Here is a 57,671-nt window from a genome sequence, read left to right on the forward strand (position 1 = left end):
CCGACCGCAGGACATCATCACCCGGACAATGCTCGAACCAGGGCGCTGACCTGCCTCTATATGGTTGAGATGGCGAAAAGCGTCCGTGGGTGCACGAGGAGGGCCGATGACGACATCCACCTACCGGAGGTCTCCCGCGCGGCGCCCCTGGGTGCGCATCCTGCTCACCGGGCTGGCGCTGTGGCTGCTGACCGTGGCGGTCACCTTCCTGACCGGCAACCCGAACCTGATCCCCACCCTGGTGCTGCTCGGCAGCTTCCTGGTGCCGGTGACGTTCGTCGTCTGGGCCTTCGAGCGTCGCGACACCGGGGAACTGACGCCCACGCTGGTGTTCAGCACCTTCCTCACCGGCGGGGTGCTGGGAGTCCTCGGCGCCTCGGTCCTCGAGTCTTATCTGCTGCGCCCCTCGCCGTGGCTGTTCGCCGGGGTCGGCCTGATCGAGGAAGCGGTCAAGCTGCTGGCCCTCGCCGTCCTCACCCGCCACCTGGCCGTCAAGTCCGTACGCGACGGCATGATCCTGGGCGCGGCCGTCGGCTTCGGGTTCGCCGCCTTCGAGTCCGCCGGCTACGCCTTCACCGCGCTGTTCACGGTCAAAGGGCTGTCTCTGATGCAGCTGGTCCAGACCGAGGTACTCCGAGGCCTGCTCGCCCCGGTCGGACACGGGCTGTGGACCGCCATCCTGGGTGGCGTGCTGTTCAGCGCGAGCACGCGCGACCACTTCCTGGTCACCGGACGCCTGGTGCTGGCCTATCTGGGGGTCTCGGCGCTGCACGCCCTGTGGGACTCGATGCACTCCATCGCCCTGGTCGTCACCCTGCTGCTCACCAGCACGCCGGGGCAGCTGGACCTGCTGTCGCAGGGGTGGATGCCCGAGCCCAGCCCCGCTCAGCTCCAATCGTTCACCATCCTGTACTGGGCGGGGCTCGCCCTGGTGGCGGTGGTCGGCCTGGCCTGGCTGTTCGGCCTGTGGCGCCTGAGCCACCGTCCTTCCCGTACCCCGCCGGCCTGGCGCATCCCGACCGGATCACCGCCCCTGCGCTGAGCCGGGCGTCACCGCGCCGCCTCTACTCAAGCGCGGCATGGCCGACCGACAGCGCCGTGTACAAATGGAAGTCGATCTACTCCATCGACCGCTGACACCGGACGAACGGCTCTGGACGTGGCCGGTGACGTCACATGGTCATCTCTTCGTTCCCGGAACCATGCCACTCGGCGAGCAAGACCGTGGCGTCGTCCTGGAGCCGGTCGCCGTGGTAGTCCAGCATGCTGCGGACCAGGCGGCGCAGGGTTTCCGGGACCGGCAGGCCCTCGGCGTTGTGGTGGATGATGAATTCGACGAAGCGGTTCAGGCCGAACTCGCGGCCGTTGGGGTCGCGGGCCTCGGTGACGCCGTCGGTGTAGAACAGCACCCGGTCGCCCGGCTGCAGTTGCTCCCGGCACAGGGCGATGGGCAGGCCGAGATCCAGGCCCATCGGATGAGCCGGCGGGCACTGCAGGCTGGCCGTCCAGCGGCCATCCCGGATGACCACCGGTTGGTGGTGGCCCCGGTTGACCCAGGTCAGCACCCCGGTGGCGATGTTCAGCTCGGCGAGGATCGCGGTGACGAAACGGGTGCCCCGGCCGAACTCGGTGATCAGCGTGCGTTCGATCGCCTCGCTGGTCTTGACCAGATCCACGCCCTGCCTGCGGTAGTTGCGGCAGGCGGCCACGGCCAGGGAGGCGGTCAGCCCCGCGGCGGTGTCGTGGCCCATGGCATCGAAGATCCCCAGATGCACGGTGTCGTCGGCGATGGCGTAGTCGAAGGCGTCCCCGCCGATCTCATAGGCCGGCTCCAGGGCGGCGCTGATCACCAGTTGCTCGCAGGCGAAGGCCAGCGGCGGCATCAGTTTCCACTGCATCTCCGCGGCGACGTGCATCGGCCGGGTGCGCACCAGCCGGGCGTAGGAGTCGCTGTGGGAGCGCTTGCTCACCACCAGCAGCGCGGCCAGCGAGGCCAGGGCCTGCATGTCCTCCTCGGCCACCTGGCCGGCGTCCGAGCCGCTGACCCGGATCACTCCGATTCGCTCGGTGCCGTCCAGCATCGGCACCCACCAGTGGCCGGGCTCGCCGTCGACGCCGGGCCGGGCCAGTATCCGCATCTCCTGGAAGGCTCGGCCGGCGGGCGTCGTATTGATCTTCAGCTCGGCCGCCTCCGGGTCCGCGCCCTCACCGGCGTTCTGCCCGCGCCCCGTCAGTAGGCGGAGCACGTCCTGCTGCAGGTCGGTGAGGTAGATCAGCACGTCGTGCAGGCCGGCCTCGGCCGCATGCTTGTGGATCAGGGAAGGCACTTGTTCCAACGCGGCCAGGTGGCTGGCCTCCAGCAGGCCGGCGAGCATCCGCGCCGTTCCGGCGTTCACCACGTTCCCGGCCAAGTTCCCGGCCACATGCGACCACCTGTATCTATTTGCGCGTCTCGGCCGTGTCGCGGCCGTTCATCGGCTCTTCAGGTCGAACGCCAGCATAGTTCCGAGGACGGGATGAGCGTGTTGTCACCGGAACCTTCTTCGCCCGTCCTTCATCGGCCCAGCAGGCCGACGGTCAGGAAGTAGACAAGACCGGCGACGACGATGATGACGGTGAGTAGGAACATTACTCGCATGGTTCGATTCGCCACCTTGCATTCGTAGCCGGTCGCCGCGGGGCGTGCGGTGGGCGCGTCTTCTACCCGGTGATAGCCGATCACACCTAAGGATCGCCTACGCAGCCGCCGGCACGCAGGGCACGGATCGGCGGAAGATCGCTCAGCGCGCCAGGATGTGGTCCGCCTGCGAGCTCACCGGAGGTAGCGCCTGGGGCGAGAGCGTGGTGGGGGTGGTGAACAGGTCGCGAGCGCGCACGACGGCCTTTCGGGGTCGACGAAATGACCGCCGACCAGACTTCCCGGCACACCTGCCGGCAACGTACCAATGGTCGCGGATGTGGAGGAAGCCGCCCATATCCGCCCCGCGCCGACAGGGATCCGGTGCGCCGTAAGGATCGCGTCAATAATCCGGCTGAACGCGTATGGAACCCGTCAAGGCAGCCGAAATGCCGTGAAACACGCGGTTGGCTTACCTGGAGGCCACCCGTCCGGGAGGCCGGGAACCTGATCCGTCTGATAGGGGAGTGGGGATGGCCGACGTCATCTTCGTCGCCCTGACGATCGCGGTGTTCGCGATCCTGGGGCTCGTCGTCAAGGCGGTGGAGCGCCTGTGAGCGCTGTCAACGCCATCGGGCTGGTGGTGACCGCCGGACTGGTCATCTTCATGGTCGCCGCCCTGCTGTTCCCGGAGCGTTTCTGATGTCGTCGGCCGTCGCGGGGTTGCTGTTCATCGGATCCCTGATCGCCGCCCTCGTGCTGACGCACCGGCCGCTGGGCGACTACATGTACCGCGTCTACACCGACTCCAAGCATCTGAAGGTGGAGCGGGTGATCTATCGGCTCATCGGCGTGCAGGCGGACGCCGAGCAGCGGTGGAGCGTCTACGCCCGAGGCGTGCTGGCGTTCTCCGCCGTGTCCATCCTGTTCCTGTACGCCTTCCAGCGGCTTCAGGACCGGCTCTTCCTGAGCCTGGGATTCCCCCCGGTGCCCGGCCACATCGCGTGGAACACCGCGGTCAGCTTCGTGACCAACACCAACTGGCAGGCGTACGCGGGTGAGGCCACGATGGGGCATCTGGTGCAGATGGCCGGGCTGGCGGTGCAGAACTTCGTGTCCGCCGCGGTCGGCATGGCCGTCGCGATCGCGCTGGTCCGCGGCTTCGCCCGCAGACGCACCGAGAACCTGGGCAACTTCTGGGTGGACCTGGTGCGAGGCACGGTCCGCATCCTGCTGCCGATCGCGTTCATCGGCGCGATCGTCCTGGTGGCCGGCGGGCTGATCCAGAACTTCTCGGGTGCTCACGAGGTCGCCACGCTGGCCGGCGGCCGGCAGGCGATCACCGGTGGCCCGGTCGCCAGTCAGGAGATCATCAAGGAGCTGGGCAGCAACGGGGGCGGCTTCTACAACACCAACTCCGCCCACCCCTTCGAGAACGCCGGCAGCTGGACGAACTGGGTGGAGATCTTCGCCATCCTGATGCTGCCGTTCGCGCTGCCCCGCACGTTCGGCCGGATCGTGGGCGACAAGCGGCAGGGCTACGCCATCGCGGCCGTCATGGGCCTGCTGGCCTTCACCAGCATCGTGGTGCTGACCGGGCTTGAGATGGCGCACGGCGGCACGGTCCCGCAGGCGGCCGGCGCCGCGATGGAGGGCAAGGACGTCAGGTTCGGCGTCGCCGACTCCGGCACCTTCGCCGCGGCCACGACGCTGACCTCCACCGGAGCGGTCAACTCCTCCCACGACTCCTTCACCGCGCTGGGTGGCATGGTGACGATGTTCAACATGATGCTCGGCGAGGTCGCGCCGGGTGGTGTGGGAGCGGGCCTGTACGGCATGCTCGTGCTCGCGGTGATCACCGTGTTCGTCGCCGGTCTCATGGTCGGCCGCACGCCGGAATACCTGGGCAAGAAGATCGGCTCCCGCGAGATCAAGCTCGCGTCGATGTACTTCCTGACCACACCGGTGCTCGTGCTGGTCGGCACGGCTCTGGCGATGGGGTCGGCGGAGCGGCGGGCGAGCATGCTCAACGGCGGGCCCCATGGTCTGTCGGAGGTGCTGTACGCCTTCACCTCGGCCTCCAACAACAACGGGTCCGCTTTCGCCGGGCTCACCGTGAACACCCCGTGGTACGACACGGCGCTCGGGCTGTGCATGGCCTTCGGCCGGTTCCTGCCGATCGTCTTCGTGCTGGCCCTCGCGGGCTCGCTGGCCCGGCAGTCGCCCGCGCCGGCGTCGGCCGGCACGCTGCCCACCCACCGGCCGCAGTTCGTCGGCATGGTCGCCGGCGTGACGATCATCCTGGTGGCGCTGACGTTTCTCCCCGCCCTGGCGCTGGGGCCGCTCGCGGAAGGCATCCATTGATGGCAACGCTCCAGGCGCCGGGTCGCGCACCAGGGCGGCAGAAGAACGGCAAGGTGGGCGGTGGCCTGCTGGACCCCCACCAGCTTCTCGCGTCACTGCCGGACGCGCTGCGCAAGCTGAACCCCGCCACGCTGTGGCGCAACCCGGTCATGTTCATCGTGGAGATCGGCGCCGCCTTCACCACCGTCCTGGCCATCGTCACCCCGTCGGCCTTCGCATGGGCGATCGTCGTGTGGCTCTGGCTGACCGTCGTCTTCGCCAACCTGGCCGAGGCGGTCGCCGAGGGCCGGGGCAAGGCGCAGGCGGCCACACTTCGCGCCGCCAAGCGCGACACCGTGGCGCGCAGGCTCACCGCTTGGCAGGCCGGGCGCGACGCCGCCTCGTGGGACACCGTGGGCGCCGCCGAGCTCGAACAGGGCGACTTCGTCGTGGTCGAGGCCGGGGAGATCATCCCCGGTGACGGCGACGTGGTGGAGGGCATCGCCAGCGTGGACGAGTCGGCCATCACCGGCGAGTCGGCGCCGGTGATCCGGGAGTCCGGTGGCGACCGGTCGGCGGTCACCGGCGGCACCAAGGTGCTGTCGGACCGGATCGTCGTCCAGATCACCCAGAAGCCGGGTGAGAGCTTCATCGACCGGATGATCGCCCTGGTGGAGGGCGCCAACCGGCAGAAGACCCCCAACGAGATCGCGCTGAACATCCTGCTCGCCGCGCTGACGATCATCTTCCTGGTCGCCACGGCCACCATGCAGCCGCTGGCGATCTACTCCAAGGCGCAGAACCCGGGCATCCCCGACTCCCTGGCCCTGACCGCGGGCGGCGTCTCCGGGATCGTGCTGGTCTCGCTCCTCGTCTGCCTGATCCCGACGACGATCGGCGCGCTGCTGTCGGCGATCGGCATCGCCGGGATGGATCGCCTGGTCCAGCGCAACGTGCTGGCCATGAGCGGCCGCGCGGTCGAGGCAGCGGGGGACGTCGGCACGCTGCTGCTGGACAAGACCGGCACGATCACGCTGGGCAACCGGCAGGCCTCGGGGTTCGCGCCGGCGCCCGGCGTCCCGCAGGAGGAACTGGCCGCGGCCGCTCAGCTGGCGAGCCTGGCCGACGAGACGCCCGAAGGCCGTTCCATCGTGGTGTACGCCAAGCAGGCGTACGGGCTGCGCGAGCGGGAGTCGGGGGAACTCGCCCACGCCGAGTGGATCGCCTTCACCGCGCAGACCCGCATGTCGGGCGTGAACATTGACGGCCGCCAGGTGCGCAAGGGCGCGGCCACCGCGGTCATGAAGTGGGTGCGGGAGAACGGCGGCCACCCGACAGAGGAGGTCGGCCACCTGGTGGACGGCATCTCCGCCTCGGGCGGCACCCCCCTGGTGGTGGGTGAGACGCTGGACGGCAAGGCCAGGGTGCTGGGCGTCATCCAGCTGAAGGACGTGGTCAAGCAGGGGATGCGTGAGCGGTTCGACGAGATGCGCACGATGGGCATCCGCACCGTGATGATCACCGGGGACAACCCGCTGACGGCCAGGGCGATCGCCGATGAGGCCGGAGTGGACGACTTCCTGGCCGAGGCGACGCCGGAGGACAAGCTGGCGCTGATCCGCAAGGAACAGGAGGGCGGGCGGCTGGTCGCGATGACCGGCGACGGGACCAACGACGCCCCCGCGCTGGCCCAGGCGGATGTGGGGGTGGCGATGAACACCGGCACCTCGGCCGCCAAGGAGGCCGGGAACATGGTCGACCTGGACTCCAACCCCACCAAGCTGATCGAGATCGTGGAGATCGGCAAGCAGTTGCTGATCACCCGGGGCGCGCTGACGACGTTCTCCATCGCCAACGACATCGCCAAGTACTTCGCGATCATCCCGGCGATGTTCGCCGCCGTCTACCCAGGCCTGGACACGCTCAATGTCATGCGCCTGGCCAGCCCGCAGTCGGCGATCCTGTCGGCGGTCATCTTCAACGCCCTGGTCATCGTCGCGCTCATCCCGCTGGCGCTGCGCGGCGTCAGGTACCGCCCCTCCAGCGCCTCCACCCTGCTGTCCCGCAACCTCTACCTCTACGGGCTCGGCGGCATCATCGTCCCGTTCATCGGGATCAAGATCATCGATCTGATCGTCCAGTTCCTTCCGGGGATGTCATAAATGGAACGTCTGCCAAGCTGGATCCGTCAGCACGTGGCCGCGCTGCGCGCGCTGCTGGTGCTCACCCTTATGACCGGGGCGATCTATCCGCTCCTGGTCACGGGCATCGCCCAGGCCGTGTTCGGCGGCAACGCCGGGGGCTCACTGGTGCGCAAGGACGGCAGGGACGTGGGCAGCGCCCTCATCGGCCAGAGCTTCACCGACGGCACCGGCAAGCCTTTGAAGTCGTACTTCCAGAGCCGCCCGTCCGCGGCCGGCGACGGGTACGACCCCACCGCCACCTCCGCGAGCAACCTGGGCCCCGAGGACATCGTGGACACCCTGCCGGTTCCCGGCGCCAAGGACGGGAAGGGCGATCCCGACACCGGCCGGCAGAGCCTGCTGACCAAGGTCTGCACGCGGAGCAGATCGATCGGAGAGCTCGAAGGGGTGAGCGGCGCCCGGCCGTACTGCACGCCGGACGGCGCCGGCGCGGTGCTGAAGGTCTTCCCGGCCGTCGGCACCCCGGTCCGCGCGGTCAGCGTCAACCAGGCCTGCCCCGCCGCGCCGTTCATCGCCGCCTACCAGGGCGTGAAGGTGGAGTGCGGCAGGCCCGGCGAGGACTACACCGCCGGTCGCACCGTCGCGATCCGCGGTACGGGAACGGCCGTGGTGCCCCCCGACGCGGTCACCGCCAGCGGCTCCGGCCTCGACCCCGACATCTCCGTCGCCTACGCCGAGTTGCAGGCCGGCCGGATCGCCAGGGAACGTGGCCTGACAATGGAAAGGGTCAGGGCGCTGATCGGCGAGTACACCACCGGCCGGAGTCTCGGTTTCATGGGCGAACCCGCCGTGAACGTCCTGGAGCTCAACCTGGCACTCGATCGGCTCAAGGGATGAGGCGATGAACACTGCGCGCGGGAGGCTGCGCGTCTATCTGGGCGCGGCCCCCGGTGTCGGCAAGACCTACACGATGCTCGGCGAGGGACACCGGCGCCAGGATCGCGGGACGGACGTGGTCGTCGGATTCGTCGAGGACCACGGCCGGGCCCGCACCGCCGCGCAGGTGGAGAACCTGGAGGTCGTCCCGCGGAAGACCATGGTCTACCGCGGGACGAGCTTCACCGAGCTCGACACCGACGCCGTCATCGCGCGCAGGCCGAAGCTGGCGCTGATCGACGAGCTGGCGCACACCAACGTGCCCGGCTCGAAGAATCCCAAGCGGTGGCAGGACATCGAGGAGATCCTGAACGCCGGCATCGACGTCATCTCCACCGTCAACATCCAGCACCTGGAGTCCCTCAACGACGTCGTCCAGCAGATCACCGGGGTGCCCCAGCGGGAGACCGTGCCCGACGAGGTCGTACGAAAGGCCGACCAGGTGGAGCTCGTCGACATGGCCCCCGAGGCGCTGCGGCGCCGGATGGCCCACGGGAACGTCTACGCCCCGGAGAAGATCGACGCCGCTCTGTCGAACTACTTCCGCGAGGGGAACCTGACCGCCCTGCGCGAGCTGGCCCTGCTGTGGGTGGCCGGAAAGGTCGACGAGCAGCTCGACCGCTACCGGAGCGACCACGGCATCGCGGGCACGTGGGAGACCCGCGAGAGGGTGGTGGTGGCGCTGACCGGCGGCCCCGAGGGTGACACGCTGGTGCGGCGGGCGGCCCGCATCGCCGCCAGGGCCAAGGGCGCCGACCTGCTCGCCGTGCACGTCACCCGATCCGACGGCCTGAGCGGGGTGGATCCGGCGAAGCTGTCGCGCCAGCGCACGCTGGTGGAGAGCCTCGGCGGCAGCTACCACCACGTCGTGGGAGAGGACGTGCCGCGTGCCCTGCTCGACTTCGCACGTGGCGTGAACGCCACCCAGCTGGTGCTCGGAGCCTCGCGCCGCGGCAGGTTCGCCCAGGTGTTCTCCCGGGGCGTGGGAGTCACCACCACCGCCCTGTCCGGATCCATCGACGTGCACATGATCACCCATGCCGAGGCGGGCAAGGGGGCCAGGTCCGCCCGCCCGACGGCGGCGCTCACCCGCAGGCGCAGGTTCGCGGGCTGGGCCATGGTGCTGCTGGCCGTCCCCGCGCTCACCGCCGTGCTGGTGCCCATCAAGGACCGGCTGGCACTGCCGAGCGAGATCCTGCTCTTCCTGCTGATGGTGGTCGGTGTCGCTCTGGTCGGTGGCATGTGGCCCGCCGTCACCGCCGCCGTGACCGGCTTCCTGCTGCTCAACTACTTCTTCACGCCCCCGCTCGGCCGGCTGGCCGTCTCCGAGCCGGAGAACCTGCTCGCGCTCACCGTCTACGTGCTGGTGGCGGTCATGGTGAGCGCCGTGGTCGACCTGGCGGCCCGCAGGACGAGGGAAGCGGCCCGCGCGAGCGCGGACGCCGAGGTGCTGTCCACCCTGGCGGGGCACGTGCTGCGCGGCGAGGCCGCGCTTGCGTCCCTGCTGGCGCGGCTGCGCGAGACCTTCGGCCTGTCCTCGGTCACCCTGCTCGAACGCACCGGCCAGTCGGTCCCGGACGACCAGTCCGAACCCCGCGCGTGGCGCATCGTCGCCACCTCCGGCGCGGCGCCCTGTCAGTCTCCCGGCGTCGCGGACTCCGACGTGTCCATCGACGACGATCTGGTGCTGGCGGTGCGCGGGCGGCTGCTGGACGCCTCCGATCGCCGGGTGCTGGAGGCGTTCGCCGCCGAGGCGGCCATCGCGTTGCGCCAGGAGCGGCTGCGTGAGGAGGCCGAGCAGGCCAGGCCGCTGGCCGAGGCCGACAAGATGCGCACAGCCCTGCTCGCCGCGGTCAGCCACGATCTGCGGACCCCGCTGGCCTCCGCCAAGGCCGCCGTGGACAGCCTGCGCAGCACCGACGTGGAGTGGAGCCGGGAGGACCGGGACGAACTGCTGGCCACCGCCGAGGAGTCGCTGGTCAAGCTGGACCGGCTGGTGGCCAACCTGCTCGACATGAGCCGCCTCCAGGCGGGCGCGCTCGGCCTCGCCCTGCAGCCGATCGCCGTCGAGGAGATCGTCCCGCGCTCTGTCGACGACCTCGGCCCGCTGAAGGACCGCATCCAGGGGGACATCTCCGCCGACCTTCCAGAGGTCCTCGCCGACCCCGCGCTGCTGGAACGGATCCTGGTCAACGTGATGACCAACGCGGTGCGCTACAGCCCGCCCGGCGCCAAGGTCCTGGTCACCGCCAGCTGGTACGGCGACCATGTCCAGATCCGCGTCATCGACCGCGGCCCCGGAATCCCGCGCGAGGCGCACGATCGCGTCTTCATGCCCTTCCAGCGCCTGGGCGACCGCGACAACCACACCGGTGTCGGACTCGGGCTCGCGCTCTCCCGAGGGCTGGCCGAGGCGATGGGCGGAACGCTCGTACCCGAAGAGACGCCAGGAGGAGGACTCACCATGATCATCACACTGCCGATCTCCTCGCGGGCACACGCCGTCCGCGGGGAGGAGAGCGCGTGACCCGCGTCCTCGTCGTCGACGACGAACCACAGATCCTCAGGGCGCTGCGCATCAACCTCGTCGCCCGGCATTTCGAGGTGGCCCTGGCCGCCGACGGGGGCTCGGCCCTGCGAGAGGCGGCCCACTGGCACCCCGACCTGGTCCTGCTCGACCTCGGGCTGCCGGACATCGACGGGGTGGACGTGATCCACGGGTTGCGCGGCTGGAGCGCCGCGCCGATCATCGTGCTTTCGGGGCGGACCGGGAACCAGGACAAGATCGACGCCTTGGACGCCGGCGCGGACGACTACGTCACCAAGCCGTTCAACATCGACGAGCTGCTGGCCCGGATCCGGGCGGTGACCCGCCGCACCTTCCACGAGCCCGAGCTCGCCCGCGTCCAGATCGGCGACCACACGGTGGACCTGACGGACAAGACGGTCTCCGGCGGCGTACGGCTGACGCCCACCGAATGGAACATCCTCCAGCTTCTCCTGCGCAACCCGGGCAAGCTGATCAGCCAGCGGCAGGTGCTCACCGAAGTGTGGGGCAGCCACCACGTCAAGGAGACCCACTACCTGCGCCAGTACATGGCCCAGCTTCGCCGCAAGCTCGAGCCCGACCCCGGCCACCCCGTTCACCTGCTCACCGAGCCCGGGATGGGATACCGCTTCCAGCCCTGAGGTACGGCGGACCGGCCCCGGCCCCGGCCCCGGGATCCGGCCGCGGGCTGCGGGACTCGGCGGATGGCGAGGCCGTCGACGTTCGCCCTGGGGCCGGACCGGGTGTGGCTACTTTCCCTTGTCGGGATGCTCGGGGGTCTGGCCGAGGGCGCTGGCCGCGGCCGACTTCTCCGCCTTGGTGGCGTCGGGGTCCCGCAGCGTCTTGGACGAGGCCGACGCCGCCTTGGGGCTGGTCTCACCCTTGCTCGCCGGTGCCTGGGACAGCGCGCTGGCCGCCGCGGACTTCTCCGCCGGGACCGACTTCGAGTCCGAAGACGAGGAGTCTCCCAGCGTCTTGGCCGCGTCCGATGCCGCCTTGGAGCCGGTCTGTCCTGAGTTGCTGGCCACCATCTCACCTTTCTTCGAGCGGGCCTCGCGTCGCAGCCGCACGGAGATGTCGCAAGCTGCGGCGAAGGTCCTCGCGTTCTGGTCAGTGATCACTTGGCCACACCGCCTACCCGGCCGCGCCGGGCTCAAACAGGGGCCCGGCCCGCCTGAGCCAGAAGGGCGCGCCGGGCCAGCGGGCCTCCATTCCGTAGTAGTCGCGGCGTCGCAGCAGGTAGGAGGTGTAGCGGGCCTGGGTGCGGCGCTGGTGGACGGCCAGCGCGTCGTACCGTCCGTCGAGGGCCTCGCGGACCCCGGCCGCGACGTCCGCCCCGGACCGCAGGGCCGTGTAGACGCCGGCCGAGGTCAGCGGGTCGAAAGCGCTCGCCGCGTCCCCGGCCGCCGCCCACCCCTCGCCGTACAGCCGGGTCAGGCAGTGGGAGGCGGCGGGGACCGTCCGTACGTCGGAGGGCGGATCGAGACGGCCGAACAGGCCGGAAACGTGCAGGGTACGCCGGAGGAGGTCGTGCCAGCCTCGCGGGCCCGTGGCCGACGTGCGGCGGATCACGTCGGGGTCGCTGAAGAGGCCGGCGACCGTCCGCTCCTCGCCGATGTCCGCGCCGTACCACCAGCCGTGCTCGGCCGATTCGATCACCGCCCGCCGGGCCACGAGCGGGCGGGGGAGTCGTGGGAGCACGGCGAACGCGCACATCAGCCGGTCGGCGTGCCGCGGTGCGCCGTGACGCCGGGCCAGCACGCCGCCCCGCCCGGTGGCGTCCACCACGAACCGGGCGCCCAGTTCGTCGCGGCCCTGCGGCGGCGGCGTGGCGCCCCGTCGCCGCAGGGATCCGATCGACAGCCGCCAGCCCCCCGCCTCCCGCCGTACGGCGGTGACACGCGGCCCTTCGATCACGGTGGCCCCCGCCGACCTGGCCGCTTGGACCAGACCGGCGTCGAAGCGATCCCGGTCGATGAGCCAGCCCCCGCCCAGCGGGGCGGTGAAGGCGTCCCGGAAGGCCAGGTTCGCCGTCGCCCACGCGGATGCGATGCCGGGTGAGGGCACATGCCCGGCGAACGCGAACTCCTCCCCTATGCCGAGCCGCCCGAGCATCGGGCGTGCTTCGGCGGGGAGGGACTCGCCCATCCGGATACGTCCCTGGCGGCCCTGACCGACGAGGGTGACGGCGACGCCGGCGGACCGGAGCGCGATGGCCACCGCGCAACCGGCCGGTCCCGCCCCGATCACGGCGACGTCGCTTCTCACGGACGGCTGTCCGGCGAGGGGGCGTCGCGGAGCAGGGTCCGCTCCACCTCAAGGAAGAGCGGGTCCTCACCGGTGCCCTTGTTGACCACGAATCCGAGGCCGGACCAGTGGGCGACCATGTCGAGGTCGTCGGCGAACCGCACGTAGTCGTCGGCGTTCTGGTCTCCGTCCGTCCCCACCCACGGCACCTGCCGCACGCCGTCGGCCTCCTGGACGAAGACGAAGTCGGGACGCTGCACCGGCCACCACCACACGAACCGGTCGCCGATCTGCTGCTGGGAGCACTCGTTGAAGTCGGCCTGCCACGGCACCGCCATGTACTTGGACAGGTCGCCGGGCTCCAGCCCGAGGTCGAGGTCCTGGCCCAGCGAGAGCGGCGGCCGCACGCCGGCCTTGCGACGGATCCGGTACGGCTCCGCGTACAGCTTCGGGTTGCGGCAGATCCAGGTCATCTCGATGCCGGGGGAGAAGGCGCCCCCGACGCAGTTGTCCAGCGCGGCGCGGTCCCGCCGCACGCCGGGCGGCGGCTCGGGCGGTCCCTTAGTGGTGAAGTTCCCATCGGCCCACTGCCGCAGGAAGAAGAACTGGGTCCTGGTCAGGGTCAGGTACCGCGAGGCGAGCGGACCCGGCTGGAAGCAGTTGTCCCCGGCGAGGAAGGGCATCAGCGGCAGCCCGTTGTCTGGGGAGGCGAATAGGTCGGGCGTGTCGGGTGGCCGGATGAGGTCGAGGTAGAACCGCCGCATCCCGTTGTAGGCGGGGGCGGGGTCGCCGAGCTTCTCGAAGTCCAGGTCGTGCGGGTGGGTGGGGATGGCCACCACCCAGCCGTAGTGGTGCGCCCGTTCCAGGATCGGCTTGATGTCCCCCTCCCAGTCGGGGGTGAAGTCGCGCTGCCACAGGCCGTCGTGGAAGACGTCGGGCCGGGTTCGGAGGTTCCGCACCGCCATGTCGGTGATCGTGTCGTACAGCGTGACGAGGTTGCTCAATTCCGGGGCGTAGCGAGGCGGGACGGCCATCACCCAGGCGGAGGCGCCGACGTCCACCGCCCGCCCGTCGCTCATGATCAGCCGGGCGGTCACCGGCCCGTCGGAGGTGTCGTCCCACCAGGTGTCGTTGTTGGCGTAGTCGTCCACGACCGGGACGGCGTCGCCGCTGCCCGAGGCGCCGAAGCCGCCCAGCACGATGAGCCGGCCCTCCCGGTCGGTGCGCATCTCACCGAGGCTGTCGATCGAGGACGGCCGCAGATCCGGCGGGGGAAAGGTCATGGGGTAGCGGCCAGGGTTGTCGGTGCGGGAGAACGCCACCGACTCACCCGCGTCCTTCAGCGTGCGGGGACCGGGGTCGATGATCATCTTTTGGCGCAGGGCCGGGTCGGTCACGTCCGCGTTGCGCAGAGGATGGTCGGGGGCGTACCCCGACTCGCCGGCGTTGACCACGAACTCGTACCAGATCGCCTTCTTGTTGGCGAGGTGGACGGTCCACTCGATGCGCTCCACCCCGTTCTCCCCGGGCCGGACGGGACGGCCGGGGTCGGTGTCGTCTCGGTAGGAGTAGACCTCGAACCGCTCTCCCTGCCTGCGCAGCCTGCCCTCGGCGTCGCGGAAGTCGGCCGGGGTGAACACGCCGCCGTCGGGCAGGACCGGCAGAGTTCCGGGCCGCTCGGGGGCGAGGTAGAACTCGGGGCTGTCCCCGACCCGGACGACGCCGATGGCCGGATGGATTCGATACGACATGGCTGCTGGTCTCCCTGTCATCCGTGCGCCGCGTTGAGGGTGAGGCCGCCCGTGGCGGCTCCGGCCAGCGCCCGGTGGGCGGCGCCGAGGTTCCGCCGCCAGGCCTGGCGGTAGTCGCCCCCAAGGCCACCCGGCGGCCGGGCGAGCAGATCGGCGGCCTCGGCCACGATCTCCTCGATGGGCCGGGGCCGGTAGGCGAACGCGGGCCCGGCGTTCGGGCCCAGCCCGGGGTCGGCGGCCGGGTTGAGCGGGGTCCGCATCAGCAGGGTCGCCAGCGCGGGCAGGGCCGCCTGCATGACCGGGAACGCCGTCTGGAAGAACGGATTCGGCTGCGCCGGCTTGCCGACGGCCTCCCCGATGGCCGTGAGGACCAGCGTGTAGCAGTTGTCGAACAGGTCGGATAACCGGCGCGTGTCGCCGTCGAGGCCGGCGCCGGACGGGTTCGCCTGCATCGGGTAGACCGGCGGCAGTCCCACCTCCCCATCGGCGATCCGCTGGAACCTGCGGTAGTGGGACAGCTCCCAGGGAGTGCCGATGATCGGGCCGTACGTGCCGTCCGGCCGGTCGCCGTAGTGGTCGTAGCCGCCGTACGGCTCCTCGTACGGCACCGGCGGCGCCTGGATCTGGGCGCCCTCGCCCTGCTGGACGATCTCCTCGATGGCGGCCTTCGCGCCGTCGAGGTCGTGCACGAGCAGCAGCCGGCCGCCGCCCGCGCCGAAGTAGGTGTCGTCACGCTGGAACCCGGTGTCGCGCCCGAACACCCGCTTCGCGCCGTACTTCTTCACGCACGCGTCGAAGCCCAGCTCGATGGCCTTGTAGAACTGGCCGATGGTGTCGTACGGCTCGCCCTCGGCGGGCGCGTCGGGGCTCGGCTCGGGCTGTTCGATCCGCATGAACACCGTGCGCGCGAGCACGGGCGACAGCGGCTGGAGCTGGACGAACGGGCCGCCCGCCGCGTGGCCCAGCAGGTACGACGGGTAGGTGGGCACGTGCTCCCGGTCCAGCGAGGGCACCACGCCGATCGCGTTCATCAGGTTGGCGACCTGCATCATGTGCAGCATCTCCTCGATCACCACGCCCCGGATCAGGCGGGACGCCTCCGAGGCGGGGTCGGTGATCGAGTACAGGGCGCACAGGTAGGGCGGGATCGTGGAGAGCTCGATGGTCAGCGCCGTCTGGAGGTGGGCGGCCAGCTCCTCGATGGAACCGATCGGCTGGTGGGCCAGGGTCAGGGGAAGCAGCGGAGGAGGAGAAGGAGTCATGAGATGCCGTCCGTTCGTTCGGTCGGGAGCCCGTCGGAGCGGGGCCGCATGACGGCGGCCGCGTCGTCGCCGTCGGGGGTGAGGAGCACGACGGCGGTGCCGCCGAGGACCGGTGTGTCAGGGTGGCGGGCCACCACAAGGACCGCCTGCGGGGCCGTCACCCGCTCGGGGGCGGTGTAGACCCCGTCGCGGTCGATCGCTCCCACATCCGGAAGCAGGCTCCAGCCGGCCCGCACCGGGTCGCCGCCGAGGGCCGCGGTGAAGGCCTGCCTCGCGCCCGGGCCGAGCGGTGCGGGCGCGTACGGTGTGACCTGCACGGCGGCGGGCGAGGCGGGGAAGACGACGATCCGCGCGCTGCCGGTCCGCTCTCCCACCCGCGCGGTGATCGTCACGGCCGTGGGCTCGCCGATCCTGGCCGGCGGGGTGTAGTCCCCGGCGTCGTTCACCGAGCCGACGGCGGGGGAGATCGACCAGGTGGCCTTCTCGGTGGACCCGGGCAGCCGCGCGGTGAACCTCTTGGCCTGGTCCCGCGCCTCGACCACGGAGATGATCGGGGTGACCTGGATCTGGGCGGGGGTGATCACCACCGCCGCGTACGCCCGCTGGTCGGTCCTCCTGGGCTCCCTGACGGCGTCGCCGACGACGATGGGATCCTGTGCGGTGGCGGTGATGACGACCACCGTGGACCGCGAGACCGAGGTGGGCGGCGTGTAGAGGCCGTCCGCGTCGATGTGGCCGCCACCGCGCGGGACCGACCAGGTGACCGGCCGGCCGGCGGTGAGCCTCAGCGTCTCGGCGGTCGTCAGGCTGGACAGGGGAGGGGCCACGGCGAGGTCGGGCGCTTGCAGCGTGCCGAAGGCGACCAGGTCGCCGGGCACCCGCGCGACCTGCAATCGGGAGGTCTGCTGCCCGGGGAACAGCAGGTTGGTCACCGCGAACGCTCCGATGTCCTGGACGGTGAAGTCGAGCAGGCCGCCCAACCTGGCGGTGACCTCCTCGGCGATGAGGCGGCAGGTCACCTCCCTCGCCTCCTCTTCCTTGAAGATGTCGATCTTGGGAAAGGCGGAGGCCTCGGGTTGCGGGAACGTCACGTCGATGCCCGTGTCCGCGGTGAAGGAGATGGTGGCGGTGACCGGGTCGACCGCGGGCCGGTAGACGGTGTTCAGCGAGATCGTCATGGTGACCTGGCCCTGGTCGCAGATCGGGGGCAGAGGCGGGACGCCGGCCTCGACGCTCCACGGCTGCGTCCACTGGTGTGACCACTTGGCGGTGAGCCACCCGGAGGTGGAGCCCAGAGTGATGTCTTTCAGGGTGAGGTAGACCTCCTCCGGCTTCCCGCACCAGCCCGCCTGCACGGCCCCGTACTCCGAGGTGTACGCGACCGGCATGCTGACGCTCCCGCCGATGATCGAGGTCGACCAGGCGTCGGACGCGTCACCGCGGGCCGCCACGAGGTCTTCCCCGAGGACGCCGGCCACCAGGTCGCGCACGATCCCGCCGAACATCACCTTGCTGGACACCAGCAGCGTCGCGTCCATCCCGGCGGGGACCAGGTTGGCCATCGGTAGCGTGGTCTGCGTGCCGCCCTTCTGGTTGTAGGTCGTGGGGATGAACAGCAGCAGACGGCCGGCGTCGCCGGGGTCGGTCAGGTCACGCTGGGTCGCCATCTCGAACTCGCCGGCGGGGGTCAGGCCGGTGGGGTTCGGCGTGTAGTCCAGCGTGCCCAGCGAGTACCGCCGGTACCCGGCGAGGAGGCCGCCGAAGTACGTGCCGAGAAGGGTGCCCGCCGCGTCCGTGGTGCCGAGGCCGGCGAAGAAGTCCTTCCCGTCCTCGAACCTCAGGCCGATGTGGGTCTGGTGCTCGACCTCTCCCTTCACCTTTCCCAGCGGAACGGTGCCCGTGATCGTGTATCCATGCGCCGCCGTGATCCACTGGGCGTCGACGACCGTGGTCGCTCCGGCCGAGGTGACGGTCGTGCGGGCGATCCCGGAGATGACCGGGATCGTGAGCCGCGCCGCCTGCGGGTCCCGCTCCGGATCGAAGGTGATCAGCGGATGGCCGAGGACGACGTCGCCGAACTCGACCGCGTAGTCCCCGATGACGGGCACGGTGCCCGTCACCGGCGGGAGGTGGTCCCCGTTCAGCAGGTCCAGCACGAACCGGCGCTGGAACAGCTCGTTGATCTTGTGCGCGGAGAGGGCGTACACCACGTCCCAGCCCTGGGTCACGCCCTTGCCCTGCAGTCGCCGGACGATCTCGTCCGGGCTCGCCGGTCTTGTGGTCATGCCTTGACCGGTCCTTCCCAGTCGAAGTCGCCCAACGGGTCCAGCACGAATATCTGCGCGGCGGACGAGACGCCGGCCGTCACCTCGACGACCTCGGGCACCAGGAGGGGTTGTCCCACCCAGGGGAGCGGCCCGGTGGCGGCCTCGAAGATCTGCAACCACGTCGCGCCGGCCTCGTGGTCCTGGAACTGGAAGACCGCGCCGGTCACCCCGGCCGCGATGAGCAGGCGGCCGAGGATGGTGTCCACCACCGCGTTCACCGTGAAGGACTGGGGGATGTACTTGCCGAACAGGGTGAAGAGCCCGTCGACGGCTACGGGGACCCAGTAGCCGATCCACGTCGCATTGGTGATCTTGGTGCCCCTGCTCATGGCCGGCCAGTTCCAGTCCGTCTGCGGGCGGGCCAGGGCCTGGACGACGACGGTGGTCACGATGTCGAACCAGTTGACGTACACCGGAATCCCGCTGCCGGAGGCGCCGCCCTTCGCCGCCGCCTCCCCCATGTTGATCGTGTCGTTGATCATGTCGACGCCGATCAGCGCCAGGCAGGTGTAGTACTCGGCCGTGTCCAGGCTCGCCTGGCTCACCTCCAGCCGAGCCGTCGTCACCGCCTTGCCGAGGGATTCCCGGCTCTTCTCCGGGTCGAACGGGCCCCGGCCCCTTTCCGCCAGGCACGCGATCGTGACCGGGGCGGCGAGCGCCAGGCACAGGAGCCTGCCCAGCGACATCTCCTCCCGGCTGCCTCTGGGCCGCGCCACGTTGTCCCAGAACCAGGTGAGCACGGAGTTCGCGGTGATCGGCGCGGTGAGGAAATCGCGGATGCCCCCCACCACCTCCCGCGCCGACTCCAGCAGGGCCATGGCCAGCACGTCGCAGGAGTCGATGGCCAGGTCGATCGCGTCGCGCAGTGCCGCCAGCAGGTCCGCGACGCGGATGTCCCCCACCTTGGACGGGTCGTGGACGATCGAGGTGAACAGCTTTCCGAAGTCCGTCATCGCCCGAGCGCCGTCCCGCAGCAGGCCCGTGTCCTCCACGGCCTTGCCCAGCCTGCCGAGCAGGCCGTCGGGAAGCGGCGGGATCGCCGGAAGGGCATGGCCCGGCAGGTTGTCCAGGAGGGTCGAGAGCGCGTAGTTGAGCTGGGAGGGGTCACCCGGCAGGGCGGCCGCGAGCCCGGCCGGCCGGCCCCGGTCACGGCTGGGCAGCAGTCGTGCCCTGCCGTCGGCGAGTTCGCCGATGGTGGTGTTTCCCAGTACGGCCACGGCGGCGTCCATCCCGGTGCCGAGCTCGGACTTCAGGTCGGCGAAGAAGCGCCCCGTCGTCACCACGGCGGACTTCTCGATCCATCCGGAGAGGTCGGAGAGGCCGTTGGTGACCAGGCCGTAGAACACCTCCATGGTGCGCCAGATCGAGTTCCAGTGCAGGGCGTCCCGGAACAGGTCCAGCGCCTTGTCGAAGTCGACCTCGATCGCGTTGAGCACGCCCTGCACCAGCGAGCCGATCTCCGCCAGGCCCACCAGCGCGAGGCCCTCCACCGCCGTCCAGACCCCCTTGGCGGACTCCACGAGGGCGGACGCGGTCTGCCCGTCCGGATGGACGATGAAGTTGACGAGCTTGGCGGCGCCCGATTCGAGCGCCTGCCAGACGTCCACCAGCCAGTCCCCGAGGCCCTTCGCGAGGATCCCGGCCGCCAGGGCCTCCGGTGGCGCGAAGCCCGGCGTCGCGAGCGCCACCGGACCCCGCGCCGTGAGTACCACATGGCCGGCCGCCCGGCGCAGCTCGGCCAGCCGCCCCGCGACGGCGTCAGCGGTGTCATGGTGGATGAACCGGGGGGCTTCCGGGTCACGCAGGTCCATCTCGAAACCGCCGCCCGGCTTGGCGCCCCCGGGGCCGAGGCGGGCCACCTGAATGACCGCGCTCGCGACCACCTTGGCGAGGTCGGGCCCGAGACCGGGGGCGAGCGGGCCGTCCTTCACCCGCGCGGCGCGCAGCATGTCCCCGCTCATCGGCGGGATCGTCGTCGTGCCGTTGAACAACGGCGCCCTGCCGGCGAGCGTGTCGTAGAGGTAACCGTGCGGGGTGATCGGCAGGGCCTCGGCGGCGCCGTCGACCCGCGCCGTGAACGTGATCGCGTCGAAGCCGGTGGCGGGCTGGCTGAACTCCACACCGCCGGTCTCGTCGGTCGTGAACGTCGTGAGCATGCCCGGCCTGGCGATCACCGTGCTCCCGCGGCTCCTCAGGCCGACCAAGCGCGAGGGGGTCAGCTCGACCGTACGATCGCGGCAGGGCAGCCCGTTCGCGTCGGTGACCGTCACCCGCGTCCGGTACCGGGAGACCGGCGTCGGTGCCGCCTCTGCCTCGCTGTGCACCGCCACCCGGGTCCACCGGCCGCCGGAAGGGCGGCTGAGCAGGTCGACGGTGCCGTCCGCCCGGGTCACGACGAGGGCGCCGGAGCCGGTGGCAGGGGTACGCACCTGGAGCGCGTCGGTGTCCAGCGGGAAGATCGGGGCCCAGACAGGGGTGTCGTCCTCGGCCCAGGCGGTCTGCCGTAGTTGCCAGAGCCGGCCGTCCGGAGCGCACCCGTAGCACCGGACCATCCCGTCGCCGTCGACCACGGCCGAGCCCTGGACGAGCTCGCCCAGCGGGACCCGGACCGGCGTGTCGCCGAACCCGGCCGAGGAGTACAGGTTGTGCTCTTCGTCGGTGAACACCACCATGGTGGAGTTCGCGTGCGGGTAGGTGGCCACCAGCCGCGCCACCGGCGCCGCCACCTTGACCACCTCCGGGTCCGCCGCCACCCTGTCCTCGGCGCCCGGCCAGATGCGCAGCACGCCCCCGGCCGCGCCGAAGAGCACCCACGCGTCCGGGCTCGTGTACGCCAGCCGGGCCTCCCCGCCGAGCAGCGCGCCGCCCACGTCGACCGAGCCCGCCGCCCACTTCCCGCCGTCCGCCGTGTAGAGGGCCAGGTCGCCGCGGGCGTCGATCCCGCTGACCGTGAACGTCCCGGCCAGCGGCACCTCCGCGACGCTCAGCCCGGTGCTCGGGGGCAGCTCGGTGGGCTCGCCCCACTCGCCGTGGCCGTCACGGACGCAGTGCAGCACGGCGGAGCCGGTGACGTAGAACGCGTTGACCAGGCCGTCGGCGTCCACCAGGGACACGACCTCCCGGGCGCGTGCCCCGTCCGGAAGAGGACGCAGGGAGTAGCCGGGCGCGGAAGGCGTGGGCGACCGTACTTCCGCGACCCCCGCACCCGGCGTGATGGCGAGGAGCAGCGGCTCGCCGTGGGGGTCCAGCACGATGGACGTGTGGTTGTGCGCCGCAGGGTCGACGCTCAGCGGTGTGATCGGTAAGACGTCCTCGGACAGGCGGGAATGGCAGTCGACACGCAGGGGGAAGGCATGGTCGATGGGCATGGCGAACCTCCAGAAGGGCTCGTGCGGGTGGACCGGCCGGTCAGCCGGACGGAGGGGGCGCGGGGCGGAGCCGCTCGTCGTCCAGGGCGAGTTCGAGCGCGCGGATCAGCGCCACCCAGCCGGCGAACGGCTTGTCGGCCCCGTGCTCGTGGCGCAGTACGCCTTCGATGGGGGTCGCGGCCAGATCGACGTCCACGGTCAGCCGGGTGCGGTGCCCAGAGTCGCTCACCAGCGCAGTCTGCTGCGGCGGCGGGGCACCTAGCGTCAGGGTAGCTACCCTGATATTTAGCGATATTTACGCCCCTGACGGATACGGAACCCATGACCGGTACCGGCTGGTCGGCATACGGTGAGGGCGTGACGAAGCGGGTAACTGAGGGGTCCCTGCTGGAACGTGACAAGGAGCTGGCCGCGCTAGGGGAGGCCGTAAACGCCGCCCGCTCCGGCGACGGCTCCCTGGTGGTGGTGCAAGGGCCACCGGGTGCTGGGAAGACGAGGCTGCTCGCCGCCGCCGGGGACCGCGGTCAGGCGGCCGGACTGCGGGTGCTGGCGGGACGTGGCCGGGAGCTGGAGCGCGAGATCGCGCTGGGCGTGGCGCTGGAGCTCCTCTCGCCGCCGGTGACCGCTGCGGACCCGGGTGAGCGGGCCCGGCTGGCGAGCGGCCCGGCCGCGCCGGTCGCCCGGCTCTTCCCCGGGGTCCTCCCCGAGGCCGGCTCCCCGGCGAATCCGAGCACGGACACCATGCTGCGGGGGATGTGCTGGCTGGCGGCCAACCTGACCGGATGGGACCGGACCGGCGTGCCGGCCCGCCCCATGCTGGTCACCGTGGACGACGCGCAGTGGGCCGACGAGGCGTCCCTGCGTTTCCTGGCCATGCTGGCCGACCGGGTCGCCACGCTGCCCGTCGCCCTGGTGGTCGCCGTGCGCGACGGTGATGGCGGGTCCGATGTTTCGGCGCTGCGCCGGCTGACGGCCCATCCGCCCAACCGCCTGCTCGCCCCCGCGCCGCTCACCGCCGGGGCGGTCGACCGGCTGGTGACCCGCGTGTTCCCGTCCGCCGAGGCGGAGCTCGCCGCCGCCGTCGCGCACGCGAGCGGTGGCAACCCGTTCTTCGTCGGCGAGCTGCTGCGATCGCTGCAGGCCGACGGGCGCACCCCGGCGGCCGGAACCATCGCGAGCATGGTGCCCGGCACGGTGCTCCGCTCTGTGCTGGCGCGACTGGCCAGGCTGCCCGCCGAGGCCGGCCGGCTGGCCGCCTCCGCCGCCATCCTCGGCGACGGCACCCCGCTGCGCCGCGCCGCCGTCCACGCGGAACTGGACCTCCCGTCGGCCGAGCGGGCGGCCGACACACTGGCAGGGGCCCACCTGCTGCAGCCCGGCAACCCGCTGGCGTTCGTCCATCCGCTCATCGCCGCGGCCGTGCACGCCGACCTCCCCGCCTTCGCCCGGGCCCGCGCGCACCGGAGGGCCGCCGATCTGCTCGTCGAGGACGGCGAGAGTGTCGAGAAGGTGGCCGGTCACCTGCTGGCCACCCAGCCTGAGGGCGATCCCGGCGTCGCCCGCGTGCTGCGCGAGGCGGCCGACCGGGCGCTGCGCCGCGGCGACCCGGCCGCCGCGGCCCGGCTGCTCCGCCGCGCCGTGCTGGACGCGCCGCCCACGCAGTGGCTCGGCGAACTCCTGGTCGAGCTGGCCCGAGCCCAGATGACCGCGGGCGACATGACCGCCCACGCCTCGATCACCGAAGCGCTCGCCCTGCTCGGCGAGGCTCCGCTCCAGGTCAGGGCCGAGGCGATGACCTTGCTCGCCTGGATACGCCACGGGCGCGGGGACTTCTCCGGCGCCGCCGCGGCCCACGACGCGGCACTGGACCTGTTCCAGCCGGGCGACCCGATGTGGCAGGACATCCTCGCCGACTACTTGATGATCGCGACGTTCCATCCTCCGCTTCGGCGCCACGGCGCCGGGCTGCTGGCACCGGTGCTCCAGGAGGTCCGCCTCGGCCGCCCGCCGAGCAGGCCGGGCCTGCTGGCGCACGTCACCCTGCAGCTGGCCCTGGCCGGGGACCCGGCGCCGGAGATATGCCGTATGGCCTCCGGCGCGCTCGCGGGCGACCCGCTCGTCGGCTCGGTCGGCCACGGCGCGCTGATGGGCGTCGTCGTCCACGCCCTCGTCATCGCCGGCGAACTGGTCGCCGCCGAGAAGGCCGCCGACGCCGCGCTGTCCGCCGCCCGTCAGCGCGGAGACGTGCTCGCCTACGGTTACGCCGGCTTCCACCGCGCGCTGTCCCGGTACCACCAGGGAGCCCTCACCGCGGCGCTGGCCGATCTGGAGGCGGCCCGGGTGCCCTACGACGAGGGCTGGACCGCGGCGGGCGGCTGGATCGGTTTCCTGCTCGCCCTGGTGCACCTCGAACAGGGCGACTACGCCGCCGCCGAGGAAGCACTTCACATGGGCTCCCACCGCTCGTCCGAAGGCATGGACGCGGCGCTGGTGCTCGACTGCCGCGCTCGCCTCGCGCTGCTGCGGGGCGAGCCGGCGACGGCGCTCGACACCGCCCGCGCCGCGGGCCGCCGGCTCGATGAGGTCTACGAGATCGACCACCCCGGCGTGCTTCCCTGGCGGGCGACGGCGGCCCTGGCCGCACACCACCTCGGTGACCACCGGAACGCTCAAGAGCTCGCGGCCCAGGGCCTTGAGCGTGCCCGCGCCGTCGGCGTGCCGCAGGGCGTCGGCGCCGCGCTACGCGTCGCCGGCCGGGTCGCCCGCCCGCGCCCCGACATCACCCTCCTGAGTGAGGCGGTCGCCACGCTGCGGCAGACTCCGGCGGCGCTCGAACACGCCCGCGCCCTGGTCGACCTGGGCACCGCGCTCTGGCGCGCCGGGCGGGCCCGCGAGTGCGGGCAACCGCTCCGGCAGGGCCTCGCCCTCGCCGACCGCATGCACGCGCGCCTGCTCGCCGAACGCGCCCGCGCCGAATTGCGCGCCGCCGGCCTGCGGCCGCGCCGGACCGCCGTCGCGGGGATCGACGCCCTCACCCCGGCCGAACGCCGGGTGGCCCTCCTCGCCCTCCACGGGCACAGCAACAACCAGATCGCCCAAGCCCTGTTCGTCACCACCAAGACCGTGGAGACCCATCTGGCACGCGCCTACCGCAAACTCGCGATCAGCAACCGCCGGCAACTCCACGAGGCCTTCGGCCCGCCCAAATGAGACCGGCCACCGCTTCGGTCCCGTTGGAGCCGCGTGTCGGCAGCCGTATGCGGTCCGCCGGTCCATGAGAGAACCGTGGCGGCCGGCCCGGTGGGTCAGCCGGTGCGGTGGACGGTGAAATCGTCGAAGGACACGGTGATGTCACCGCTTCCCGCGTCCGGCACCTGGGCGATCAGACCGACCTGGCTCTGCGGGCTGTCGGGCAGCGTCCGGTCGTCGGTGACGTCGATCGTCTGGGTTCCGTCGATCCACAGCGTGAGGCGGGTCCGGGCGCCGACCTGACGGCACGCGGCCTGGAGGCGCACCTTCCGCCCGGCGCTTGCCGGATCGACCTGTGCGCGAGGTCCAACGTCGAGACGGGTGCCCTGGGCGTTCCTGACGACCCGGGCGACACCGTCAAGGCCGAGCAGGAAGACATACCCGTTGGGGGTGTTCTCGTCCCAGCGGCACAACAGACCGAAGGAGCCCGGCCCCGTCGAGCCTTCCCGTACCTCGGCCGTCGCCCCGATCAGCACGTTGCGCTCGACCGCCGACGGCGAGCTTGGTTCCTTGGCCGGCACCGGCGACAGGGCCGGACCGCTCGGGTCGGCGGCGTCGGCGTGGATGGAGTAGACACCTCGATCGATCTCGTACCCGCGGGTGACGCGATCGTCTCCTTGGCTGTCGGGGTTGAACGTGTAGCCGTCCCAGTTGCCCTGTTCGCTGAAGTCGTCGCTGTACAGCGGCGTCCCGTCCACGGGCGGGGACTCGCGCGAGGTGAACTGCAGCACGAGGATCACGGTGGCGGCGAGCCCGGCCAGGCCGGTGCCCAGTCCGAGGATCCACCGCCGTGATACGGACCTGTTCCGGCGAACCGGACCCGGCACGCCGCCACGAACGATGTCCTGCTCGACGGGGACGGTGGGCGGCACGGCGTCGGATCGCGTCTCTCCCACCGTGTCGAGGGCCGGTCGGGCGGTCACCGGCGGCGAGACGTCCGCGACGGGACTGGTGTCCGCCCAGGTTTCGGCCGGGCGGCCGGTGTCCGGCGCGTCGTGCCCGGTGAGGTGGCGCAGCAGGCCGGCGGCGGTGGGCCGCGCGCCGGGATCCTTGTCCAGGCAGGCCGCCAGCGGCGGGCGCAGCTCATCGGGCACGCCGGACAGGTCGGGATCGGCCGTCGAGATCGCGTGCAGCAGCGCGGGGAGCGTCTCGGCGGGGAAGGCCAGGCGCCCGGTGGCGGCGAACACCATCGTGCAGGCCCAGCTGAACATGTCGGACGCGGTGCCGGGGGGTTGCCCGGCGAACTGCTCGGGGGCGATGTAGGCGGGGGTCCCCACCAGCCCGGTCCCGGTGGTGGCGTGGTCGAGAGCGCGGGCGATGCCGAAGTCGATGACCACCGGGCCCTCGGGACCGAGGATCACGTTGCTGGGCTTGAAGTCGCGGTGCACGACCCCCGCGCGGTGGATCGCCGCCAGAGCCGTCAGCGTGGCGACCGCCAGGCGTTGCAACCCGCTGCCGGTTCGGGGACCGTCGGTCGCCACCGCCTCGGCCAGGGAGACGCCGGGGATGCGCTCGCTGACGACATAGGGGCGCCCATCGAAGGTCCCCACGTCCAGCACCCGGGCCGTGCAGAAGGGGGCGACCCGCCGGGCGGTGTCCGCCTCGCGCATGAACCGCTGGCGGCTTTTCGCGTCCACCGCGGCCCTGGCGTGCAACACCTTGATCGCGACGTGGACGCCCGAGGCCGCCTGGCCGAGGTAGACCACGCCCTGGCCTCCCTCACCGAGCACGCCGCTCAGCCGGTAGTCGCCTATCTGCTCAGGCTCTCCCGGATCCAGGGAACGGGGGCGCACGGCCCACCTCTTCGTCGGCTCGTGAAACGGGTGTGAAGGGCCTCACGATAGAGCGTGCCAGGCGGACGGGAAAGTGCCGTACGCGACCCGTCCATCGGCGCATCGTCGCCACTCCCGCCCACAGGCCGGTCACGGTGCCAGGCGGCGGTCCGGCCGTGCTCCCATCATGCTCGGGACACGGCCCGGACACTGCCGCGCTCCCGGCTTCACCGGCTGCCGTGTAAGGCCCCTTCACGACTCCTGAAAAACGATGCCTCGCCCCCTGATGGCGTCCAATAGGCGGATGGGAAACGGCTCCTGAGCATCGCGTCGACGTCGGCGACCTCCTCCTCGACCTCCTGCCGGATCGAACGGGACCACCCGCTGGGATCCCACGTCCGGATGGGGCGCACGGCGACGGCGCCGTCACCGCTCCGGCGCCCGATCACGGGCCGCGCGTGGCGGGGGTCGGTGGCATGGCTGATCGCCAGCATCCCCAGATCCATCGTGTCCGCCATGACGCCCCGGGCCCGCAGGGCGTTCTTCAGCGTGCCGATCGTGCCGGCCGGTTCACGGCACAACGCCTCGTAGCCGACGGGGATCGTGCGATCCATCGGAAGGTCGAGGGCATGCTGGTAGACGTTGCGCCACACCGCCGCCCGTTCCCGCCAGTTCCGGCCGGCCCAGGAGTGCTTGGAGACATCGGAACGCGCGAGGCTCTGGACGACACCGCCGTAGTGCCGCAGCATCAGCACGAAAACGGCGTCGGGGAGTTGCCTGGCCAGCTCGTGAGCGACCAGCAGGTTCCACGGCGTGGAATCGACGTAGCACGACGCGTTCCCCGCCAGGGCGACGGACTGCGCGAAGACCTCCGAGTGCTCGCGGAGGGATGACAGATAGTCCGCGAGATAGGGGGTCGGCATCGTGCCGAGCTCTTCGTGCGCGACCGCGTGACTCAGATAGAACCCCCCGTACTCCCCGAGATCGGCGACATTGGAACATGACCCGATCAAGGCCCCCATGAGCGTCGTCCCCGAGCGTGGCGAGCCAAGGACGAACACGGCGAACGGGCTGGAAATGGACTTGGACACTCAATCTCCTCGCTTGAACTGGGTACACCCCGCGCCCCGGTGGCGACCGGCGCGCACCGGGCCGGTACGCGCCTCACCACTCAGGGCGTGACGCCGGGTTCCATCGCGTTCCACGCAACCGAGCGGGCTCAGGCGAGGCTGTCCAGCCAGGCCCGGTGCAGACCGGCGAAACGGCCGGCCTGGGCGATGAGCTCCTCGGGTGTGCCGTCTTCCACGAGCCGGCCGTCCTGCACGACCAGTACCCGTTCGGCGATCTCCACCGTGGACAGGCGGTGCGCGATGATCACGGTGGTCCGGTCGGCCAGGATCGTGCGCAGCGCCCGTTGGACGAGCCGTTCGCCGGGCACGTCCAGGCTGGAGGTGGCCTCGTCCAGGATCAGTACGGCGGGATCGGCGAGGAACGCCCTGGCGAAGGCCAGAAGCTGGCGCCGGCCGGCCGACATGCGGCCGCCGCGCTGTCCGACCCGGGTGTCGTAGCCGTCGGGCAGCGCGGAGATGAACGCGTGCGCGCCGACGGCCGTCGCCGCGGCCACGACCTGCTCCATCGGCGCGCCTGGCCGGCCGAACCGGATGTTGTCCGCGACCGTGCCGCCGAACAGGAAGTTCTCCTGGGTGACCATGACGACCGCGCGGCGCAGCGCGTCCTCGCCGAGGTCGCGCAGGTCCACGCCGTCCAGCAGGACCCGCCCGGCACACGGGTCGTGGAAGCGGGCGATGAGCTTGGCCAGGGTCGTCTTGCCGGCACCCGACGCGCCGACCAACGCCACGGTCTGGCCCGCGGGGATCGTGAGATCCAGGCGGGGCAGGACCGGCACCCCCTCGGCGTAGGAGAACTCCACGGCGTCGAACCGCAGTCGCCCGCGTGCCGCGGCCGGCGTGATCGGCTGGGCCGGCTCGGCCACGTCGGGGACCTCGTCCAGGACGCCCGATAGCTTCTCCAGCGCCGCCCCCGCCGACTGCAGGGTGTTGTAGAACTGGCTGATCTCCTGCATCGGCTCGTAGAACCGGCGAAGGTAGAGCAGGAAGGCGGCCAGCACCCCGACGGTGACCAGGTCACGCGTGGCCAGCAGGCCGCCGTAGAGCAGCACCACCGCGATCGTGACGTTGCCGATCAGCTTGATGCCCGGCATGAAGATCGCGACGAGCTGGAAGCTGCGCGCGTTGGCGTCGCGGTAGTCGGCGTTGAGCCCGGCGAAGATCTCCTGGTTGCGCTCCTGCCTGCGGAAGGCCTGGACCGCGCGGATCCCGGTCATCGACTCCACGAAGTGAACGATCATCAACGCCACGGTCTCGCGGGTCCTGCGGTAGGCCAGGGTCGACTCGCGCCGGAACCACCGGGTGAGCAGCCACAGGAACGGCAGCGGCACCAGCGCCACCAGGCCGAGCCGCACGTCCAGTATCAGCAGCAGCACGGCCGTGCCGAACACGGTCAGCACCGCGTTGACGATGCCGTCCAGGCCGGCCTGCAGCAGTTCGGAGATGGCCTCGACATCGGAGGTGAGCCGGGAGATGACCCGCCCGGAGGTGTAGTCCTGGTGGAAGGAGAGCGACAGCCGCTGGAAGTGGCCGAAGACCCTGCGGCGCAGGTCGAGCAGGATGTCCTGGCCGATCCTGCCGGACAGGCGCAGGAACGCCTGCCGGGTGTAAGCCTGCACCAGCACGGCCGCGATGATCGCGCCCACCACGCTCAGCAGCGTTCCCGTCCCCTCGTGGCGCAGGATGGGCGGGATGCCGCTGTCGATGCCGGCCTTCACCAGGTAGGGGATGACGAGCCCGGCGCCGTTGGAGACGATGATGACCGCGACCAGCGTGGCGATGCCCCGGCGGTGCGGCCGCAGCAGGTCGGCGAGCAGCCGCCGCGAGCGTGCCCTCAGCAGGGACGACACCTTCTCCGCCGGGGCATCCCGGTACTCCGCGGCGACGCCCCGCCAGGCCTTCGCCTCGGTCACCGCGGCACCCGGTCGAGGTCGTCGATGTCCATGGACAGCAGCTCGCGGTACTCGGGCACCTCGGCGAGCAGTTCCCGGTGGGTGCCGACATGGGTGATCGTGCCGTCGCGCAGCAGCGCCACCTTGTCCGCCAGCAGGACGGTGGAGGCACGGTGCGCCACCACGATGCCGGTGGTGCCGGCCAGCACGCGCCGCAGTGCCTGCTCCACCAGGGCCTCGGTGTCCACGTCCAGCGCCGAGAGCGTGTCGTCGAGCACGAGGATCTTCGGCCCGCCCAGCATCGCGCGAGCCAGCGCGAGGCGCTGACGCTGCCCTCCGGAAAGGGACATGCCCTGCTCGCCGATGCGGGTGTCCAGCCCCCAGGGCAGGTCGTAGGCGAAGGTGGCCTGCGCGGCCTCCAGAGCCGCGCGGACCTCCTCCTCGCCCGCGCCGGGGTGCCCCAGGGTGACGTTCTCCCGGACGCTCATCGAGAACAGCGTCGCGTCCTCGAAGGCGGTCGCCACCACCGCGCGGAGCGAGGGCAGCGTGAGGTCGCGCACGTCCTGGCCGTCTATCGTGACCCGGCCGCCGGTGACGTCGCGCAGCCGGGGCGCCAGCGCGGTCAGCGTCGTCTTGCCCGAGCCCGTGGCGCCCACGACGGCGACGGTCTCGCCCGGTCGCACGTCGAGCCACAGGTCCCGCAGCACCGGCTCGGCGGCTCCGGGGAAGCGGACCTCGACACCCTCGAACCGCAGGTGTCCCCGCGGCCGTTCCAGCACGGTCGTGCCGCTCACGATCGAAGGCGGGGTGTCCAGCACCTCCATCACCCGATCGGCCGAGGTCATCGCCTCCTGGACCATCGCGAGGAGGTACCCCAGGGACGCGACCGGCCAGACAAGCTGGAGCGCCAGCGTGGTCAAGGCCACCAGCGTGCCCAGCGTCAGCACGCCCGTGCCCACGGCCGACGCGCCGAGCAGCAGTACCAGCGCGAGCGTGAGGTTGGGGATCATCTCCAGGAGCATGGAGAACCGCGCCGACAGCCGCACCTTCGCCATCGAGCTGCCGTGCACCTTCCTGGCCATCTCGTCGTAGCCCGCGTAGACGTGCGCGCGGCGGCCGAACGCCTTGATCGTCCGGATGCCGATCGCCGACTCCTCCACCAGCGTGGCCAGGTCGCCCTGCTGGTCCTGGACCCGGCGGGAGGCGACCAGGTGACGACGCTCGAACCGCAGCGACAGCCAGATGATCGGCACGATCGAGACGGTGACCAGCAGCCCCAGCGGCCAGTACGTGCCGAGCAGCACGGCCGTCACGACCACCACCTGCAGAACGCTGGTGACCAGGGAGAGCAGGCCGAAGCCGAAGAACCTGCGGATCGTCGACAGATCGGTGGTGGTCCGCGACAGCAACTGTCCCGACTGCCATTCGTCGTGGAAGCGCAGCGGCAGGCGCTGCAGGTGCCGGTACATGTCGTCACGGATCGCGGTCTCCAGCCCGAGGACGGAGACGGTCTGCGTCCAGCGGCGCAAGAAGAGCAGGAAGGCCTCCGCCACGCCGAGCGCGAGCGCGAGCAGGCCCAGCGGGATCAGCGCGGCCAGGTCATGCCGGGCGACCGGCCCGTCGACGACCTCCTTGCCGATCAGGGGGATCACGATGGCGGCGCCGGTGCCGAGCAACGCGGCCAGCCAGATGACGATCAGATGGATCACGTAGGGCCGGAGATAGGACTTCAGCCGCCAGAGCGCGGCCGCGGCCGAGAACGCGGGGAGGCGCGGTCGCCGGGGATGTCGGCCGCCGTGCTCCGCCGTGCCGCGATCCAGGCCTCGCGGCACGCCACCACCCTGCGACGTCGAAATCGTCTCGGTCAACATCCAGCTCCATGCCCTGATACCCGTTGGCCCCAGGAGGAGGCGTGACGATCCGTTCCATCACGTTCCGCGGCTCACCTGCCGGAGATCACGTTCCGCGGCTCACCTGCCGGACGGGCGAGCGCGAACGTGCAGGCGCTCACCTTGGGGCCCGAAGAGGCTGAGGACCTCCGCCGGCTGGGGGGCGGGGTTGCCGAACCAGTGCGGGACATTGGTGTCGAACTCCGCCACCTCTCCCGCCGTGAGGATCAGGTCATGCTCGCCGAGCAGGAGGCGCAGCCGCCCGGACATGACGTAGAGCCACTCGTAGCCCTCGTGGACCTTCCGTTCCGGCTCGCATGCCGGCCAGTGCGCCGGGAGGATCAGCTTGTAGGCCTGGAGCCCGCCGGGCCGGCGGGTCAGGGGGACGAACGTCGCGCCGTTACGGCTGATCGGGCGGGGGTGGATGCGCGGGTCGCCGGTCGCGGGCGCGTCGACGAGCTCGTCCAGCGGGACCTGGTGGGCCCGGGCCAGCGGGAGCAGGAGTTCCAGGGTGGGCCGGCGCTGACCGGACTCCAGGCGGGACAGGGTGCTGACCGAGATCCCGGTGTTCTTGGAGAGCTGGGCCAGCGTGGCTCCGCTCTGCCGGCGCAGGGCCCGCAGCCGCGGGCCCACGGCCTGGAGGACATCGTCGAAGGCAGGAGCGTTGTCGGTCACGCCCACAATTTGCCACCTCGGCAACGCCGCTTGTCAAATCCGGCACTCAGGATGGACAGTTCTCCACGAGCCGTTTTCCGCTCGGGCCGAGCGGGAGAACTCCGAGCGGGTGCTCAGCGGCCGCCGCCACGGCCTGTAAGACCGCCACTCACCTCATCACCACGCTGGTAAGGAGCACGAATGGACCTGTTCGACGAGGTTTTCTGGGAGGAGCGCTACCGCTCCAACGCGGCGGTCTGGAGCGGGCGTCCCAACCCCCAGCTCGTGGCCGAGGCTTCCGATCTGGCCGCGGGCGCGGCGCTCGACGTCGGCAGCGGCGAAGGGGCCGACGCCCTCTGGCTGGCCTCACAGGGCTGGCAGGTCACGGCGGTGGACTTCTCCACCACCGCCCTGCGGCGGGGCGCGGAACACGCCGGCTCCCTCGGCGCCGACGTGGCCGGGCGCATCCACTGGGTGCACGCCGACCTGACCACCTGGGCACCCCCGGAACGGCACTTCGACCTGGTCTCCGCCCAGTTCATGCACCTGGCGGAGGCCCCGCGCCAGGCGCTGTTCGCCCGGCTGGCCACCGCCGTCGCCCCCGGCGGGACCCTGCTCATCGTCGGCCACCACCCCTCCGACCGCCACACGACGATGTCCCGCCCGTCGATGTCGGACATGTTATTCACCGCGGAGCAGGTCGGGGACTCCCTCGACCCCGCACAGTGGGACGTCCTGGTCGCCGACACCCGGCCACGTGCCGTCAACGACCCCGAGGGCCGGGAGATCACCATCCACGACGCCGTGCTCCGGGCCCGCAAGCGCCCCTGACGCGGGTGCGGCGACCGGAAAGGTCGGTCAATGTACGATGTGAACCGCTCGGAGAACCCGCACTTTCTTTGTGGTTCATCGTTACTCATCGATGCCACAGGCGATTCAGGCGTGCCGTTTCGTCCTGATCACCGAAGCGTCGCCGGTGAGTGGCCGAATCCGGAACGGTGGCCATTGGCATCCTGCACGTCTTCCGCGGAGAACGATCGTCTTGAAGGGTGAGCCGGTGACCTCTACGCTCGACGATCACGGTTCGCCACCGGAGAAGTCCTTCGTGAGGCGCCTGCTGACGGTCCCCGGCCTGGTCGTGACGACCGCGTTGACGACCGCTGTCTCCTGGGGGGCGACCACGTTGCTGACCCGGCTCGGTGGCGAGGTCCGGCCTGAGGACGCCATCGCGTTCTCGCTGGAGACCGAACCCGGCCGCATGAGCGGCGTCGGCGGCGCGGGCCAGTTCATGGTCATTCCCGCGACGGCCCGCACGACCGGCGCTCCCGGGCCGGGCTGTGACGACTTCCATACTTGGGCCGTCCGGAACGGCGGGGTCGACGGCGATCGCACCGTCATCCGCGTATTCGCGCAGGGCACGTCGGATAAGGCGGTCGCCATAACAGGCCTCACCATTCGTGTGCTGGAGAAGAGATCTCCGAGCCGGGGGATCCCGGTCTCCTGCCCCACTGCCGGAGATCTCCATTTCCGGGCGTTCTCCGTCGACCTGGACGCCTCCCCGCCCAAGCTGAGCGATGAGTCGAATTCGGGAGCGCCGTTCGCGTTCACCCTGGCGAAGGGGGAGACCGAGGCGTTCACCCTCACGGTGCGGGGCCGGAAGGCCGCCTACCGGTGGCGGCCGGTCGTCGACGTCGTCGTCGAGGGGGAGCGGAGAACGCTGGCGCTGGGGCCGCCCAACGGTTTCACCACGACGGCGGTCCTGGGGAAACGGCATTGGGAGTGGAACTTCCAGGACGCCTGGCAGCTCCAGCCGGCCGGCGGCAGCATGCCGCGCGTGCGTGAGGTCCCCGCCGGTTCGGCGCTGCCGCGCCCTTCTTGAAGGTGTCCAGATGATTCGCGTCCGGCTGCTGATCCCTCTCGCCGGCATCGCGGTGGGCGCGCTCGTCGCGCTGGCGCCCGGCTGGAGCCCTGCTGGGGGAGTGCCGGCGGCCGACCTGATCGGCGCACGGGCGGTACGGCTGCCGGGCGGTCTCGACGGCTCCGCGGTCACGGCGATCGCCTTCACCGCCGACGGCCAGGTGGTCGCCGGCACGGCCACGGGCACGGTCGAGCTGCGGGACGCGAACGGCGCGGCGGCGCCGGCTCACGCCCGTAAGGTGGCGGCCTCCCCGATCGTCCAGGTCGCGTCGTCACGCGACGGGCTGACCGTGGCCGCCGCCACAATCCGATCCGTCTACGTCCTCAGCCGCCCCGGCCTGGAGGTGCGCGACCGGATCGAGGTGTCCGGCCCGGATGAGGCGGGGATCCGGTCTCTCGCCCTGGACGCCTACGGGCGGCTGCTCGCCGTGGGCCGGCTCGACGTCGCCGTCTACGACCTCGGCACAGGCCGCCGCGCGATCACGCTGACCGCGCCCCCTTCCGGGCGCCATGAGCAACGCGGTGAGTACGAGAGCCTCGCCTTCACCCCGGACACCGCCACGTTGTACGCGAGTGACACGTTCAGGACCGAGACGTGGAGTGTCCAGGGATGGAAGGCGCGATCGAGCTTCCGATGCGGCTGCTTTCACCCGCTGCGGTGGAGCGCGACCGCACGATGGGCCGGTTTCGGCACCGCCGACGGCCACGTGCTGATCCGGGACGGGGCGCGCGGCATGACGACCAGGGACGTGACCGCGGCCCCCGCGCCCGGCTCCTACATCGGGGACACCGCGATCAACGACGACGCCTCCATGCTCCTCGCCGGTCTGAACACCGGCGAGGTCCTCGCGTGGACCCGCGACCGGGACGTTCCCGCCGGCCGTATCAGGGTGGGGACCGGTGAGATCGCGCTGCTGAGACTGAGCCCCAACGGGCGGCGCCTCATCATCGGCGAGCGGACCGAGCGGTTCATGGAGCAGGCGCAGGCCTACCACCAGAACCTGTGGATGGTCACGGTGAACTCCGCCTGACCTGGTCCGCCGGCCACGGCCGGCGATCTGAGCTTCCTGACGGAAACCTGCCGCCCGCTTGGCGTACGACAGACCCGTACATATCTCCTTAATGCAAAGCTCGAGGAAGGGGATTCGCAAGGAGGGTGAGATGGCTGGAGGGTGCGGCCCGTCCGACGGCACCCGTTACCTGCCGATCGAGGAGCACGGCCTGATCGGGGATCTGCGGACCGTCGCCCTTGTGGGCACCAACGGCACCATCGACTGGTACTGCTGCCCTCGCTTCGACGCCCCGAGCGTGTTCGCCTCCATCCTGGACGCCGACCGCGGCGGATCATTCCAGCTGGCCACCGATGTGCCGGCCAGGACCAAGCAGTTCTACTTCCCCGACACCAACGTGCTGATCACCCGGTTCTTCGCCGCCGACGGAGTGGGCGAGATCCAGGACTTCATGCCGATCGCGGGCGACTCACGCGAGATCGATCGGCACCGGCTGATCCGGCGGGTGGTGTGCGTACGCGGGACGTTGCCGTTCCGGGCCCTCGTGGCGCCACGATTCGGTTACGCACGGGAACCGCACACCGTGACCATGCGAGAGGGCCGGGCGATCTTCGAGTCGCCGTCGCTCTCGCTGACCCTGACCGCCAGCGTGCCGATGGACGGCGACGGGCAGGACGTGCGCTCGGAGTTCAAGCTCCACGAGGGCGAGCACGCGGTGTTCGCCCTCGACCGGGTCGGCAACGGCGTGTCTCCGCGGTCGTGCCCGATCGCCGAAGCCGAGGAGCAGTTCGTCGCCACGGTGGGCTACTGGCGGCGCTGGCTGTCCGCCTCCCGCTACCGCGGCCGGTGGCGGGAGGTGGTGCACCGTTCCGCGCTCACGCTCAAGCTGCTCACCTACGCCCCGACCGGAGGGATCGTCGCCGCGCCCACGACCAGCCTCCCCGAGCAGGTGGGCGGCGAGCGCAACTGGGACTACCGCTACGTATGGGTCCGTGACGCCGCGTTCTGCGTCTACGCGCTGCTGAGGCTCGGATTCACCGAGGAGGCGGAGGCCTTCATGGGCTTCCTGTCCGAGAACGTCACCCTCAGCGGCGACGGTCCCTCGGGACCGCTGCAGATCATGTACGGCATCGACGGAGCCACCGACCTGCCCGAGCACGAGCTGGACCACCTGGAGGGCTATCGGGGATCGGGCCCGGTCCGGGTAGGGAACGCGGCCGTCGGCCAGCTCCAGCTGGACATCTACGGAGCGCTCATCGACTCCATCTACCTCTACGACAAATGGGGCCAGCCGATCTCCAGCGACCGCTGGGACGAGGTCTGCACCGTGGTGGACTGGGTCTGTCTGAACTGGGACAAGCCCGACGAAGGCATTTGGGAGACGCGCGGCGGGCGCAAGAACTTCGTGTACTCCCGGCTGATGTGCTGGGTGGCGATCGAACGGGCCATGCGCGTGGCCATCCATCGCGGGCTCCCCGCCGACATACAGCGCTGGCGGGACGCCCGCGACGCGATCTACCGGCAGATCATGCGGCGGGGCTGGTCGCCTCGATTGCGGGCCTTCGTCCAGCACTTCGACGACGAGGTCCTGGACGCCTCCGTGCTGATGATGCCGCTGGCCAAGTTCGTCTCGCCCACCGACCCGAAGTGGCTGTCCACCCTCGACGCGCTCGGCGTCGAGCTGGTCTCCGACTCGCTGGTGTACCGCTACGACCCCGGCGTGAGCCCGGACGGGCTGCAGGGCATCGAGGGCACGTTCTCGATCTGCTCGTTCTGGTACGTCGAGGCGCTCGCCCGCGCCGGGCGCGTCGACGAGGCCAGGCTGGCCTTCGAGAAGATGCTGACCTACGCCAACCATCTCGGCCTGTACGCGGAACAGATCGGGCACACCGGCGAGCAGCTCGGCAACTTCCCGCAGGCCTTCACCCACCTCGCGCTGATCAGCGCCGCGTTCAACCTCGACCACGCCCTCGGCTAGCGCCGGGGTGCCTGCACGAGCAGGCGGAAGGCGGGTCAGTGGTCCGCGGGAGGCAGGAGGCGGCGCGTCGCCTCCAGTTCCTTCTTCAGGGCCTTCACCTCCTGCTCCAGCTCGAGGATCCGGCGGATGGCGATCAGCGTCATGCCCTCGTCGGACAGCTCCGCGACGTACTGCACGCGGGTGATGTCGGCACGTGAGTAGCGCCGCTGGCCACCGGACGACCGGCGCGGGCGGACGACCTCGAACTCGTCGAGACGGCGCAGAAAGGCCTGCTGGACCTCGAGCATGTCAGCGACCTGGCCCAAGGAGTACAACGGTGCGTTGTGGTCGTCGATCGGAAGCCGGGCCATTTTCGCCTCCACGGGAAGCGGGCCGGCGCCGCCTGACGGGGCGCCGGCTCGTCACTTGTGCTCAGGTCATGCACGGATCGCCTTGGTGTCGCCGCCGCGCTGGATCTCGACCTTGCGCGGCTTGGCCCTCTCCATCACCGGGATGCGGATCTGGAGCACCCCGTTGTGGTAGCCGGCGTCGACGTGCTCGCTGTCGAGATGCTCGGAGAGGTAGACGCGGCGGGTGAAGGTGCCCATGACGCGCTCGCGTACGAACAGCCGGTCGTCCTCCGCGAGCTCCTCTTCGCGGCGGGCGCTGACCGACAGCACGCCTCGGTCGACGGTGACCTCGATCGAATCGGGGTCGATGCCGGGTAGGTCGAAGCGCAGGACCACGTCGTCCTTGCGGCGGATGCCGTCGAGCGGCATCACTCCGTTGCCACTTCCCTCTCCCCAGGTGAAGGCGCCGCGGCTCAGCCGGTCGAACTGGCGCTCGACCTCCTGGACGAAGGGATCGATCGACGTCAACAGCATCTCCGGAACCTCCTCGCTGAATGGGTGCCGAGGAAAACCTCTAACTTCAGTTGTATGTTAGCGTCGTCCACGACTTCATGCAACTGCTTACCAGAGTCGAAGGAAGAAGCTTGCCGGGTGAGGTCACCGCCTGCCGGGGCATGGAGCGGCCGATCGATCGGCGAAGTTCGCTTGATACGAAGCATGAACTGCGCATTTTTGGGGCTGACCGGGAAGGAGTGACTCGCCGACTGGAGGTGAGCACCATGAATTCCGTGAGCAGCCCAGAGCCTGACCGGCGACAGCTGGAGATAACGGTTCGTTCGTCCCCGTCGGGCGTGGTCCTGGGGCTGAGAGGTCAGCTGGCCATGGGCACGGCCGCGCGGCTGAGCGAGGAGCTTCGGCCGGTCTTCGCCGAGCCGTACCGCCCCCGGGTGATCCTGGACCTGACCGAGCTGTCCTTCTGCGACTCCTCTGGTCTGGGCGCGCTGGTCGGCGTCTACAAGCATGCGCACGAGGCGGGCGGCTGGCTGGCTCTCACCGGCGTGCACGGCATGCCTCAGCGGATGCTGCACCGCACCGGCCTGCACCAGATCATCCCCAGCTACCCGACCATGGCCGAGGCAGAAGCCGCCATGGCCGCTCAGGCGCCGGACGACGATGCGCGCTGAGAGTCCGCCGTGAGGCGGTGGAGAAGAACTGGAGGGGTGCGAAATGGAAAGATATACGGCATGGATGTAAGTAATAGAAATAACGTCTTTGTGACCGGTAAGAGCGACGGGCCGGTGGTAATGCTGGCGCACGGTTTCGGATGCGATCAGAACATGTGGCGCCTGGTGGTGCCGGCCCTGGCCGAGCGGTTCCGGGTGGTGTTGTTCGACCATGTGGGGGCGGGCAAGTCGGATCCGTCGGCCTGGCAGGCCGAGCGGTACTCCGAGCTCGACGGGTACGCTGACGACGTGCTGCGCATCTGCCGGGAGCTGGACCTGCGGCAGGTGGTGTTCGTGGGGCACTCGGTCAGCGCCATGATCGGAGTGCTGGCCGCGATACGTGAGCCCGAGCGGTTCGCCAAGCTGGTGCTGCTCACCCCCTCGCCCTGCTACGTCGACGACGACGGCTACCGCGGCGGCTTCAGCAAGGCCGACATCGACGAGCTGCTGGAGTCCCTGGAGAGCAACTATCTGGGCTGGTCCGCGGCGATGGCACCGGTGATCATGGGAAATCCCGACCGCCCGGAGCTCGGCGAGGAGCTGACCAACAGCTTCTGCCGCACCGACCCGGCGATGGCACGCGTCTTCGCGCGGACCACCTTCCTGTCCGACAGCCGGGCCGACCTGGCCAAGGTGACGGTGCCGACGCTGGTGATCGAGTGCGCCAGCGACGTCATCGCGCCGCGGGAGGTGGGCGCGTTCGTCCACGCGCAGATCCCCGGCAGCCAACTGGTCACCCTGGACGCCGTCGGGCACTGCCCCCAGCTGAGCGCTCCTGAGATCACCACTCGCGCGATCGCCTCCTTCGCGGGCGCCTCCCGGTGATGACCCGGACCGGGCCGTCCTCCGGTCCGACCGACCCGGAGGACGGGAACACCCAGGAGACGGCCTTCACCGCGCTGCTGGAGGACAGCGCGGAGGACCTGTACGACAACGCGCCCTGCGGCTACCTGTCCACGCTGCTGGACGGCCAGATCGCCAAGGTCAACTCCACGCTGCTGAGGTGGCTCGGCTACACCCGGGACCAGCTGGTGGGACACCGCCGCTTCGCCGATCTGCTCACCGTCGGCGGCAAGCTGTACCACGAGACCCACTTCGCGCCCCTGCTGCGCATGCAAGGCGAGATCGGCGGGGTCGCGCTCGAACTGCGGGCCGCCGACGGCACCCGGCTGCCCGTCCTTGTCACCTCCACGCTCAAGACCGGCACCGACGGCGAGCCGCTGCTGATCCGCACCACCCTGTTCGACGCCCGCGACCGCCGCGCCTACGAACGCGAGCTGCTGCGCGCCAGCCAGGAAGCCGACCTCGAACGCGAGCGCCTGCAGCGCCTGGTCGCCACCTTGCAGCGCAGCCTGCTGCCCCCGGTCCTGCTGGACGTGCCGGGGATGGAGGTCGCCGCGCACTACCACCCCGCCTCTCCCGACCAGCTCGGCGGCGACTTCTACGACCTGTTCCCGCTCGGTGACGGCCGGTGGGGGGTCTTCCTGGGCGACGTGTGCGGCAAGGGGCCCGACGCCGCGGCCGTGACCTCCCTGGCTCGCTACACCCTGCGGGCGGCCGCCGTCTACGCCCCCGACCCCCTGGCCGTGCTCCGCAACCTCAACGCCGTGCTCTACCAGGAGTACAAGGGCGACGACCCGCGCTACTGCACCGTCATCTTCGGGCTGCTCACGCCGGACGGGGACGGGTTCAGCGCCACCCTCGCCAGCGGCGGCCACCCCGCCGCGCTGCTGCTGCGCGCCGACGGCACCGCCTGCTACCAGCCCACCCCCGGCGGGCTCCTGGCCGGCATCGTGCCCGACGCCCCCTTCACCGCCACCACCCTGCGGCTCGCTCCCGGCGACACCCTGCTGCTGTACACCGACGGGCTCACCGAGGCGCGCACCGGCGGCGCCACCGGCGACCGCTACGGCGAGGAGGACCTGCACGCCTTCGCCACCGGCCTGGCCCCCACCACCGCATCCGCGGCCGTCGCCGCGGTGACCGATCTGCTGACCACCCTCGGCGACGGCGTGGACGACGACACCGCGGTGATCGCCCTCAGCGTCCCCCGTGCCCGCAGGTAGGGCCTCAGGCGCCGACGGTCCCGTCGATCCCCTCGCGCAGGAGGTCGGCATGCCCGTTGTGCCGCGCGTACTCGTGGATCAGGTGCAGCATCACCAGCCGGAGCGACACGTCCTCGCCCCACCTGGGCTGGTGGCCGGTCACGTCGAGCGACACCGCGTTCTCCTCGATCCGGCGGGAGTGCTCGACCTCGGCCCGCCAGGCCTCGAACGCCTCCGACCGCGTGGCCGAACTCGCGTCGTACGCCACCTGGTAGTCACCCTCGTCGGACCACACGAGCGGGATATCCTCCGCGTTGATCACCCTGCGGAACCATGTGCGCTCCACCTCGGCCATGTGCCGTACCAATCCGAGCAGCGAAAGCGCCGAGGGCGGCATCGACCGGCGGCGTAGGTCCTCGTCGGAGAGCCCGTCACACTTCATGGCGAGCGTCGCGCGGTGGTAGTCGAGATAGGCGCGCAGCGTCTCGCGCTCACCCGCGGTCAGTGGGGGGTCGATTCGTTCGGTATTCACCGGGCTACGGTAGCCGAGCCGCCGGCATCGACCATGGTCAGCCGCTCAGGCTCAGGGCGAGCCGCGGGGCCAGGCCGGTGTTCCTGCGGTAGCCGAGCCGGTGCACCGCCAGCTCCAGCGCCTCGCGCTGGCCGACGAGCACCACCCACGACTTCGCCCGGGTGACCAGCGTGTACAGCAGCCTCCGACGCAGCATCACGCCCCCGGACTCGGCCACGATGGGCGCCACCACGAAGGGGTACTCGCTGCCCTGGGAGCGGTGCACGCTGATCGCGTAGGCGTGGGTCAGCTCGTCGAGCTCGCCGAAGGTGTACTCCACGTCCTGCCCGTCGTCGGTGCGGATCTCCACCCGCCGCTCCTGCGGGTCCACCGCCGTGACCGTGGCGCTCTCGCCGTTGAACACCCCCTTGTCGTAGTTGTTGCGGATGGGCATGACCCGGTCGCCCGCCCTGAACACCGACGGGCCCGACCAGTGCTCGGCGGCTCCCTCGCGGGCGGGATTGAGCCGCTCCTGCAGCCTGCGGCCGAGCTCGGCGGTGCCCGTCGCCCCCTTGCGCATGGGGCACAGCACCTGGATCTGGTCGGCGCCGATGTTCTGCTTGCGGGGGATCGCCTCGGTCGCCAGGTGGATGACCCGCTCGGCGACGCGGTCGGGATCGTCGAGCTCCTCGAACCAGAAGCCGCCCCTGCCGGGCAGCGACGGCAGCTCACCGGCCCGGATGCGGTGGGCGGCCTGGACGATGCCGCTGTCCTGCGCCTGCCGGAAGACGTGGGTCAGCCGGATGCGGGGGATCTCCGCCACGTTCAGCAGGTCGGCGAGCACGTTGCCCGGGCCGATGCTGGGCAACTGGTCGCTGTCGCCGATCAGCAGCAGGTGGCTGCCCGCGGGGATCGCCGAGGTCAGCCGGGTGGCCAGCTGCAGGTCGAGCATCGACGCCTCGTCGACCACGATCAGGTCGGCCTCGGCGGGCGACTGCTGGAAGAGCGTGCCGTCCTCCGGCTCCGGCCGCTGGGCGAGCATGCGGTGCACGGTCATCGCCGGCAGGCCGGTCAGCTCCGACAGGCGCTTGGCCGCCTTGCCCGTGGGGGCGGTCAGGGTGACGGTGCCGCCCATCGCCCGCACCGTCGCGGCGATCACCTTCACCGTGTGGCTCTTGCCGCAGCCCGGACCACCGGTCAGGACGGACACGGTGCTGGTCAGAGCCAGGTTCACGGCCGCCCGCTGGTCGTCGTGCAGCCCTTGGTCCTCGGTGAAGGGGCGCAGCGGCAGCGTCGAGCGGGCCTGCCAGAGCCGGGTGAGGTTCGCCACCAGCACCACCTCGCGGCTGTGGTGCTCCTTGGCGTACATCACCGCCTGGCCGGGATCGGCCGGCGAGGCCTCGACGACCACCCGGCGATCGGCGAGCAGCGCGTCGACCCCCCGGCGGATGAGCTCCTCGTCCTGCTCGACCAGGCTCGCGGCCTGGGCGACCAGGACGGGCAGCGGCAGGAAGCAGTGCCCGTCGCGGGCGGCCGCCGCCTCCAGCCTGTCCATGATCGCCGCCTTGATCCGCTGCGGGCTGTGCTCGGGCACCCCCGATCGCAGCGCGATGCGGTCGGCGGTGTGGAAGGCGATCCCCCGGACCCGGCCGATCAGCTGATACGGATCGGAGAGCAGCAGCTCGCGCGAGTCGTTGCCGTACACCTGGTAGACCTTGGCCGCGAGCAGCGGGCTGATCCCGAAGCCCTGCAAGACGACCATCAGCGCGGCCACCGCCTTCTGCTCCGCCCACGCCTCGACGATCTGCGCCTGGCGCACGGCGCCGATGTTGACCACCTCCAGCAGGCGCTCCGGCCGGGTGTCGATGATCGTGAGCGTGTCGCGGCCGAAGTGGCTGACGATGGCGTGGGCGAGCCGCGGCCCGATGCCGCGGATGAGACCGGAGCCGAGGTAGAGCTCGATGGCCCGCACGCTGGAGGGGGCCACCCGCTCGCACCGCTCGACGACCAGGCGGCCGCCGTGGCGCGGATGCTCCTCCCAGGCGCCGGACAGCCGCAGCGTCTCCCCGGGCTGCACCCCGGCCAGCGCCCGGCCGGACGCGACGAACCCGGCCATGCCGTCCGAGCTCATCCGCGCGATCGTGTACTCATCCTCACGGACGTACACCAGTTGCTCGACGGAGACCTCCACCTCCGTCACGCACGGTTTAGCGAGCACGGTCACCGTCGGCTCCCCGAGATCATGGGCGTGCACCTCACCACAGGACCCTAGCGGCCGCCTGCGACAGTCCCGCCCAATCGGGCCTCAACCGCCTCTGATCAGGGGTTTCAAGCTGCGCAATGAGTGAAGGATGGCGTTAGGGCGAGCTTTGTAACGTAGGTGAGGACGTCCATGACGAACCACCAGGTGGCGATGCCGGGCACAAGCAGCGCCTCACGTGTCGAGCTCATGCTCAGCGGGCTGCTGGAGGCCAGTCATCTGACGCCACTGGAGCAGGTGCCCGCCATCGTGGCGGAGCACGCGGGGCACGCGGGACTCGGCGAGGTGCTGATCTACCTGGTCGACCTGCAGCAGGAGGTGCTGCGCCAGCTGACCGGCAGGGGAGAGAGCGGCGGAGAGGGCGCGACCGAGGCCGGCGAGCTCCGGGTCGAGGGCACGCTGGCCGGGCGGGCCTTCAGCGAGGTGCGGGTTCTGTGCAAGGCCGGCGCCGGGGATGAACCGGATCGGTGGTGGCTGCCGCTCCTGGACGGCACCGAACGGCTCGGCGTGCTCTGCGTCAGCGCGAAGGACGCCGACGAGCGGACCCAGCGCTCGATGCTCAGTCTGGCCACGGTGATCGCGTTCATGGTGGTGAGCAAGCGCTTCTACAGCGACTCCTACGCGCGGCTGGTCAGGAGCCGTCCGATGAACGTGGCGGCGGAGATGCAGTGGAACCAGATGGCACCGCTGACCTTCGCCACCTCCGGCGTGGTGGTCGCCGCGGTCGTCGAACCGGCCTATGAGGTCGGCGGGGACGCCTTCGACTACGCCATCGGCGGTGACATCATCCATCTGAGCCTGTTCGACGCGATGGGCCACGACGTCACCGCCGGTCTGACGGCCAACCTGGCCGTGGCCGCCTGCCGCAACAACCGGCGTCAGGGCGTTGACCTGGCCAGGGCCAGTGAGGCGATCGAGGGTGTCCTGATAGCGGAGTTCGGGAAGGACACACGCTTCGTCACCGGGATCCTCGCCCGTCTCGACACCTCGAACGGGGTGTTCAGCTGGGTCAACCGCGGACACCATCTGCCCGTGGTGATCCGCGGCGGACGATGGGTCACCACCCTGCAGTGCCCGCCGGCCCACCCCATGGGGCTGGACCTGGGCATACCGGTGACGCTCTGCCATGAGCAGCTGGAGCCGGGCGACCGCGTTCTGCTCTACAGCGACGGCATCACCGAGGCGAGGAACCGGCACGGACAGGAATTCGGCCTGACCCGCTTCACCGATTTCATCATCCGCGCGACCGCCGACGGCCTTCCTGTGCCGGAGACCCTCCGCCGCCTGATCAGGAACGTGCTGAGCTACCACGACGGCAACCTGCAGGACGACGCCACCGTCCTGCTCGTCGAATGGCACGGCACCGCCCACCGCCGGCTGCGCCTGTGACCGGAGGGTCCGTGCCGTGGACGGCTAGGTCCGGTGGGGCTCGAGGCTCAGCGAGCTGAGCAGGCGGGCCGCCTCGGTGACGACCGCGGGGAGGTCGCCGCGCGGGTCGCCGGACCGGGCGAGCAGCATGCCCGCCTCGCACAACGCGCCGAAGATCAGTTGCGAGCGTATGCCCGGGTCGCCGCCGTCTGCGGTGACGGCCCGCACGCCTTCGGTGAGCACCCGCAGCGTGTGATCGCGCTGGATCTCGCGGACCGCCTCCCAGCCGAGGACGGCGGGCCCGTCCAGCAGCACGATCTGCCGGAATCCCGGGTCCAGGCAGTGCTCCAGGAAGGTCTGGCACCCCCTGAGCAGCGCGGCCCACGGATCGGGCTCCTGGGCGGCGGCACTCAGCAACGCGGCGGAGATCTCCTCCTGCTCGCGGATGAACACCTCACGGAACAGCGTCGCCTTGTTCAGGAAGTGGTGGTAGGCCGCGCCCTTGGTCATGCCGGCGACGGTGGCGACCGCGCCGATCGTGGTGGCGGCGTAACCATCCCGGCCGAACAGCTGCTGTGCGGCGGCCACGAGCTTGGACGTCGTCGCGTCCGAACGCTCGGCCTGGGTCCGGCGAATCATGTCCCCCCTATTGACACCCCTATAAGGCGAACGTACCTTCGAAAAGTTACATACCCTCGGTATGGAAGTGAGCTGGTCGTGACCACTCCACTTATCGCAATCTACGGTGCGAACGGGCATACCGGTCGTCTGGTGGCCGCCGAACTGCGGTCCCGGGGCTACGAGGTGGTGCTGGCGGGGCGCGACGCCGCCGCGCTGCGGACCATGGCCGACGAGCTCGGCGCACGCGCGCATGTAGCCACTCTGGACGATCCGGCGTCCCTGCGCGAGCTCGCGGAGAGCGCGTCGGTGCTGATCCACTGTGCCGGTCCCTTCTCGGTGACCGGCGAGCCGGTCGCCGCGGCGGCGGCCGAGGCCGGATGCCACTACGTCGACCACGCCGTCGAGCCGCACCACGTCAAGCGAATGTTCGACACGTTCCAGGCGCCGGCGCAGCGCACCGGAGCCACCATGATCCCCGCGCTGAGCTTCTACGGCGGCCTCGGGGACCTGCTCGCCGCCGCTGTGGCCGACGGCATGTCCCTCATCGACCGGATGACGATCGCCTACGCGGTGACGGGCTGGCGGCTGACCACAGGAGCGCTGCACACCGCCAGGCAGCTGTTCGCCGAGACCGACCGCATCAGCTATTCCGACGGCGCCCTCAGCGTGGGCTACGTCGAGCCCCGCAACGCGGTGTTCGCCTTCCCGCCGCCTCTCGGTCCCCGCTCGATGATCGCGCCCGTGCCCTTCCCCGAGGTCGTCACCATCCCGCGGCACCTTCCCGTCCGCCAGGTCGAGGCGATGCTCACCGCCAGGACCTTCGAGGAGGAGCACGTGTTCGACAGCGAGGATCTCGACGCCGAGGCCCGGTCGCGGACCGACTTCACCGTCGCGGTCCAGGCCATCGGAGGACGCGGCGGCCGCGCCGGGCAGGTGGCCGGGCACGACCTGTGGCGGGCCGGCGCCCTGGCCTCGGTGGAGGCGGCCGTGCGGCTGGCCGGGGACGAGGGGCCCGCCAAGAGCGGCGTCCTCAGCGCCGCCGAGGCCTTCGCCGCCGAGCCCTTCCTGCGCACACTCGAACGCCTCGGCGCGTTCACCATCACACTGTGAACCCCCATCAAGGAGCCACCATGGAACCGGTGCTGGTCACGGGAGCGGCGGGCGGCCGACAGGGGTCGACCGGCCGCCATGTCACCCGAATGCTGCTGGAGCGCGGCCACGACGTACGGGCGTTCGTGCACTCCGACGACGCGAGGGCCGCCGAGCTGCGGGCGTGGGGAGCCGAGGTGGTCGTCGGCGACCTGCGGGAGATCACCTCGGTGATCCCCGCCTTCCAGGGCGTGCGCCGGGCGTTCTTCACCTACCCGGTGACCGACGGCCTGCTCGACGCCGCAGCCGTCTTCGCCGCGGCCGCCCGCCAGGAGGGTGTGGAGCGGGTGGTGGCGGTGTCGCAGCTCGCGGCCGATCCCTACGCCGGCACCCCGCACATGCGCCGGCACTGGGTGGCGGAGCAGGTGTTCGACCGGGCCGGCGTGGGCGCCGTCCACCTGCGGGCCGCGGTGTTCTTCGAGAACCTGGCCGTCCTGGTCGAGGCGGGCGGCGGGCGCGAGCTCGTGCTTCCGCTGGGCTCGCCGGAGACGGTGCTGCCGCTGATCGGGGCGATCGACGTGGCCCGGGTGGCGGCCGGCCTGCTCACCGGTCCCAGCGGGGAGGCCGACCCGATCTGCCGGCTGACCGGCGAGGTCATGACCATCGGCCAGGCCGCGAAGACCTTCGGCGACGGCCTGGTGTACGTCGACCAGGACCCCGGGGAGTGGCGGCTCAAGGCGATGGCGCTCTACGACGACGCCACCGCCGTCGAGCACCTCTCCCACCTGTGGGAGCTCTTCCGCGCCATCGGCAGCGGCCACGATCTCTACCGGGTGACCGAAGCGATCGAGCGCATCGGCGGAAGCCCTCCGCAGACGCTGCACGAGTTCGCCACCGCCCGCCTGTGAACCCCGGGCCGAGCCACGGTGAGGACGCCCGCGATCCGGCGGGGCCGTCCAGCGCGGAGCGGCGCGCCGGACGGCCCCTTCGGAGTCGGCCCGGGGTCAGCGTGGTGGACGGAAGGCGGCGAGTGAGGGGAGGCCGGTGCCGGTCCAGTCGAACATCGTGAGGTTGTCGTTCGGGTTGCCGGCTCCCGGTTCCCAGCCGACCCCGGGGATCCACTCGGGTGACCAGCAGATGAAGCCGGCGCCGCGCCGGTCGGGGACCCGCAGCAGCACCTGGCGGAGGGCCTCGAAGTAGGCGGCCTGGCCCGCGGGCGTCGGGGGGAACCGGTCGCCGTCCGGCAGCGTGGCCGCGTCGACGAACAGGTTCTCCAGGTCGTCGCCGTTGCCGAGGATCCACGGGTAGGCGGTCTCGACCACGACGATGTCCTTGCCGTACCGGACGGCATGGTCGTCGAGGGTGGCCCGCAGATCGGCCAGGGAGCCGTGCCAGAACGGGTAGTACGACTCGCCGATCACGTCGAACTCCACCCCGGCGTCCAGGATGTGGTCGAAGAACCACCGCGAGCCGCCGAGGTCGCCGCCCCGGTCGATGTGCACCATGACCTTGACCGGCCGGTGATCGGTGCTCGCGTCCCTGGCGCCTTGGATGCCCGCCTTGAGCAGGGTCGTGAACTCGTCCCAGTGCTGCAGGCCGTCGGAGGTGTAGAGCTGTCCGACCGGCCACAGCATCCCCGCGGTGACCTCGTTGCCGATCTGCACCATGTCCACCGGGGCGCCCGCGCGGGCGAACCGCTGGAGGGTCGTGCGCGTGTAGTCGTGCACGGTGGCGGCCAGCGTCGCCAGGTCCTGTCCCTGCCAGGCCTTCGGGGTCGTCTGGTGCGCGGGGTCCGCCCAGAAGTCCGAATAGTGCAGGTCCAGCAGCACCTTCAGCCCCGCGCGCCGTGCCCGCCGTGCCATCTCGATGGCCGAGGGCAGGTCGCTCCAGCCCGCGGGCGGGTCGACCCACAGCCGCAGCCGGCAGTGGTTCGCGCCATGGCCGGCGAGGATCTCCTCCACCGGCCGGACCCGCGTGTGGGCGCGGTCGCGGTACCGGGCGCCGGCGGCGTACTCCTGAAGGGTGAACGACAGGTCGGCGCCGCGGATCCGCAGCGCGCCGCCGTCGCCGCGTCCGGCACCCTGCCGCTGCCCGTCCGCCCAGGCTTCGGCGGAGAGCACGACCGGTGACAGCAGCGCGGCCGCGGGCACGCTGAGCAGCAGCCGGCGGCGGGACAGCGGAAACTCCCCATGACTTCTCACGAGCCGATCTCCTTGCTTCGTGGTTACGACAGGACTGGGCGCGCCGGATCGCCCCCGTCATCCGGCGGGGGTCTCGACGACGGCGACCCCACCCGGCGGTACCCATCCGGGGAACAGGGCGCCGGTCAGCAGGTCCGTCCCGCTCACACCGGCCACCGTGACGGGCGCGTCGCCGTGGTTGATGAGGAAGACGTGGGGGCCGCGCCGTACGAACTCGAGGGTGTCGGGCAGTCCGCGTGGACGCCGGACCTCGGCGCGGTCGAGCACCTCGCCGAGCAGGCCGCGCAGGTCGTCCCCGGCGAGGGCGGTGGCCAGGTACCAGGCCGTCCCCGCCCCGAACCCGTTGCCGGTGACCGCGGGATGCCCGGCGTCGGGACCGTCGGCGAACTCTCGTACGGCCACCGCCCGCGCGAGGCGGACCCGCTCGGACCAGATCCTGCCCATGGCCCCGCCCGTGAGCGCCACGGTCTCGCGTTCGCGCAGCGGGTGGAACTCCTCCACCGCGAGCCCGAGCACCTCACGCAACGCCCCGGGATAGGGGCCCTCGTGGACCGTGTCGTTCTCGTCGACGATGCCGGAGAAGTACGACACCAGCAGGTGGCCGCCCGCCTCGACGTAGCGCTGGAGGTTCTTGGCCGACCCCTCGGTGAGCAGGTAGGAGGAGGGGACGACGACCAGCTTGTACGCCGAGATGTCAGCGGAAGGATGGACGAAATCGGTGGTCACGTGCTCGCGCCACAGCGCCTCGTAGAAGGCGTCGACGCGCTCCCGGAAGCTGAGGTCGGCGGAGGGCCGCCACTCCAGCTCGATGGCCCAGTACGACTCCCAGTCCCAGACGATCGCCACCTCACCGGTCACCCGGCTGCCCCTGACCGGGGACAGGCGGCGCACGTCCTGGCCGAGCGCGACGACGTCCCGCCAGATCTGGGAGTCGGTCCCCACATGCGGGACCATCGCCGAATGCCACTTCTCGGCGCCGTACCGTGAGGCCCGCCACTGGAAGAACAGCACCGAGTCCGACCCCCTGGCGACGTGGGCCAGGCTGTTGCGGCGCATCTCGCCCGGCCGCTTGGCGATGCCACGCGGCTGCCAGCTGATGCCGCCGGTGGAGTGCTCCATCAGCATCCAGGGGCCGCCGCCCGCCAGGGAGCGGCTCAGGTCGGCCGACATGGCGAGCTGGATGTGGTTGTCGGGTCGCTCGCCGTCGAGGTAGTGATCGTTGGCGATCACGTCCAGCTCCGGCGCCCACCGCCACAGGTCCATCGACTTGCAGTTGACCGTGCCGGCGAAGTTGGTCGTCACCGGCTTGCCGCAGCGCCGCAGGATCTCGCGCTGCAGCCGGTAGTGCGACAGGTGCTCCTCGTTGGCGAAGCGGGCGTAGTCCAGACGCTGGGCGGGGTTGACCACGGTGTGGCTCCAGCGGGGGGCGTCGATCTCGTCCCACTCGCCGTAGCGCTGGCCCCAGAAGGTGGTGCCCCACGCGGTGTTGAGCGCGTCGAGGCTCTCGTAGCGGTGCCGGAGCCACTCCCGCCAGGCTGCCACGCTCGACGGGCAGTAGCACTCACCGAGCGGCGCGCCGTACTCGTTGTGGACGTGCCACATGACCACGGCCGGGTGGTCACCGTAGCGGGTGACCAGTTGCTCGGCGAGCCTGGCGCCGGCCGCGCGGAAGTCGGGGTCGCTGGAGCAGGCGTTCTGGCGCCCGCCCGAGCCGACGCGCACCCCCTCGCGGGTCACAGGAAAGGCGCCGGGATACCTCGCGGAGAACCAGGCGGGCGGGACGGCGGTGGGGGTGCCCAGGTTGACCGAGATCCCCGCGTGGTGCAGGCGGTCCACGATCTGGTCCAGCCAGCCGAACTCGTACACGCCCTCTCTGGGCTCCATCAGCACCCACGAGAAGATGGACAGGCTCACCAGGTTGACGCCCGCCTGCCGCATCAGGCGCACGTCCTCCTCCTGGACCTCGCGCGGCCACTGCTCGGGGTTGTAGTCCCCGCCGAACGCGATGCCCTCCGGCAGGGCCGGGTATTCACTCACGATCTCCCCCAAGGTATGCGAACGTCTGCGGGTCACGCCTTGACGGCGCCGCTGCTCAGGTCGGCGCGCCAGAACCTCTGCATCGTGAGGAAGAGCGCGATCAGCGGGATGAGCGCCACGAAGGTGCCGATGAGGATCAGGTTGTACAGCGCCGGGTTGTTCGCCCCGGCGGCCAGCATCGTGTAGAGCCCGACCGTCAGCGGGAACCTGTGGTCGTCGCCGAGCATGATGAAGGGCAGCAGGAAGTTGTTCCAGATGGCCACGAACTGGAACAGGAAGATGGTCACCAGGCCCGGTGTCATCAGCGGCAGCGCGACCCGTCGCAACAGGGTCCAGTGCGAGGCCCCGTCGATGCGCCCGGCCTCCAGGAGGGAGTCGGGAATGGCGGCGCCGGCGTACACCCGGGCCAGATAGATGCTGTAGGGGTGCAGGATCTGCGGCAGCAGCACCGACCAGTAGGTGCCGGCGAGCCCGACCTTGGAGAACAGCAGGTACTGCGGGATCGCCAGCACCACCGAGGGCACCAGGATGCCGCCGATGAGCAGGTTGAAGATCAGGTCACGTCCCGCGAAGCGGTACTTGGCCAGGGCGTAGCCCGAGACCGCGGAGACGGCCGTCGACAGCAGCGCGCCGCCGCCCGCGTACAGCAGGGTGTTGAGCATCCACAGCCAGAACACCCCGTCCCGGTAGGCGGCCAGGTCGGCCAGGTTCTGCAAGAACCCGGTGCCGAGGGAGAAGGTCGCGGTGGAGAACAGCTCGCCGGAGGTCTTGGTGGAGGCGAGCACCACCCAGCTGACGGGGAACAGGCAGTACAGCGCGCCGAGGATCAGGATCCCCGTCGGAACGATCCCGTGCGGCCCGCGCGCGGCCCTGACTGCGTGACGGGAGACGCCCTGATCGGCTCCGCTCAGCGTCGAGGTGGCCATCACGCCTCCCCGAAGGCGCGGTTCTTCACCACGCGCAGGAAGGCGAAGGACAGGACGAGGGAGATTCCGGCGATCACCATGGCGGTCGCGGCCGCCGAATACAGGTCCCCGGTCACGAAGGCGTCCCGGTAGACCTTCATCAGCGGGCTCCAGGTCGAGCTGATGGTGTTGGTCAGCGGCCGCAGGACGGTCGGTTCGGTGAACACCTGGATCGTGGCGATGATCGAGAAGACGGTGGTCAGGATGATCGCGGGCGCCAGGATCGGGATCTTGATCCGGATCGCGATCTGCAGCTCGGACGCCCCGTCGATGCGCGCCGCCTGGTAGAGGTCCGGGGAGATGGCACGCAGGTTGGTGTAGAGCACGAGCATGTTGAAGCCGGTGCCGCCCCAGACCGCCACATTGGCCATCGAGTACACCACGGTGGAGGGGCTCAGCAGGTCGACGCCGAAAAGCTCGTGGACGGGGCTGACGCTCGGCAGGTACAGGAAACCCCACATCAGTCCGGCGGCCACCCCGGGCACCGCGAACGGCATGAAGATCGCAACGCGGGAGAACCGCGCGAGCCGTACCCGCGCGGCGTCGAGCATCAGCGCGAACACCAGCGCGAGCCCGAGCATGACGGCGAGCACGAGCGCGCCGTAGCCGAGGACCCGCAGCCAGCCGGCCCACAGCTCGCCGTCGCCCACCGCGGTGGCGTAGTTGTCGAGCCCGACGAAGATCTCCTTCCTGGAGCCCTTGCCGAAACCGAGCCCCGAGACTTTGGTCCTGCGCAGACTCAGGTAGACGGTGTAGCCGATCGGCACGAGCAGGAACAGCGCGAACATCGTCAGAGCGGGGGCGAGGAACAGATAGGGCGCGGCGCCCGCGCGGTTGACGCGGGCGCCGCCGTTCGCGCTCTTCACTGCGCCAGCCGGAAGCCGGCCTTGGTCATGTCCGCCACCGTCGCGTCCTGGACGGTGCGCAGGGCGTCGCTGAAGGAGGTCTTGCTGAGCACGGCCTTGTCGAAGGCGTCCCTGAAGGCGTTGTAGGCCACGTTGACGTTGGGCCCGAAGGTGAAGCCGCGCGCCCCGGCGGTGAAGGTGGCGGCCTGCCGCCAGAAGCCGGGGACGTTGGAGAAGTAGGCCGGCGGCTCGGTGAGCAGGGCGGCGCCCTTGGTCGCGGCCGGGTAGACCTGGCCGTGCTTCACCAGCAGGCCGAGGGCCTCGGGATCGGTGTTGAGCCAGGTGGCGAACTCGGCCGCGGCCTCCTTGTGCTTGGAGGCCGCCGCCACGGCGACCGCCGAGCCGCCCCAGAAGCCGCTGTGGTTCTCGCCGGCGTTCCACTGCGGCAGTTGCGCGATGGCCCACTTGCCCTTGGCCTTGGGGGCGTTGCTCGTCAGCGGTCCGGGGGCCCAGATCGCCGACGGCCAGGTCAGCAGCGTGCCGTCGTTGAGCGCCTTGTTCCACTGGGGGGTGAAGTAGGGCATGTCATCGATGACCCCCTCCTTGACCAGGCCGCCCCAGTAGTCGGCGAGCTTCCTGGTGGGTTCGTCGTCGACGGCGACCTTCCACGACTCCCCGTTGATCGACCACCACTGGCCACCTGCCTGCTGGGCGAGACCGGCGAAGGAGCCGGGATCCTTGCTGGAGAACGTGCCGAGGAACACCTTCGGCTCCTTGCGGTGAACGGTCCTCGCGGCCTCGGCGTACTCGTCCCAGGTCGTGGGCACCGCGATGCCGTACTTCTTGAACAGGTCCTCGCGGTAGTAGAGCATCATCGGCCCGCTGTCCTGCGGGATGCCGTAGACCGCGTCGGTGCCGAGCGTGACCAGCCCCCAGATGCCCTCGCCGAACTCCGGCTTGACGGCGTCGGCCGCGGGCTTGATGTCGGCGACCGCCTCGGCCGCCACGAACGAGGGCAGGGCCTGGTACTCCGCCTGCATCAGGTCCGGCGGGTTGCCCGCCTTGGCCGCGGTGAGGAACTTGGTGGCCGCGTCGTCGCCGCCGGCCTGGGTGCTGGAGGTGACCTGGATGTTCGGATGCGACTTGTTCCAGGCGGCCACGACCTTGTCCATGTTCGGCACCCAGTTCCAGTAGGTCAGGGAGACCTTCTGGGCCGCGGCGCTCGACGACGGGGCGGCGCTCGAGGGTGCGGCACTCTGTCCGGCGCCACCCGAGCAGCCCGCCACGACGGCGGCGGCGAGGGTGGCGGCGGCTATGGCGGCAAGCCTATTCACATGCATGTGGGCCTCGACTGTGGGGGGTTGGGGGCCATCTGTAGTTTGGAAGTCCTAGATTCCGTGAACGTTCACAGCGTGTTGGCATCCCAGATCGATGTCAACCCCTCGTTTCGGTCCTGTTAACTGCCCTAAGGTGCGGTCAAGACGGGCCGAGATGGGCTGTGTACGCTCACAGAGTTATGGGAATGAGCCGTGAGATGCTGTGCGTGTGAAGAGGCCGACCATCCATGACGTCGCCGCGGCCGCGGGGATCTCCCGGGGGACCGTCTCGCGCGTCCTCAACGGTGACCGTTACGTGAGCCCCGCGGCTCGCACCGCCATCGAGCGCGCCATCGCGGAGACCGGTTACGTCGTCAACCGCAACGCCAGGAACCTGGTCAGGCAGCGCTCCGGATCGGTCGTCATGGTGCTGTCCGAGCCCCACGAGAAGCTCTTCGAGGACCCCAACTACAGCACCACCATCCGCACCGCCATCCGCCGTCTCGGCGAGCGCGACCTGTCCCTGGTCATGATGATCGCCGGTGACGACCGCGACCGCGAGCAGGTGCTGCGCTACGTGCGCGGCGGCCACGCCGACGGCGTGCTGCTGCTGTCCACCCACGCGGGCGACCCGCTGGTCGACAGCCTGCACAGCGGCCACATCCCGGCGGTGTCGTGCGGTGCCGTCATCGGCAGGGAATCGGTGATCCCCTTCGCGGCCTGCGACGAGCGCGGCGGCGCGCGCCAGATGACCGAATACCTGATCTCGCGGGGGCGCAGGAAGATCGCCATGATCACCGGGCCGATGGACACCCCGGGGGGCATCCAGCGCCTCGAAGGCTTCGCCGACGTGCTCGGCCGCAAAGCCTCCACCAAGCTGGTCGAGCACGGCGACTGGACCCATACGAGCGGCGAGCTCGCCATGGCCCGGCTGCTGGAGCGCGTCCCCGACCTCGACGCGGTGTTCGCGGCTTCCGACGTGATGGCGTCCGGCGCGATGCACACGCTCCGCGCGGCCGGCCGCCGCGTGCCGGACGACGTGGCGGTCGGCGGGTTCGACGACTCCTCGGTGGCGATCTCCACCCATCCCCTGCTCACCACCATCCGCCAGCCGCTCGGCGACATCGCCGAGGAGACGGTCCGCCTGCTGCTCGACCTCATCGACGGCGCCGAACACGTCGAGTCGGTGACGCTGCCGACGACGCTGGTCGTCCGCGACTCGGCCTGATCCCGGCCCGGCGGTGCGGCCGGTCGTCCGTGCCCGGCCTGGCTCCGGCCCGGCGGTGCGGCCGGTCGTCCGTGCCCGGCCTGGCTCCGGCCCGGCGGCCGGACGGGCGGGCGGCTCGCGGTGCCCGGCAAGGGCTGCGCGGCTCTAGCCCGCGCCGGTGAGCACTCCCGCGCGGTCTCTGGCCGCCGCCACCGCGGCCTGGCCCAGGCTGATGCCGCCGTCGTTGGCCGGCACCCGGAAGTGGGTCAGCACCCGGAAACCGCCGGCGCGCAGCCGGTCCACCGCCCGCTCCAGCAGCAGCACGTTCTGGAACACCCCGCCCGACAGGGCGACGGCCGTCACCCCGGTGGAGTCCCGGAACGCGCGGCAGCACCGCACGATGACCTCGGCCACCCCGTTGTGGAACCGGGCGGCGATGAGCGCCGGGGCGACGCCCGCCAGCAGGTCCTCCGCCGCGGCGCGCACCAGGTCGGCGCCGGACACCACCAGCGGCCCCCCGCCGGAGACCGTCGCGACATAGGCGCCGCGCTCGGCGGGATCCGCGAGCTGCTCCAGCTCGATCGCGGCCTGGCCCTCGTAGGTGATCGTGTCGCGCGTGCCGAGGACGGCCGACACCGCGTCGAACAACCGGCCGGCGCTCGAGGTGAGCGGGGAGCCGAGCCCGGCACGGCCGATCGACACGACGTCCTCCCAGCGCGTGTGGTTACGACGCGCCACCTCCAGCCGCTCCGGCGGCCGCCGGTCGTACGCCTCGTCGAGGTAGGCGGCGGCCATCCGCCAGGGCTGCCTGATCGCCGCCGCGCCCCCCGGCATCGGTACGGGGGCGAGGTGGCCGATGCGCTCGAAGGAGACCAGGTCGGCGAGCAGGAACTCGCCACCCCAGATGGTGCCGTCGGTGCCGTACCCGAGCCCGTCGAACGCCACCCCGATCACCGGTCCCGGCTCGCCGTTGTCGGCGAGGCAGGACGCGATGTGCGCGTGGTGGTGCTGCACGCCGACCGGCTCGGCGGCCGTCATGTCCCTGGCGTGCTTGGTGGACAGGTACTCCGGGTGCAGGTCGTGCGCGACCAGCTCTGGTTCGATGCCGAACAGCCGCGCGAAGTGGTCGATCCCCTCGGCGAACGATCGCAGGGTCTCGTAGTTCTCCAGGTCGCCTATGTGGTGCGACACGAAGGCGCGGTGCTCCTTGGCCAGGCAGAAGGTGTTCTTCAGCTCGGCGCCGCAGGCCAGGATCGGCCGCGGCGCCTCCCAGCGCAGCGTCACCGGCTCCGGCACGTAACCGCGGGAGCGGCGCAGCACCGACTCCCGGCCCAGGAAGGGGCGCACCACCGAGTCGTCGGTGCGGATGTGGATGGGCCGGTCGTGGGTGAGGAACGCGGCTGCGATGCCCGCCAGCCGGGTGAACGCGTCGGAGTCCACGTAGGCGATCGGCTCGTCCGAGACGTTGCCGCTGGTCAGCACGATCGGTTCGCCCACGGCGGCGAGCAGCAGGTGGTGCAGCGGCGTGTAGGGGAGCATGAGGCCGATCCGGCGGTTCCCGGGCGCCACCGATTCCGCCACCGGGGCGTCGCCGGCGCGCGGCAGCAGGACGATGGGCCGCCCCCTGCCGGTGAGCAGCGCCGCGGCGGTCCCGTCCAGCTCGCAGAGCAGCGCCGCCCGGCCGAGATCGGGCACCATGACCGCGAACGGCTTGTCCTCACGGTGCTTGCGCCGCCGCAGTGCCGACACCGCGGCCTCGTCGCCGGCCAGGACCGCCAGGTGGTAGCCGCCCAGCCCCTTGACCGCCAGCACCTCCCCGGCGCGCAGCACCGCGGCGCCCAGGCCGGTCGGGTCACCCGGCGGCTCGCTGCCGCCGGCCTCCAGCAGGCGCAGCTGGGGCCCGCAGGCGGGGCAGCACGTGGGCTGGGCGTGGAAGCGCCGGTCGGCGGGGTCGTGGTACTCGGCGGCGCAGGCGGCGCACATCGTGAACCCGGCCATCGTCGTCAGCGGGCGGTCGTAGGGTACGTCCCGCACGATGGTGAACCGCGGCCCGCAGTTGGTGCAGTTGATGAACGGGTAGCGGAACCGGCGATCCGCCGGATCGGCGAGCTCGCGAAGGCAGTCGGAGCAGGTGGCGCCGTCGGGGGAGACGAGGGCGCGCCGGTGGCCGGACGCGTCGCTGTCCACGATCGTGAACCCGCCGGCGGAGCCCGGCCGCCCTGCCACGACGCTGACCCGCTCGATGCCGGCGAGCGGAGGCGCATCGCGTTCCAGGGCCCTGAGGAACTCGTCGACCTGCGGCTTGGGTCCCTCGACCTCGACGAACACGCCCTCGACGTCGTTGCCCACCCGGCCCGCCAGGCCGAGTGCGGTGGCCAGGGAATACACGAAGGGCCGGAAGCCGACGCCCTGGACGACGCCCTCCACCCGCACATCGACCCGTACGTGCCCGCTCACCTGGTCAATGTGCCCCCGGCCCGGTCGCGCATGCGCGGCGTGCTCACTTGATCGCGCCCCGGAGCACTCCGGAGATCACCCACCGCTGGGCGAGCAGGTACACCAGCAGCACGGGGGCCAGCGCCATGAGATATGAGGCGAAGGCCGTGGTGTAGTCGGTGTTGAA

Annotated in this window: 45 protein-coding genes (1 of these 45 cut by a window edge); 19 read left to right on the plus strand and 26 right to left on the minus strand. The window is 71.0% G+C overall.

The features are described 5' to 3' along the window. Window positions 1-106 precede the first annotated feature (106 nt). Window positions 107-1,042, plus strand: coding sequence for a PrsW family intramembrane metalloprotease (locus ABD810_RS21445; RefSeq protein ID WP_344943059.1), 936 nt, complete (start codon window positions 107-109; stop codon window positions 1,040-1,042). A gap of 130 nt (window positions 1,043-1,172) precedes the next feature. Here the strand turns inward: ABD810_RS21445 and ABD810_RS21450 are convergent, their stop codons facing one another. Together ABD810_RS21450 and ABD810_RS21455 are read right to left on the minus strand one after the other, a co-directional pair. Then, on the minus strand, window positions 1,173-2,423 hold the full coding sequence (locus tag ABD810_RS21450) for a PP2C family protein-serine/threonine phosphatase (protein WP_344943062.1): 1,251 nt from the start codon (window positions 2,421-2,423) through the stop codon (window positions 1,173-1,175). A gap of 131 nt (window positions 2,424-2,554) precedes the next feature. Continuing rightward, entirely contained in the window at window positions 2,555-2,722 is a 168-nt protein-coding gene (locus tag ABD810_RS21455) for a hypothetical protein (protein ID WP_344943065.1), read from the minus strand. Between the two features lie 508 nt (window positions 2,723-3,230). On the opposite strand from ABD810_RS21455, the gene kdpF reads away from it, so the two are divergent. From kdpF to ABD810_RS21485, 6 genes are read left to right on the plus strand one after another with little or no spacing between them, the layout of a single operon-like run. Beyond that, the gene (kdpF, locus tag ABD810_RS21460) at window positions 3,231-3,320 is read left to right on the plus strand and encodes a K(+)-transporting ATPase subunit F (RefSeq protein ID WP_344943068.1); all 90 of its coding nucleotides are present in this window, start codon (window positions 3,231-3,233) and stop codon (window positions 3,318-3,320) included. Next, a complete protein-coding gene (gene kdpA, locus ABD810_RS21465) occupies window positions 3,320-4,981 on the plus strand; it encodes a potassium-transporting ATPase subunit KdpA (protein WP_344943070.1) in 1,662 nt (553 codons plus the stop codon). Before kdpF ends, kdpA begins: the two co-directional genes overlap by 1 nt. Further along, on the plus strand, window positions 4,981-7,122 hold the full coding sequence (kdpB, locus tag ABD810_RS21470) for a potassium-transporting ATPase subunit KdpB (RefSeq protein WP_344943073.1): 2,142 nt from the start codon (window positions 4,981-4,983) through the stop codon (window positions 7,120-7,122). Before kdpA ends, kdpB begins: the two co-directional genes overlap by 1 nt. After that, window positions 7,123-8,001 carry a potassium-transporting ATPase subunit C gene (locus tag ABD810_RS21475; RefSeq protein ID WP_344943076.1) on the plus strand — a complete coding sequence of 293 codons (879 nt, stop codon included), beginning with the start codon at window positions 7,123-7,125 and terminating at the stop codon, window positions 7,999-8,001. Between the two features lie 4 nt (window positions 8,002-8,005). Then, the gene (locus ABD810_RS21480; RefSeq protein WP_344943079.1) at window positions 8,006-10,567 is read left to right on the plus strand and encodes a DUF4118 domain-containing protein; all 2,562 of its coding nucleotides are present in this window, start codon (window positions 8,006-8,008) and stop codon (window positions 10,565-10,567) included. Then, window positions 10,564-11,229 (plus strand): response regulator, encoded by a 666-nt coding sequence (locus tag ABD810_RS21485; protein ID WP_344943082.1) that lies wholly within the window; start codon window positions 10,564-10,566, stop codon window positions 11,227-11,229. The genes ABD810_RS21480 and ABD810_RS21485 overlap by 4 nt, the downstream gene beginning before the upstream one ends. A 108-nt stretch (window positions 11,230-11,337) precedes the next feature. Here the strand turns inward: ABD810_RS21485 and ABD810_RS21490 are convergent, their stop codons facing one another. Genes ABD810_RS21490 through ABD810_RS21520 form a run of 7 tightly spaced genes read right to left on the minus strand, consistent with a single transcriptional unit; the run spans window position 11,338 to window position 21,772 of the window. Next, a complete protein-coding gene (locus ABD810_RS21490; protein WP_344943085.1) occupies window positions 11,338-11,709 on the minus strand; it encodes a hypothetical protein in 372 nt (123 codons plus the stop codon). Between the two features lie 13 nt (window positions 11,710-11,722). Then, on the minus strand, window positions 11,723-12,856 hold the full coding sequence (locus ABD810_RS21495; RefSeq protein ID WP_344943088.1) for an FAD-dependent monooxygenase: 1,134 nt from the start codon (window positions 12,854-12,856) through the stop codon (window positions 11,723-11,725). Further along, window positions 12,853-14,586, minus strand: a complete 1,734-nt coding sequence (locus ABD810_RS21500) for a LodA/GoxA family CTQ-dependent oxidase (protein ID WP_344943092.1) — start codon at window positions 14,584-14,586, stop codon at window positions 12,853-12,855. Before ABD810_RS21500 ends, ABD810_RS21495 begins: the two co-directional genes overlap by 4 nt. Window positions 14,587-14,603: 17 nt before the next feature. After that, complete coding sequence (locus ABD810_RS21505; protein ID WP_344943095.1) at window positions 14,604-15,848, minus strand: ferritin-like domain-containing protein; 1,245 nt, start codon at window positions 15,846-15,848, stop codon at window positions 14,604-14,606. Then, window positions 15,845-18,133 carry a hypothetical protein gene (locus tag ABD810_RS21510; protein WP_344943098.1) on the minus strand — a complete coding sequence of 763 codons (2,289 nt, stop codon included), beginning with the start codon at window positions 18,131-18,133 and terminating at the stop codon, window positions 15,845-15,847. The genes ABD810_RS21505 and ABD810_RS21510 overlap by 4 nt, the downstream gene beginning before the upstream one ends. Further along, window positions 18,130-21,543, minus strand: a complete 3,414-nt coding sequence (locus tag ABD810_RS21515; RefSeq protein WP_344943100.1) for a hypothetical protein — start codon at window positions 21,541-21,543, stop codon at window positions 18,130-18,132. Before ABD810_RS21515 ends, ABD810_RS21510 begins: the two co-directional genes overlap by 4 nt. Window positions 21,544-21,583: 40 nt before the next feature. Beyond that, window positions 21,584-21,772: a hypothetical protein gene (locus tag ABD810_RS21520; RefSeq protein WP_344943103.1), complete on the minus strand. Its 189-nt coding sequence runs from the start codon at window positions 21,770-21,772 to the stop codon at window positions 21,584-21,586. A gap of 128 nt (window positions 21,773-21,900) precedes the next feature. On the opposite strand from ABD810_RS21520, the gene ABD810_RS21525 reads away from it, so the two are divergent. Further along, entirely contained in the window at window positions 21,901-24,753 is a 2,853-nt protein-coding gene (locus ABD810_RS21525) for an ATP-binding protein (protein WP_344943106.1), read from the plus strand. A gap of 95 nt (window positions 24,754-24,848) precedes the next feature. Here ABD810_RS21525 and ABD810_RS21530 read toward each other — a convergent pair whose 3' ends face one another. From ABD810_RS21530 to ABD810_RS21550, 5 genes are all read right to left on the minus strand, one after another. Continuing rightward, the gene (locus tag ABD810_RS21530) at window positions 24,849-26,585 is read right to left on the minus strand and encodes a serine/threonine-protein kinase (protein ID WP_344943109.1); all 1,737 of its coding nucleotides are present in this window, start codon (window positions 26,583-26,585) and stop codon (window positions 24,849-24,851) included. 206 nt (window positions 26,586-26,791) lie between these two features. Further along, window positions 26,792-27,655, minus strand: coding sequence for a sulfotransferase family protein (locus ABD810_RS21535; protein WP_344943112.1), 864 nt, complete (start codon window positions 27,653-27,655; stop codon window positions 26,792-26,794). Window positions 27,656-27,783: 128 nt separating this feature from the next. Beyond that, the gene (locus ABD810_RS21540; RefSeq protein ID WP_344943116.1) at window positions 27,784-29,604 is read right to left on the minus strand and encodes an ABC transporter ATP-binding protein; all 1,821 of its coding nucleotides are present in this window, start codon (window positions 29,602-29,604) and stop codon (window positions 27,784-27,786) included. Continuing rightward, the gene (locus ABD810_RS21545; RefSeq protein ID WP_344943119.1) at window positions 29,601-31,415 is read right to left on the minus strand and encodes an ABC transporter ATP-binding protein; all 1,815 of its coding nucleotides are present in this window, start codon (window positions 31,413-31,415) and stop codon (window positions 29,601-29,603) included. Before ABD810_RS21545 ends, ABD810_RS21540 begins: the two co-directional genes overlap by 4 nt. Window positions 31,416-31,553: 138 nt before the next feature. Next, window positions 31,554-32,153 (minus strand): helix-turn-helix domain-containing protein, encoded by a 600-nt coding sequence (locus ABD810_RS21550; RefSeq protein ID WP_344943122.1) that lies wholly within the window; start codon window positions 32,151-32,153, stop codon window positions 31,554-31,556. Window positions 32,154-32,327: 174 nt separating this feature from the next. Here ABD810_RS21550 and ABD810_RS21555 point away from each other — a divergent pair, with 174 nt between their 5' ends. The 4 genes from ABD810_RS21555 to ABD810_RS21570 all read left to right on the plus strand — a co-directional run bounded on the left by ABD810_RS21555 (window position 32,328) and on the right by ABD810_RS21570 (window position 37,031). Next, window positions 32,328-32,957: a class I SAM-dependent methyltransferase gene (locus tag ABD810_RS21555; RefSeq protein ID WP_344943125.1), complete on the plus strand. Its 630-nt coding sequence runs from the start codon at window positions 32,328-32,330 to the stop codon at window positions 32,955-32,957. Window positions 32,958-33,231: 274 nt separating this feature from the next. Next, on the plus strand, window positions 33,232-34,005 hold the full coding sequence (locus tag ABD810_RS21560) for a hypothetical protein (RefSeq protein WP_344943129.1): 774 nt from the start codon (window positions 33,232-33,234) through the stop codon (window positions 34,003-34,005). Window positions 34,006-34,015: 10 nt separating this feature from the next. After that, window positions 34,016-35,074: a WD40 repeat domain-containing protein gene (locus ABD810_RS21565; RefSeq protein WP_344943132.1), complete on the plus strand. Its 1,059-nt coding sequence runs from the start codon at window positions 34,016-34,018 to the stop codon at window positions 35,072-35,074. Between the two features lie 130 nt (window positions 35,075-35,204). Then, window positions 35,205-37,031, plus strand: coding sequence for a glycoside hydrolase family 15 protein (locus ABD810_RS21570; protein WP_344943135.1), 1,827 nt, complete (start codon window positions 35,205-35,207; stop codon window positions 37,029-37,031). A gap of 35 nt (window positions 37,032-37,066) precedes the next feature. Here ABD810_RS21570 and ABD810_RS21575 read toward each other — a convergent pair whose 3' ends face one another. Both ABD810_RS21575 and ABD810_RS21580 read right to left on the minus strand, forming a co-directional pair. Continuing rightward, entirely contained in the window at window positions 37,067-37,381 is a 315-nt protein-coding gene (locus tag ABD810_RS21575; RefSeq protein ID WP_344943138.1) for a MerR family transcriptional regulator, read from the minus strand. 66 nt (window positions 37,382-37,447) lie between these two features. After that, window positions 37,448-37,894: an Hsp20/alpha crystallin family protein gene (locus ABD810_RS21580; RefSeq protein WP_344943141.1), complete on the minus strand. Its 447-nt coding sequence runs from the start codon at window positions 37,892-37,894 to the stop codon at window positions 37,448-37,450. Between the two features lie 245 nt (window positions 37,895-38,139). On the opposite strand from ABD810_RS21580, the gene ABD810_RS21585 reads away from it, so the two are divergent. The 3 genes from ABD810_RS21585 (at window position 38,140) to ABD810_RS21595 (ending at window position 40,649) form a co-directional block, all read left to right on the plus strand. Continuing rightward, window positions 38,140-38,544 carry an STAS domain-containing protein gene (locus ABD810_RS21585; protein ID WP_344943144.1) on the plus strand — a complete coding sequence of 135 codons (405 nt, stop codon included), beginning with the start codon at window positions 38,140-38,142 and terminating at the stop codon, window positions 38,542-38,544. A 90-nt stretch (window positions 38,545-38,634) separates the two neighbouring features. Continuing rightward, window positions 38,635-39,408 (plus strand): alpha/beta fold hydrolase, encoded by a 774-nt coding sequence (locus ABD810_RS21590; RefSeq protein WP_425566931.1) that lies wholly within the window; start codon window positions 38,635-38,637, stop codon window positions 39,406-39,408. Then, complete coding sequence (locus ABD810_RS21595; protein ID WP_344943428.1) at window positions 39,408-40,649, plus strand: PP2C family protein-serine/threonine phosphatase; 1,242 nt, start codon at window positions 39,408-39,410, stop codon at window positions 40,647-40,649. The genes ABD810_RS21590 and ABD810_RS21595 overlap by 1 nt, the downstream gene beginning before the upstream one ends. A 4-nt stretch (window positions 40,650-40,653) precedes the next feature. On the opposite strand, the gene ABD810_RS21600 is transcribed toward ABD810_RS21595, so the two are convergent. Both ABD810_RS21600 and recD2 read right to left on the minus strand, forming a co-directional pair. Further along, entirely contained in the window at window positions 40,654-41,160 is a 507-nt protein-coding gene (locus ABD810_RS21600) for a DinB family protein (protein ID WP_344943149.1), read from the minus strand. 37 nt (window positions 41,161-41,197) lie between these two features. Continuing rightward, window positions 41,198-43,363 carry an SF1B family DNA helicase RecD2 gene (recD2, locus tag ABD810_RS21605; protein WP_344943152.1) on the minus strand — a complete coding sequence of 722 codons (2,166 nt, stop codon included), beginning with the start codon at window positions 43,361-43,363 and terminating at the stop codon, window positions 41,198-41,200. Window positions 43,364-43,531: 168 nt separating this feature from the next. Here recD2 and ABD810_RS21610 point away from each other — a divergent pair, with 168 nt between their 5' ends. Continuing rightward, on the plus strand, window positions 43,532-44,788 hold the full coding sequence (locus ABD810_RS21610) for a PP2C family protein-serine/threonine phosphatase (RefSeq protein ID WP_344943155.1): 1,257 nt from the start codon (window positions 43,532-43,534) through the stop codon (window positions 44,786-44,788). A 24-nt stretch (window positions 44,789-44,812) separates the two neighbouring features. On the opposite strand, the gene ABD810_RS21615 is transcribed toward ABD810_RS21610, so the two are convergent. Then, window positions 44,813-45,406 (minus strand): TetR/AcrR family transcriptional regulator, encoded by a 594-nt coding sequence (locus tag ABD810_RS21615; RefSeq protein WP_344943158.1) that lies wholly within the window; start codon window positions 45,404-45,406, stop codon window positions 44,813-44,815. Between the two features lie 78 nt (window positions 45,407-45,484). On the opposite strand from ABD810_RS21615, the gene ABD810_RS21620 reads away from it, so the two are divergent. Together ABD810_RS21620 and ABD810_RS21625 are read left to right on the plus strand one after the other, a co-directional pair. Continuing rightward, a complete protein-coding gene (locus ABD810_RS21620) occupies window positions 45,485-46,498 on the plus strand; it encodes a saccharopine dehydrogenase NADP-binding domain-containing protein (protein WP_344943162.1) in 1,014 nt (337 codons plus the stop codon). Window positions 46,499-46,518: 20 nt separating this feature from the next. Continuing rightward, on the plus strand, window positions 46,519-47,385 hold the full coding sequence (locus tag ABD810_RS21625; protein WP_344943166.1) for an NmrA family NAD(P)-binding protein: 867 nt from the start codon (window positions 46,519-46,521) through the stop codon (window positions 47,383-47,385). Between the two features lie 96 nt (window positions 47,386-47,481). Here the strand turns inward: ABD810_RS21625 and ABD810_RS21630 are convergent, their stop codons facing one another. Genes ABD810_RS21630 through ABD810_RS21650 form a run of 5 tightly spaced genes read right to left on the minus strand, consistent with a single transcriptional unit; the run spans window position 47,482 to window position 53,865 of the window. Continuing rightward, the gene (locus tag ABD810_RS21630; RefSeq protein ID WP_344943169.1) at window positions 47,482-48,678 is read right to left on the minus strand and encodes a glycoside hydrolase family 53 protein; all 1,197 of its coding nucleotides are present in this window, start codon (window positions 48,676-48,678) and stop codon (window positions 47,482-47,484) included. 57 nt (window positions 48,679-48,735) lie between these two features. Then, a complete protein-coding gene (locus ABD810_RS21635) occupies window positions 48,736-50,715 on the minus strand; it encodes a beta-galactosidase (protein WP_344943172.1) in 1,980 nt (659 codons plus the stop codon). Between the two features lie 32 nt (window positions 50,716-50,747). Continuing rightward, window positions 50,748-51,641, minus strand: a complete 894-nt coding sequence (locus ABD810_RS21640) for a carbohydrate ABC transporter permease (protein WP_344943175.1) — start codon at window positions 51,639-51,641, stop codon at window positions 50,748-50,750. Further along, window positions 51,641-52,546: a carbohydrate ABC transporter permease gene (locus tag ABD810_RS21645; protein ID WP_344943178.1), complete on the minus strand. Its 906-nt coding sequence runs from the start codon at window positions 52,544-52,546 to the stop codon at window positions 51,641-51,643. Before ABD810_RS21645 ends, ABD810_RS21640 begins: the two co-directional genes overlap by 1 nt. Beyond that, on the minus strand, window positions 52,543-53,865 hold the full coding sequence (locus ABD810_RS21650) for an ABC transporter substrate-binding protein (protein WP_344943181.1): 1,323 nt from the start codon (window positions 53,863-53,865) through the stop codon (window positions 52,543-52,545). Before ABD810_RS21650 ends, ABD810_RS21645 begins: the two co-directional genes overlap by 4 nt. 199 nt (window positions 53,866-54,064) lie before the next feature. Between ABD810_RS21650 and ABD810_RS21655 the strand changes: the two genes are divergently transcribed. After that, entirely contained in the window at window positions 54,065-55,069 is a 1,005-nt protein-coding gene (locus ABD810_RS21655; protein WP_344943184.1) for a LacI family DNA-binding transcriptional regulator, read from the plus strand. 144 nt (window positions 55,070-55,213) lie between these two features. Here the strand turns inward: ABD810_RS21655 and hypF are convergent, their stop codons facing one another. Further along, entirely contained in the window at window positions 55,214-57,505 is a 2,292-nt protein-coding gene (gene hypF / locus ABD810_RS21660; RefSeq protein WP_344943187.1) for a carbamoyltransferase HypF, read from the minus strand. A gap of 43 nt (window positions 57,506-57,548) precedes the next feature. Further along, a protein-coding gene (locus ABD810_RS21665; protein ID WP_344943430.1) for an ABC transporter permease subunit crosses the window boundary here: on the minus strand, window positions 57,549-57,671 show its 3' end. It continues 159 nt past the right edge of the window; 123 of the gene's 282 nt are visible here — the last part of the coding sequence; its start codon lies beyond the right edge, outside the window — the gene reads right to left on this strand; the stop codon is at window positions 57,549-57,551.

The sequence above is a fragment of the Sphaerisporangium flaviroseum genome (genome assembly GCF_039537005.1).
GTDB lineage: Bacteria > Actinomycetota > Actinomycetes > Streptosporangiales > Streptosporangiaceae > Sphaerisporangium > Sphaerisporangium flaviroseum.

Bases quoted from the DNA above. Each gene is read 5' to 3' on its own strand.
- ABD810_RS21445 (WP_344943059.1), top strand. From the start codon at position 107: ATGACGACATCCACCTACCGGAGGTCTCCCGCGCGGCGCCCCTGGGTG.
- kdpA (WP_344943070.1), top strand. From the start codon at position 3,320: ATGTCGTCGGCCGTCGCGGGGTTGCTGTTCATCGGATCCCTGATCGCC.
- kdpB (WP_344943073.1), top strand. From the start codon at position 4,981: ATGGCAACGCTCCAGGCGCCGGGTCGCGCACCAGGGCGGCAGAAGAAC.
- ABD810_RS21475 (WP_344943076.1), top strand. From the start codon at position 7,123: ATGGAACGTCTGCCAAGCTGGATCCGTCAGCACGTGGCCGCGCTGCGC.
- ABD810_RS21480 (WP_344943079.1), top strand. From the start codon at position 8,006: ATGAACACTGCGCGCGGGAGGCTGCGCGTCTATCTGGGCGCGGCCCCC.
- ABD810_RS21500 (WP_344943092.1), bottom strand. From the start codon at position 14,586: ATGTCGTATCGAATCCATCCGGCCATCGGCGTCGTCCGGGTCGGGGAC.
- ABD810_RS21505 (WP_344943095.1), bottom strand. From the start codon at position 15,848: ATGACTCCTTCTCCTCCTCCGCTGCTTCCCCTGACCCTGGCCCACCAG.
- ABD810_RS21510 (WP_344943098.1), bottom strand. From the start codon at position 18,133: ATGACCACAAGACCGGCGAGCCCGGACGAGATCGTCCGGCGACTGCAG.
- ABD810_RS21515 (WP_344943100.1), bottom strand. From the start codon at position 21,543: ATGCCCATCGACCATGCCTTCCCCCTGCGTGTCGACTGCCATTCCCGC.
- ABD810_RS21555 (WP_344943125.1), top strand. From the start codon at position 32,328: ATGGACCTGTTCGACGAGGTTTTCTGGGAGGAGCGCTACCGCTCCAAC.
- ABD810_RS21565 (WP_344943132.1), top strand. From the start codon at position 34,016: ATGATTCGCGTCCGGCTGCTGATCCCTCTCGCCGGCATCGCGGTGGGC.
- ABD810_RS21570 (WP_344943135.1), top strand. From the start codon at position 35,205: ATGGCTGGAGGGTGCGGCCCGTCCGACGGCACCCGTTACCTGCCGATC.
- ABD810_RS21575 (WP_344943138.1), bottom strand. From the start codon at position 37,381: ATGGCCCGGCTTCCGATCGACGACCACAACGCACCGTTGTACTCCTTG.
- ABD810_RS21580 (WP_344943141.1), bottom strand. From the start codon at position 37,894: ATGCTGTTGACGTCGATCGATCCCTTCGTCCAGGAGGTCGAGCGCCAG.
- ABD810_RS21585 (WP_344943144.1), top strand. From the start codon at position 38,140: ATGAATTCCGTGAGCAGCCCAGAGCCTGACCGGCGACAGCTGGAGATA.
- ABD810_RS21595 (WP_344943428.1), top strand. From the start codon at position 39,408: ATGACCCGGACCGGGCCGTCCTCCGGTCCGACCGACCCGGAGGACGGG.
- ABD810_RS21610 (WP_344943155.1), top strand. From the start codon at position 43,532: ATGACGAACCACCAGGTGGCGATGCCGGGCACAAGCAGCGCCTCACGT.
- ABD810_RS21615 (WP_344943158.1), bottom strand. From the start codon at position 45,406: ATGATTCGCCGGACCCAGGCCGAGCGTTCGGACGCGACGACGTCCAAG.
- ABD810_RS21625 (WP_344943166.1), top strand. From the start codon at position 46,519: ATGGAACCGGTGCTGGTCACGGGAGCGGCGGGCGGCCGACAGGGGTCG.
- ABD810_RS21640 (WP_344943175.1), bottom strand. From the start codon at position 51,641: ATGGCCACCTCGACGCTGAGCGGAGCCGATCAGGGCGTCTCCCGTCAC.
- ABD810_RS21650 (WP_344943181.1), bottom strand. From the start codon at position 53,865: ATGCATGTGAATAGGCTTGCCGCCATAGCCGCCGCCACCCTCGCCGCC.